Genomic DNA, 49392 nt, shown 5'->3' on the forward strand with positions numbered 1-49392 from the left:
AGTTCTTGCGCCATGCCTCGAAATCGAGATCGGCCGCGGCCTGCCGCAGCTCGTCGGGCATGTGCGGCAGCTTCTCGTAAGCCGGATAGGTGAAGCGCGAGCGGATGTCCTCGATCACCTCGTCGTCGATCTGGAGCGAAGAGTTGCGGATGTGCTGCCACTCCGCCTCGACCTCGCGCGAGAATTTCTCGATGCCGAGCTCATGCACCAGGATCTTGATGCGCGCCTTGTAGATGTTGTCGCGGCGGCCGTACTGGTTGTAGACGCGCAAGATCGCCTCGATGTAGCTGAGGATGTCGCGGCCGTGCACGAAGTGCTTGATGGTCTTGGCGATGAACGGCGTGCGGCCGAGCCCACCGCCGACCAGCACCTCGAAGCCGGTCTCGCCCTTCTCGTTCTTGATCAGGCGGAGGCCGATGTCGTGGATCTTGATCGCGGCGCGGTCGTGATCCGAAGCGGTGATCGCGATCTTGAACTTGCGCGGCAGGAACGAGAATTCCGGATGCAGCGTGGTGTGCTGGCGGATCAACTCCGACCAGATGCGGGGATCCTCGATCTCGCCCGGCGCGACGCCGGCCCACTGGTCCGAGGTGACGTTGCGCATGTTGTTGCCGGAGGTCTGCATCGCATGGATGCCGACCTTGGCGAGATCCTCCAGCGCGTCCGGCAGCTCGGCGAGCTTGATCCAGTTGAACTGGATGTTCTGCCGCGTGGTGAAATGTCCGTAGCCGCGATCGTACTTTCGCGCGACGTGGGCGAGTGCCCGCAACTGGTTCGTCGCCAGCGTGCCGTAGGGGATGGCGACGCGGAACATGTAGGCGTGCAGCTGCAGATAGACGCCGTTCTGCAGGCGCAGGATCTTGAACTCGTCCTCGGTGAGCTCGCCGGAAAGGCGTCGCTTCACCTGGTCGCGGAACTCCGAGACGCGCTCGTTGACGAGCGTGCGGTCGATTTCGTCGTAAGCGTACATAAGAGAATGCCTTACACCTGGGCCGACTGTCCGATGGTGACACCGGTACGGCGGATCTGTTCGCGCAGATTGCCGGGCTCGATCTTGCCGTCCGCGCCGACCTGCACCGGGGCGATATAGGGTCCGATCGCGCCGACGTCATCGGCGACGGACTCCGCAAGCAACGCCTTGGCTTCGTCGGAGTTGCGTACGATCGCGGCCTCCGACAGGTCCGCAGACCAGCTCTTGGTGGCGGTGCGATAGACGACGACGCCGTCCCAGGTCCGGTTGGCAGTCACGATCGAGGGGCCGGCGATCTTGATCTTCTTCTGTTCGAGCGGGGAGGTCATTCGGCTGCATCCAATAGGTCAGAGATGATTTGGGTGGGTGTCTGGCGGCGAAGCGAACCGGCATGCCGGATCACCTCGCCGATGATGAGAATGGCGGGACCGCCGTCGGCCCGCCGTGCGAGCTCGGGCAGATTGCCCAGCGTGCCGATCGCGCCTTGCGCGTCGGGGCGCGTGACGCGGGCGAACACGCCGACCGGCGTCTCCGGCGAGCGGCCGGCGGCGAGCAGGCCCGCACGCACGGCAGGTGCAGCGGACACGCCCATGTAGACGACGATGGTCATCCGCGTGTCGGTCAGCGTCGACCAGTCCACGGCTTCCGCGTCGCGCGCCTTGTGCGCGGTGAGGAAGGTGATGCGGGTCGCTTCGTGGCGGTAGGTCAGCGGCACTTCGAAATCGGCGGCGCCGCCGAGTCCCGCGGTGATGCCGGGAATGATCGAATAGGCGACGCCTGCGGCGCGCAGCGCCTCGACCTCTTCGCCGCCGCGGCCGAACACGAAGGGATCGCCGCCTTTCAACCGCACGACGCGCTGGCCGGCCTGAGCGGCTTCGATCATGCACTGGTTGATGGCGTCCTGGCCGATGCCGGGCTTGCCGATGCGGCGGCCGACGGCAACGCGCGTGGTGTCGCGGCGGATGCGGTCGAGAATCTCGGGCGAGACCAGCTCGTCGTGGAAGACGATGTCGGCATCCTGCAACGCGCGCAGCGCCTTGATGGTGAGGAGATCGGGATCGCCCGGACCGGCGCCGACCACCGCGACCGAGCCTTCCGGCTTGTCCGCGCGCGCGAATGCCGAGGGATCGGCAATCGCCTCCAGCGCAGCGCCCGCCTCGCTCTTGCGGCCGGCGAGCACGGATGCGCCGATCGGACCGTCGATCACGCGCTCCCAGAAACGGCGGCGCAGCGGAAACTCGGCGATGCGCTCGTTGATGGATTTGCGGAAGCCGCCGATGAACTCGGCGAGTTCGCCGATGCGCGCAGGCAGCAGCGCCTCGATCTTCTCGCGCACGCGCCGCGCCACCACCGGCGAGGAGCCGCCGGTGCCGACCGCGACCACGACATCGCCGCGATCGACGATCGCCGGGAAGATGAAGCTGGAATGTTCGAGATCGTCCATGACGTTGACGGGAAGGCCGAGCGACTTGGCGCGCGCCGACATGGCAACGCCGAGATCACCCGCGCCCGCGCAGACGATGGCGATGACGCCTGCGAGATCGGCGGTCAGCGGATCGCTTGTCGCGATTTCGATACGAGCGGCGGCGTCCGCGCCGGGATTGAAATCCTGATTGCCGTCGATCGCATGCACACGGATGCGCGCTCCGGCCGCGGCGAGCACGCGCAATTTTGCGCGCAAGAGCTCGCCCGCGCCGATGAGAACCACCGGACCGGCCTTGAGATCAAGAAACACCGGCAAGAACCGCATGCGATACTCGCTTCCCCCACATCCGGGGTTGACTGGAATTATTTTCTATATATGTGTCGTTTCTAGCGCGCAAAGAGAAATTTTTTCTTCTCTTCCTCGTCGCGACTATAGAATTTTCGCCTCCAAACGCAAAGTGGCAGAGATGCATCTTCTCAGGGACGATTCCGCAGCTATCGGAATGAGCAGCAAAGCCCCCCTCGCACGCGCGGGCTCGCAAGAATTTTCTGTCGATGTTGCACCGAGCATGGACCATCTCGACCAGCTCGAGGCTCAGAGCATCTACATTTTCCGCGAGGCCTTCGCTCGCCTGAAGAAGATCGCCCTGCTGTGGTCGCTCGGCAAGGATTCCAACGTCATGATCTGGCTGGCGCGCAAGGCGTTCTTCGGCCGCATGCCGTTTCCCGCTCTCCATGTCGACACCGGCAAGAAGTTTCCGGAGATGTACCGCTTCCGCGACCACTACGGAAAGGAGTGGGATCTCGATCTGCGCGTCGAGCCCTGCCCGCCCATCGATGCCGTCGATCCGACGCTGCCGCCGGCCGCCCGCTCCGCCGCGCGCAAGACCGAAGGTCTCAAGATGGCGCTCGCCAAGTATGGCTTCGACGGCCTGATCGCCGGCATCCGCCGCGACGAGGAGGCGACGCGCGCCAAGGAGCGCGTGTTCTCGCCGCGCGGTCTCGAGGGCAATTGGGACGTGCGCGACCAGCCGCCGGAGTTCTGGGATCATTTCAACGCCTCGCCGCCGCAGGGCGCGCATTTGCGCATCCATCCGATCCTGCATTGGACCGAGGCCGACATCTGGGCCTACACCAAGCGCGAGAACATCCCGATCATCCCGCTCTATCTGTCGAAAGACGGCAAGCGCTACCGTTCGCTGGGAGATCAGGACATCACCAATCCCGTGAATTCGACGGCGTCGACCATCGACGAAATCCTGATCGAGCTCGAACAGACCAAGGTGCCGGAGCGCGCCGGTCGCGCGCTCGACCACGAGACCGAGGACGCCTTCGAGCGCCTTCGCGTCGCCGGCTATCTCTGATTCAACGACGCGAGCGCGACATGAACATGATCGTCACCCCAACCTCGCCCGCCACGCCGAACGGCACCACCCGTCCGCAGGTCCGCATCGTCATCGTCGGCCATGTCGACCACGGCAAGTCGACGCTGGTCGGCCGCCTCCTGCATGAGACCGGCAGCCTGCCCGACGGCAAGCTGGAAATGCTGAAGGCCGTCAGCGCGCGGCGCGGCATGCCGTTCGAATGGTCGTTCCTGCTCGACGCGCTGCAGACCGAGCGCGACCAGGGCATCACCATCGACACCACGCAGATCCGCTTCCGTACCAATTCGCGCGACATCGTCCTGATCGACGCGCCGGGCCACGCGGAATTCCTGCGCAACATGATCACCGGCGCTTCGCAGGCCGACGGCGCAGTGCTGATCATCGACGCGCTCGAGGGCGTGCGTGACCAGACCAGGCGGCACGGCTATCTGCTGCATCTGCTTGGCGTGAAGCAGGTTGCCGTCGTCGTCAACAAGATGGATCGCGTCGATTTCTCGGACCTGCGCTTCAAGGCGATCAGCGACGAGATTTCCGCCCATCTCAACGGCCTCGGCGTGACGCCCACGGCGGTCATTCCGATTTCGGCGCGCGATGGCGATGGCGTCGCCGAGCACACCGATCGGATCGGCTGGTACAAGGGACCGACCGTTGTCGAGGCACTCGACGCCCTCGAACCGGCGCGGCCGCTGGAATCTCTGGCGCTGCGCCTGCCGGTGCAGGCGATCTACAAGTTCGACGACCGCCGCATCGTGGCGGGCCGCATCGAATCCGGGAGCCTCACTGCCGGCGACGAGATCGTGATCATGCCGGCCGGCAAGATCGCCAAGATCAAGACGGTCGAGAGCTGGCCTGTGACGCCGGTCGCGGGACGACAAGGAGCCGGACGCTCGGTCGGCATCACGCTCGACCGCGAATTGTTCATCGAGCGCGGTGACATCGTCGCCCATGCCGGCACCGCGCCGCGCGAGACGCGCCGGCTGCGCGCGCGCATCTTCTGGCTGCACGACAAGCCGCTCGCCAAGGGCGACCAGTTGCTGGTGCGCTGCGGGCCGAAGGAAAGCCGCGCGACCGTTGTCGCCATCGAGAAGGCGGTCGATCCCGGCGAGCTCTCGAGCAGCGAGAACAAGGCGATCGGCCGCAACCATGTCGGCGAGATCGACATCTCGCTTTCGAATCCGATTGCCACCGATCCCTACACCGACAACCCCCGTACTGGACGTCTCGTGATCGAAGTGTCCGGGCGTATCGCCGGCGGCGGCCTCGTGCTGTCGGTCGATGCCGGCCAGCGTGCCGTGCCTGTCGACATCGTGCCGGTGGAATCCGCGCTGCGTCCCGACGAACGTTCCGCACGCTATCAGCACAACGGCGCCGTGGTCTGGCTCACCGGCCTGCCCGCTTCGGGCAAGTCGACGCTGGCCAAGGCGCTGGAGCGGCGTCTCTTCACCAATGGCGGCTCGCCGATCCTGCTCGACGGCGACACGCTGCGCGCGGGCCTCAACAGCGATCTCGGCTTCGCCGCCGCCGATCGCAGCGAGAACATCCGCCGCCTCGCCGAAGTCGCCACGCATCTGGCGCGCAACGGCCACATCGCGATCGTCGCCGCGGTCTCGCCCTCCCGCGAAGACCGCGCCGCCGCGCGCCGCATCGCCGACACCGCCTTCCGCGAGATCCACGTCGCAACCCCTGCCGAAGTGTGCGAGGAGCGTGATCCCAAGGGCCACTACAAGAAGGCCCGTGCCGGCACCTTGGCCTCGTTCACCGGCATCGGCAACGACTACGAGGCGCCGCAGGCGGCCGAGCTCGTGATCGACACCTCGACGCGGACGGTCGCCGAGGCCGCCGACGAGATCGAGCGCATGCTGAAGACATCAGGCGTCTTGTTCGACGAAGTCGTGGACCTCGCCGCGAATATTTGAGGCCGCCCGCCCTCCGCTGTCGTCGCCCGGCTTGACCGGGCGACCCAGTATTCCAGAGACGGCGTTGGGATATTGAGAAGCCGCGGCGTACTGGATTCCCCGCTTTCGCGGGGAATGACGGCTGTGTGCCGGACACCCCCTTTCCTTGACATTTTGACAACTTATGTGGGTCTTCTCACCGCCCCGATTTTGGGGCTAATAGGGCCCCGAAAGCCGCCCTCGATGGGCGCATTTTGCTGCTGTCGGGTCAAAAGCAGCCAAAAACAGCCATTTCCAACAAGAAAGCCCATCATGAAACGCGTCGACGCCCACGGATTGAAGATCGCCCCCGTCCTGTTTGACTTCATCGCCAAGGAAGCGGCCCCGAAGACGGGGATCACGCCGGACGCGTTCTGGGCCGGGGTTGCCGCCATCATCAAGGACCTCGGGCCGAAGAACCGCGCGCTGCTGGCGGTGCGCGACACGCTGCAGGCCAAGATCGACGACTGGCACCGTGCCAACAAGGGTAAGGCGTTCGACCTCAACGCCTATACCGCCTTCCTGAAGGAGATCGGCTATCTCGTGCCGGAGCCGGCGACGCAGAAGGTCGAGACCGCGAATGTGGACGAGGAAATCGGCAAGATCTGCGGCCCGCAGCTCGTCGTGCCCCTCACCAACGCGCGCTATGCGCTGAACGCGGCGAACGCGCGCTGGGGCTCGCTCTATGACGCCTTCTACGGCACCGACGCAATCCCGCAGGATCCGTCCGAGAGTGGCAAGGGCTACAACAAGGCGCGCGGCGACAAGGTGATCGCCAAGGCCAAGGCGTTCCTCGATGCCGCCGTGCCGCTGGCGACCGGCAGCCACACCGACGTCACCGCCTATAGCGTCGTCGCAGGCCAGCTCGCGGTGAAACTGAAGAGCGGCAATGCCACCGCGCTGAAGAACGCCGCGCAATTCGCGGGCTTCCAGGGCGATGCGGCTTCCCCGAGCGCAGTGCTGCTCGTCAACAACGGCCTGCATGTCGAGGTCAGGATCGACCGCAGCAGCGCGATCGGCAAGGACGATCCGGCCGGCGTCGCCGACATGATCATGGAGTCCGCGGTCTCCACCATCCTCGACATGGAGGACTCGGTCGCCGCGGTCGATGCCGAAGACAAGGTGCTGGTCTACCGCAACACGCTCGGCCTGATGAACGGCACGCTGTCGGCCGACTTCGAGAAGGGCGGCAAGACGCTGACGCGCTCGCTCAACGCCGACCGCTCCTACAAGACCCCCGACGGCAAGGGCGAGCTCAAGCTGCACGGCCGCAGCCTGCTCTTGATGCGCAATTGCGGTCACCACATGTTCACCGACGCGGTGCTCGACGAGAAGGGCGAAGAAGTCCCAGAAGGCCTGCTCGACGCCGCGGTCTCCGGGCTTCTTGCCATTCATGACTTGAAAGGCAACTCCAAGGTCAAGAACAGCCGCACCGGATCGGCCTATATCGTCAAGCCGAAGATGCATGGTCCGGACGAGGTGTCGCTGACCTGCGAGCTGTTCGACCGCGTCGAGAAGATGCTCTCGCTGCCCGAGAACACACTCAAGGTCGGCATCATGGACGAGGAGCGGCGCACCACCGTCAACCTCAAGGCCTGCATCCAGCGCGCCTCCAAGCGCATCATGTTCATCAACACCGGCTTCCTCGACCGCACCGGCGACGAGATCCACACCTCGATGGAAGCGGGCCCGATGATCCGCAAGAACGAGATGAAGGCGCAGGCCTGGATCAAGGCCTATGAGGACTGGAACGTCGACATGGGCCTGACCTGTGGCCTGCCCGGCCACGCCCAGATCGGCAAGGGCATGTGGGCCGCGCCCGACAAGATGGCGGACATGCTTGCCCAGAAGCTCGGCCATCCGCAGGCCGGCGCCACCACCGCCTGGGTTCCCTCGCCGACCGCGGCGACGCTGCACGCGCTGCACTATCACCAGGTCAACGTGACCGCGCGCCAGCAGGAGCTGACCAAGGGCGGACCGCGCGCAAAGCTCTCGGACATCCTCACCATTCCGGTGTCGAAGTCGAACTGGGCGCCCGACGACGTCAAGCAGGAGATCGACAACAACTGCCAGGGCATTCTGGGCTACGTCGTGCGCTGGATCGACCAGGGCGTCGGCTGCTCCAAGGTGCCCGACATCCACGATGTCGGCCTGATGGAAGACCGCGCGACCTTGCGCATCTCCAGCCAGCATCTCGCCAACTGGCTGCATCAGGGCGTGATCACGGAAGCGCAGGTGATGGAATCGCTGAAGCGCATGGCCGTCGTCGTCGACAAGCAGAATGCCGGCGATGCCATCTACAAGCCGATGGCGCCGGCCTTCGACGGCGTCGCCTTCAAGGCCGCCTGCGATCTCATCTTCAAGGGCCGCGAGCAGCCGAACGGCTACACCGAGTACATCCTCACCGCCCGCCGCCGCGAGGCCAAGGCGCTCGGCTGAGGGAAGTCACGGCAATGTCAAAAGCCCCGGCGCGAGCCGGGGCTTTTTTGTCGACGAAACGTCGCGGCGCGCCGCGGAACGGCTGAGCGCGCCTCGCGTTGTCCGGCCATCAACCCGTGGGAGATGGTCATGGACTGGAATCGGATCGAAGGAAACTGGAAGCAGTTCAAGGGATCGGCGAAGGAGAAGTGGGCCAAGCTCACCGACGACGACCTCACACTGATCGAGGGACGCCGCGAGCAGCTCGAGGGCCGGCTCCAGGAACGCTACGGCAAGGCCAAGGACCAGGTTCGTCAGGACGTCGACGACTGGCTCAAGGGGCTGCACTGAGCGGCACGAACGAAGCCCCGGCGAAAGCCGGGGCTTTTTGTTGCAGATAGCCCGGACGGCTCGCTCATCCGGGCTACGTGACCGTCGCTAGAACACCGCGAGATATTTCAACAACGACACGATGCCGATGATGATGACGATCACGCGCGCGATCTGCTTGGCGCGGCCGTCCATCGGCAACATGTTGATGAGATAGAGGACGAGAATAACGACGAGAAAAGTGACGAGCACGCCCACCAGCATCGGGATACCCCCTTCAGGCAAAATTGCGATCCCTGCTCTAACTCCTGTCACCCGCCCTGGTTCCGCACAGGCAACCCGTTGCAACTTCTAGTAATTCCGTATTTCTACAGGGCCGCCGGGCGCCTAAAACTTTACCCTTTTGCTCTCAGATGCAGAAACCATGCGGGTGTTGCACCCCGAATGGCATGCGATTGCCGACCTGCTGCGCCCAATGTCTCGATGTTGCCGGGCGTCTTCTGATTTTGGACATGGGACTTGGGGGGATTTCGATGCTCAATCGTCTGACCGTATCCGCGTTGCTGAAGGCGGTAATCGCAATCACGTCGGCCTGCGTGGTGATCGCGCTCTCGCTCACCGCCCACGAGTCCTGGGATCGGTTGAGGACCGCCACCCGCATCTCCCAGATTACGGATGCGTCCGCGGACCTGTTCAAGGCGATGCACAATCTGCGCACCGACCGTTCGACCACCAACCGGCTCCTCAACTCGACCGAGCCAATGGACGCGGAGATCGAGAAGTATCTGCGGGCGATCCGCGACGCCGAGATGCCGGCGATGGCGCACGCGCTGGAGCTGCTGCCGGCGATGGACTTTCCGCAATCCGTCGCGCTGGTGCCGGAGTTCGCGCGCCTCTACAAATCGGCGAGCGAGCAGCAGAAGCAGTTCTGGGAGGACGTCGTCAAACCGAAGGACCAGCGTCGCGCCGGCCTGCCGAAGGCCTATATGGAGACGACGCAGGGCCTGCTCGACACGCTCGACAAGCTTTCGAACGCCCTCGCCGCCACCGTCAACCACCAGGACGCCACGATCGACCAGCTGCTGTCGATCAAGCAGAACGCCTGGCTGCTCCGCAACACCGCGGGAGAAGCTTCGCTGATCGTCTCGACCGGTCTTGCTGCCGGCAAGATCACACCCGAAGCCCGCAACAACTACACCCAGCATGTCGGCGGCACGTCGGCGATGTGGAAGGCGCTGGAGTTGTCGACTTCGGGAATGCAGTTGCCGCCCGCGCTCGCCTCCGCCCTGGCCTCTGCCAAGACCGCCTATTTCGAGCCGCAATATCTGACCCTGCGGGACCGCCTCGCTGACACGCTGGTCAAGGGCGAGAAGGCCGAGATGACGGCCAATCAGTGGAGCCCGCTCACCGTCGGCCGCCTGTCCAGCGCGGTCGCGGTGGCGGAAGCCGCTCTCGACGCCGCCAAGGTCCATACGCTGGAGCAGCGCGGCGCCGCATTGCGCGCGCTGATCGTGCAGCTCGTGCTGCTTGCGCTCGCCATCGGACTTGCCGCAGGCGCGATCATGCTGGTCAGCCGCCGCGTGATCCGTCCTCTCAACACGATCCGCGACGCCATGCTGAAAGTTGCGGGCGGCGATCTTGCCGTCGACAGTGGCTATCTCGATCGGCAGGATGAGATCGGCGCGCTTGCCGGCGCGCTGGAAACCTTCAAGCAGCAGGCCACCGACAAGCTGAGGATCGAACAGCAGGAGCGCGAGCGCAATGCCGGCGCGATCGCACGCCAGCGCGCCGTCGAAGCCTATGTCGGCGAGTTCGAGGGCGCCGTGCGCAAGACGCTCGGCGAATTGAGCGATGCCTCCGGCGAGATGCGCAAGACATCCGGTGACCTCTCCGCCGTGTCGCGCCAGACCAACGACCGCGTGCAGGTCGCCGGCAAGGCTTCCAACGACGCCTCGATGAGCGTCGACAGCGTGGCCGCGGCCGCCGAAGAGCTCTCGGCCTCGATCAACGACATCAGCCAGCAGGCAGCCCATGCCGCGGGCATCGCCGGCCGCGCCGTCGCGCAGGCGCGCGAGACCGACGGCACCGTGCAGGGGCTGGCAAAGTCGGCGGGCCGCATCGGCGAGGTCGTCGGGCTCATCAACACCATCGCGGCACAGACCAACCTGCTCGCGCTCAACGCCACCATCGAAGCCGCGCGCGCCGGCGAGGCCGGCCGCGGCTTTGCCGTGGTGGCCTCCGAGGTGAAATCGCTGGCCAGCCAGACGGCGAAGGCGACCGAGGAAATCTCCGAGCAGATCGCCGACATCCAGAAGGTCGCCGGCGATGCCATCAACGCGATCCAGACCATCGGCGGCATCATCGGCGAAGTGAACGAAGTTGCGACCGCGATTGCCGCCGCCGTGCAGGAGCAGGGCGCGGCGACCCAGGAGATCACCCGCAGCACCCAATATGCGGCTCAGGGCACCAAGAACGTGTCGGACAACATTACCGGCGTCAAAGCCGATGCGGATGCTGCCGCCGCGGCCGCCGACAATGTGAAGCAGGCATCCGAAATGCTGGAGACCCAGAGCCGCCAGCTCGGCCACGAGGTCAGCGACTTCCTGGGCAAGATCCGCGCGGCGTAAGGCCGGGGGCGGCCTTCGGCTCGCGCCACAAGCTCCCATGTCATCCCCGCGAACGCGGGGATCCTAACCCCGGGGAGTGGTTTGGCACGAGGCGGCAACCACGAGTCTTCGCCAAATCCAATCCTGTGGCTATCGCGACGAGCGCAAGCGCTCGCGCTGGGATCCCGGATCTGCGTTTCGCTCGTCCGGGATGACGGTGTTTGTGGGGCGGCTAGCGCCGGCAAATCAGCCGGCACCCGCGCGCCTATTCCTTCGCCACCACCGGCACCTGGCGGAATTTGGCGCGCACCGAGTCCGGCAGCGGCGAGAAATTCATCGCGACGCCGCGGCGGTCGTTGGCATTGCGGTTGGCGACCACGAGGCCGTCGGCACTGGCGACGATGTCACCCCTGCGCAGGGTGGGATCGTCCTCGACCTTGACCTGAGCGAGCCCGACCGGATCCTTGCCGTTGCAGGTGCAGCCCGCGACGATCTCATTGCGATAGCGATACGCGTTCGGCATTTCGGAATAGGATTTTCCCTTATCCGAGGTGGCGTCGTCGATGTCGCCGCCATAGACCAGCGAGGTTTCGGAAGCCGGGCAGAAGCTCTTGCAGGATTGCGCCTTGCTCTCGGCATCATTGCCTTGCGCCGGGAAGTAGCGGCCATCGCAGCCACGCACGCAATAGGCGGTGCCGCCGCCATAGGAGGCCCGCTGGCGCGGCGCGTCGTATCGCGGCATGTCGTCATTGGGGAACGGCACCCGGATCTCCGGCGGCGACCGCATCCGGAAGCCGCCAAACAGAGCCGAGAAGAAATCCTCCGCATGTGCCGCTGGCGCCAATGCCAGCCCGGCGGAGACGACAATCAGGATCGCCGCACCGCCGGCCACTTTGCCAATCAGGCGTCTGCTCATGTGACCTCACTCAATCCGACTTAGTTGACGGCCGATGGCGCCGAAATATTCAGCGCCTGCCGCCCCGAGGGCAGCGTCGTCACGGCCGGACGCTTGCGCACGGGGTCGCCGCCTCTGGCCATCAGCGGAGCGTTCTTCGGCAGCACCACGACCTTGGCACCGACATTGACGCGACCGAACAGGTCGATGACGTCCTCGTTGGTCATGCGGATGCAACCCGAGGAGACGAACTTGCCGATCGTGGAGGGATCGTTGGTGCCGTGGATGCGGTACTCGCTGGAGCCGAGATACATCGCACGCGCACCGAGCGGATTGCCGGGACCGCCGGCGACGAAGCGCGGCAGATAAGGCTGGCGCGCAATCATCTCGGCCGGCGGATGCCAGTCCGGCCACTCCGCCTTGCGGCTGACGCTCTGCACGCCGGACCAGGTGAAGCCTTCACGGCCGACGCCGACGCCATAGCGGATGGCGCGGCCGTTGCCGAGCACGTAATAGAGATAGGTGTTGTTGGTGTCGATCACGATGGTGCCGGCCGGCTCGCTGCGGTCGAAGCCGACAATTTGCTTGCGCAGGCGATCGGGCAGCTGGGCATCCTCATCGGCCGCCTGCGGTGCCTCGTTGACCGCACCCTGCGAATACGCCTGGTCCGGCGGGTAGGCCTGTGGCTGTATCGGCGCATAGCCGAACGTCTGCGCGCTCGCGCCGCCGAACGGCACCGCGAGAAGAGCGGTTGCAAGAGCGAATGCGGTGACGACGCGCGGCGAAAAGCTGCGACGGACTGCAGAGAACTTTGTCATGTGCTGCCCCGTGAAGTGTGTGCATCAGGGTGATGCGCTGCCCAATGAACTCCGCGAGGGCGCCCCAAGTTCCGGTGCAGCGAGCGGCAGCCATGTCACAGTCAAGCGAGCCCGGCTTCACGATGCCGCGATGGAACCGCCGCGCTTCTGGCGCATTATCGGTCGTCAAATGGGCGCGCGGACGAGGCTTCCGTGCGGGAGAGAGATTGTGCGCGTCCTTCCGAGTGAACGTCCGAGTCCCGGCAACAGCGAAGGCGATCCGCTTCCCGACAGCCGCAGTGAGCTGCCGCCGGTCATCCGCCGCACGGAGTTCGTCGCCTTTGCGCTTGCAGGCTTGCTGCTGATTGCCTTCGTCACCGTGCTCTACGTTGGCAGGGCTTTCTTCCTGCCCGTGGTGATGGCCTTCGTCACCGGCACCATGCTGTCGCCGGCGGCGGGCTTTCTGGAGCGGTACAAGGTCCCGCGCGGACTGGGCGCCGCTCTGATCGTGGCCGCGGGGACCACCGTGGTCGCTTTCGTGGTAGCGCTGATCGCCTCCCCGGTGATGGAGTGGAGCACGCGCTTGCCGGAGCTCGGCGCGCAACTCAAGGACAAGATGCACGTGTTCGACCGGCCGCTTGCGCTGTGGCGCGAGACGCAAGCCATGATCGGCGGCTCGGAAGGGTTGCCGAGCTTCCAGATGCCGAAGGTCGAGTGGGTGCAGCCGACCCTGGAATTCCTGTCACCGACCTTTACCGAATTCCTGCTGTTCTTCGTCACCCTGATCCTGTTCATCGCCAGCTGGCGCGACCTGCGGCGCGCCATGATCATGATCTTCAGCGATCATGACGCGCGGCTTCGCACACTCCGGATTCTCAACGAGATCGAGGTGCATCTCGGCAATTATCTCCTGACCGTGACGCTCATCAACGTCGGCGTCGGTGTCGGCACCGGTCTCATCTGCGCGCTCACCGGGATGCCCAATCCGGCCGGGCTCGGCGCGCTCGCAGCAGCGCTCAACTTCATCCCGATCATCGGGCCGGTCGCGATGTTCGCGGTGCTGGTCGTGGTAGGGTTGGTTGCCTTTCCGACCATCGGCGGCGGCCTGATGGCGGCACTTGCCTTCGGCGGTCTTACCTTTCTGGAAGGGCACTTCATCACCCCGGCGATCATCGGCAGGCGGCTCGCGCTGAATGCACTCGCAGTCCTGCTTGCGCTGGCGTTCTGGACCTGGCTCTGGGGCCCGATGGGCGCGTTCCTGTCGTCTCCGCTGCTGATCGTCGCGCTGATCCTCAAGGAGCATCTGTTGCCGTCGGATTCGCCGCAATTGCCGCAGGCCTGACCGGTTTCCGCAAACGGAACTTCCCCGGTGACGAAACGTTTTCCGGCTATCTCAGCCGTCAACAGTTTGGAGCTCCCGATGTCCGCGACCAGTACCGAAGCCGGGATGAGTGACTGGACCGACAAAGCCACCAGAGAACGCCTCGAAAAGGATGTAGCAGCCGTGAAAAGCGATATCGCCGCCCTCACCGACCAGATCACCGACGCGCTCAACAGTTTTGCCAATTCCACGAGCAGGCAGGCCCGTCGCGGCTACCGCCAGGCGCGCGAGAACATGGATACCGCGATCGACGACGTGTCGGAGCGGGGCGGCGCCATGATGGATGCGGCCCAAGAGGCTTACGGATCGATCGAGGAGACGCTCGAAGACGCGATCACGCAACGGCCGCTCGCGACCGTCGGCCTCGCGCTCGGGATCGGCTTCCTGATCGGCGCCGCCTGGCGCCGGTGAGATCGCGGAGGTAGCTCGAAGTGGCGGCGCCGGCGCGCCGCCGCTCTCGACCCGTGACGGTTTGGCTTGTGGGGATTTGAGGAGCGAGGCCATGTTTCAGCGCATCATCGACGGGATCAATGCATCCGCCGGCACGACTGTGCGGCTGACCTCGCTCGCTGCAGGCGCGGCCCTCGCGCTGTTCGTCACGACCTGTTTCCTTTGTGCCGCCGCCTTCATCTCGGTCCTGGAGAAATATGGCCCGGTGCAAGCCTGTCTTGCCGGCGCAGGCATCTTCTTCCTGCTGACGCTGACTGCGGCGGGCTCCTATTGGGGCTACAAGCGCGAGGTTCAGAAGCGCGCCCAGATCGCGGCCGAGCGTGCCGCGAAGTCGGCGGCCTCGAGCATGCTCGCGGACCCCATGCTGCTCGCCACCGGGCTCCAGATCGTTCGTGCCATCGGCGTCAAGCGGCTGCTACCGATCCTGGCGATCGGCGGCGTTGCCCTCGGCATCATGGCGAGCCGCGCCGGCGCATCCGACGAGGTCTCGGCCGAACCGGCCGAATAAGGACGGGACGACGTTAAGAAAATTTCGTCGCAAGAGGAGCGCGGGCGCACGGCGGCAATCATTTGTCCGTTCTGCGCAATTTTCTTTGAGCACCCGGCCTTCGCTCACGCAAACGCTACTCGGATGGGCAGGCGGTTGCCGCTAAAAGCGTCGCCCCTGATTCCAAAAGTCATTTTTCCCGATGAAACCGTCCGTCCAGGCGAATCTTGCCGCATTCCGTCACGACGCCAGGCTGTATTTGACGCTCGGCATCGCCAATTGGTCGGTTTTCGTCGACCACATCCCGAACAACGTCGTCAACCTGCTGACGCTGCGCAATTTCGGCTTCAGCGGCGCCGCCGACCTGTTCGTGTTCGTGGTGGGTTACGGCGTCGCGATCATCCACGGCCGGATCGCACTGGAGCGCGGCTATCTCGTCGCCGCGACGCGCATCTTCCGCCGCGTCTGGCGGCTTTATGCCGCCTATGTCGTGCTGTTCGTGATCTATATCGACACCATCGCCTACGTGGCGTCGCAATCGATGGCGCCGGAGATCATCCACGAATACAACATTTCGGGGATTCTCGAGCATCCGCTGCGCATCCTCGTCCGCGGACTCGTGCTCCAGGAGGAGCCGCTGAATCTCGATCTCCTGCAATTGATGATCCCGCTGATGGCTTTCTTTCCATTCGCGCTGTGGGGCCTGTTGCGGCGGCCGAACGTGACCCTGGCGGCGTCGGTCGCGCTCTATCTGGCCGCGCGCTGGTTCGACTGGAATTTCCGGGTCTACCCGGACCAGGAATGGACCTTCAATCCGCTGTGCTGGCAGATGCTGATGGTGCTCGGGGGCTGGTTCGCCGTGACAGGCGCATCGGGGCGCGTGCTGCGCGAGATGGGTTGGCTGCGGATCCTCGCCGCGAGCTATCTCATCTTCGCGATGGCGGTCACCTTGCTGCGCCATTCGCCGGCATTGTCCGCTTACCTGCCGGACTTCCTGCTCGACAGCATCGCGCCGACCGACAAGGAAAACCTCGCGCCCTACCGCGTGGTTCACTTCCTCGCACTCGCCCTGCTGGCGACCCATCTCATTCCGGCCGATCACCCCGGCCTGCGGTTGAAGCCGCTCCAGGCGGTCATCAGGTGTGGTGAGGAATGGCTCGCGGTGTTCTGCGTCGGCGTGTTCCTGTCTTTCGCCGGCCATCTCATCCTGATCACCAGCGCCAATCTGGTGGTGATGCAGATCGTGGTGAGCCTCACCGGCTTCGCCGCGATGACCGCGGTGGCCTACTACGTCGCCTGGTCGAAGTGGCAGGATCTGCCCGCGGCCTTGCGACAGCAGGCCTAACGCACGACCGATTTCCCTAGGCCGGCCGCTGCGGCTGCGCTATCCCGGAGCAGGAGCGGGTTGCGCGAGGAGACCGGGCGTGGTGACGGCCAATGGCGGGGGTGACGGGGCCGACAATGCCCCCCGGCGCGGCCGGCCCCGATCGATCGAGACCAGCAACGCCATTCTCGAAAGCGCCTACGCGCTGATGGCGTCCACCGGCCTTGCCGCCACCACCATCGACGCGGTCGCTCGCCACAGCGGCGTCTCCAAGATGACGATCTACAAATGGTGGCCGTCGCGCGAGGCGCTCTTGATCGACGCCTTTCTTCAGCATGCGGCGCAGATGCTGCCGCTGCCGCCGGAAAGCTCCGGCAGCCCCGCGGCACGCGCCCGCCGCCACGCCACGGCCTATGCCGAGGCATTGCAGGGCGAGTTCGGCAAGGTCCAGCTCGCCGTCATCTCCGAATGCATCTCCAAGACGGGCTCCGCCGAACTGTTCTATGCCCGCTATCTGCAGTTCCGTCGCGACGCGCTTGTGAGAATGATTGCGGCAGGCCAGAACGACGGCAGCATCCTGGCCGAAGGGCCGGCTGAGGATCTCTACGACGCGATCTATGGCGGCCTGTTCTATCGCTACGTCTTCGGCATCGCGCCGATCACGCCTGGCTACGCCCGCAACCTGGTCGACCTGGTGTTGCGGCCGAAGGGATAGCTATCGCGCAGGCCGCACCGGAGCCGAGATCTTATCCGTGCGATCGCGTTCGGTCATGTCGACCACAGTCTCCATCGGTGCCGTGAGCTCATAGACGTAGGAGACGTCGGTGAAATAGCGCTTGGCGGTGCCCCCTAACGCCTCAGGCGCGACACGGTCGAGCAGAATCAGGCCGAAATCGGAATCGGGGCGGCGCGTCGCCTCGCTGGTGTTGAACTCCTCCCAGCGAAACTGAAAGACCTCGTCGGGCTCCCGGCCCGTCACCGTCCAGCTGGCGGTGATGTGCGGATGCTTTCCGACCAGCGACAGTCCCTCATCGGAATGCGAGGCGAGCTCGAAAAACAGCAGCGAGAGGCTCTGCGCGGCGCGTGCACTGACCGCGATATCGGGCCCGGTGACGGCGATGCGGTCGGCATGCGGGATGGCCCGCGCCTCGAACAGGCCTTTCAACTTGACGCCCTGCCACTGGCTCTCGCTGAGCAGCGAGACCACGTTGGACATCGCGTGGATGCGCCCGATCAGGAGCTCGCGGGCGACGTCGATGTCCGAGCCGTGGCGCAAGGTGCGCGTCACGATCGACTGGATCACCGCAAGGATGTTCTTGACCCGGTGGTTGAGCTCGTCGATCACGGCGGTCAAGCGGCGCTCGAAGCCGATTCGGACCTGGATTTCCCGGCTGAGCCGCAGATTGTTGTACGCGACATAGCCGAACAGGCCGCACACCATCGCCGTGATCGCAAGGCCGATCGCCGCAACGATGATCGCGGTCTGTTCCGCACGGCGCACCGAGTTGGTCTTGGCGTAGTAGCCGAGCTGCCAATCTCGCGCACCGAAGCTCACCGTGCGCGTCGCCGATGGCGCCGGCCCGTCCGCCGCCACGCTGCGCGTCGAGACCACGCCCTGGTCGTTGGCGATCAGCTCGCCGCCTTCCTTGCGTGGATCCCTGAGCGCGACCGAGAACAGCGACATGTCGTCATTGGTCAACATCAGCGAAGCGAGCTCGTAGGAAAACGTGACGAACCCGGCCGGCTCGGTTGCCCCCTCGGGAATGACGGGCGCAGCCACGATGACGCCGATGGGCCCGTTCCCGCGCAACAGCGGAATCGGGTCCGAGGCAACCGATCTCTTCTCGACTCGGGCGCGCGTCAGCATGGCGCTGCGAACCGGGTCCTGGTCGTAACTTCGTCCCGGCAGAGCCTTGGTCTCGTCGCTGCGCGGCTCGAGATCCAACAGCACGTCGATCGGCTCGGTGATCTCCACCGGATTGATCGGCTTGTCGTCAAAGCTGCGGATCTTCGGGTTCGGGAAGCCGGCGCCCCCGATGGCAGCCTGCGCCGCGGTCAGCTCGTTCGGCTTCAGCCGGGCGATCCAGCCGGCCACCACGAAATCCGTCTTGAACGCGTAGATGGCCGAGCGCAGCGGCTCCAGCATGTTCGGCTTGATCACGGATGGCGCGCGGAACAGGCCTGAGGCGACACGGGCGAGCAGTTCGCGTTCGGTGAGCCGATCCTGGACCAGGCTGGCGTGAACGTCGATCGCACGCGCGAGCGCGATCCGGTCCAGTGCCAGCTCCTGGTCGTGGACGCGATAGGCCGCAAGCCCGGAGAGCAAGGCCCCGAGCAGAGCGATGAAACCGATGATGAAACCCAGCCGGACCACGCGACTACTCAGGCGAAGGCAGGAGGTCGGCAATAAACAGGGAGCATATGAACGCCGCTCGAACGGCCATGTGCCGAAACAAGGTGGACCCCAGTGGCAGAGATAATGGAGGAGGAGGCATCAGTACGCAACTTGGGTCGCCTGAAAAGCTTAATCCGACCGGCCGATGGTCTGGCCGGGATGATTTGCCCGGGCACCGGAGGTAATCAATCGCCGTGTCCGAAATTTGTTCCGTCGTCGCGGCCCGGACCCCAAGGTTAACGGCGAAAAACGCATGCGCCAGTTCGTCGCGTCGTCAACCCGCCCGTTTCAAGCCGCCCTTGGCCTCGATGAAGCCGACGATGCGCTCGAGCCCCTCGCTCTTCTTCAGGTTGGTCATGACGAAAGGACGCTCGCCGCGCATGCGCCGGGCGTCCGTGTCCATCTTCTCCAGGGAGGCGCCGACATGGGGCGCGAGGTCAATCTTGTTGATGACCAGAAGATCGGACCGGGTGATGCCGGGACCGCCCTTGGACGGGATCTTGTCGCCGGCGGCCACGTCGATCACATAGATGGTGAGGTCGGCCAGCTCCGGGGAAAAAGTGGCAGCGAGATTGTCGCCGCCGGACTCGATCAGCACGAGATCGAGCCCAGGAAATTTGGCGCGCATGTCCGCGACCGCGGCGAGGTTCATCGAGGCATCCTCGCGGATGGCGGTGTGCGGACAGCCGCCGGTCTCGACGCCGGCAATGCGGTCCGGCGTCAGCGAGCCCGACCGCACCAGGAATTCCGCATCCCATTTGGTGTAGATGTCGTTGGTGATCGCGGCGATATCATAGCGTTCGCGCATGGTCTTGCAGAGCAGGTCCATCAGCGCGGTCTTGCCCGATCCGACCGGGCCGCCGACGCCGACACGCAAGGGGCCGTGGGATTTCGACATGTAATTCGCTCTCTCTCGATGGGTGAAAGGCTGCTTCGCTCTCACGAGCGGAACAGCCGCGTATATTGCGTCTCGTGCCGTAGACTGGCGAGATCGGCGCGGAAGGTCGCACTGCCGAGATCGTCCAATGTCGCATGCAGCGCACGGTCGGCGGTGGCGGCCACAGCGGCCTCCAGCCTCACAAGCACGCGCTGGCTGTCGGTCTGACCCAGCGGAATGAGGCGGCTGGCTGCGGAAATCCAGTTGGAGACCAGCGCATGCAGGAAGGCGTGCAGCGTCGGCGCCAGCGGCACGCCGTGCATGGCCGCGACCACACCGACCGCGACCGGATAGACCAGTGGCGCGCGGCATGCCGAAACCATGGCGTCCAGTCCGTCGGCGTCCCACGCGGCGCGGGCGATGTCGATGAAGGCGCGGCCCTGCGAGGTCGTCTCCAGCTGCCGCTCACGCGACGGCACGAACGCGGCGGCGAGCTCGGCGACATCGCTCAATGCTGTCTCCTCGGCCACCTCCGCGGCGCGATAGGCGTGGACCAGGAACGTCGCATCGCAGAAGCCGGAGCCGTCACTGAGCATGGCGTCGAGCCAGTCGGCCAGCGTTGCCGTATCGACGATGTCGCCCGCCTCGACCGCCCATTCGATGCCGCTGGAATAGGAGAAGCCGCCGACCGGGAATGCCGGCGACAGCCAGGTCATCAGCCGGTACAGCGCCGCCGCCTCGCCCTTGTCGAGGTCACCGGCGCCGACCGGCTCATTTGTGGTCATGAGCATGCTTGTGGCCGTGGTGATGGTCGGGATGGTCGCAATGCTCGTCGTGGTGATGATCGTGCCCATGGCCGTGCGAGGCATGGTCATGGTGGTGATGATCGTGGCCGTGGTGATCATGATCATGGTGATCGTGACCATGATCATGATGATGCCCGTGATCGTGCTGGACATGGTCGTCGTGACCTTGTCCATGGCCGGCATCGGCATAGGCACCGCCTTCGGGATCGAACGGCGCCTCGATCTCGATCACGCGCGCGCCGAGGCCCTTCACCATGGCCTCGATGACGTGGTCGCGGCGAATGCGCAGGGCCTTGGCCATGATCTGCGTCGGCAGATGGCGGTTGCCGAGATGCCAGCCGACGCGGACGAGGTGGTGCGGATCACGGCCGCGGATTTCCAGCAGCGGCTCGGGCGCCGCGACCACCTCGACCAGCCGGCCGTCCTCCAGCACCAGCGCATCGCCGCCGCGCAGCGCGACGGCATTCTCCAGGTCGAGCAGGAATTCGAGACCCCGCGTGCCCGTCATCGCCATGCGGCGGCGGTGCCGATCGTCGAAATCGAGCACGACCGTATCCACCGGCGCTTCCGTGAAACGGTGTTGTCCCCTGACCTGCGTCGCCCGGATCATGCTTCTACCTCGTTACCGTGTCTCGACCTTCTCGGGCGTGATGTATTCGATCTTCGGCGGCGCCGTGAAACACTTCACCGCGACCCGGCCGAAGGTCTTCATGTGCTCGGCGGCGCGATGTGGCCCCAGCGCCTCCATGTTCTCCCACTGCTCGACGAACACCATCTTGGCGGGATCGGTGACGCTCTCATGCAGGTCATAGGCGATATTGCCGGGCTCCTTCCGCGTCTCCTTGATGCAGGCGGTGGCGGCTGCAATGAATTCGGCGCGCGTCTCGGGCTTGATGGTCAGGGTGGCAACGACGTAGATCACGAGAAATCCTCCCGGCTTTTCTTCTGAGGGGGTCAATACCGGGCGGGACATTAGACCAGCCGGCATCGAACGCAAAACCGCAAAAAGCCGTTCCCGGATACCCGCCGGGGACATGCGTTGAGGCGCTATTTCAGTACATGAAATATCGCTGCGCCATGGGCAGCACCTCGGCGGGGGCGCAGGTCAGCAGCTCACCATCGGCGCGCACCTCGTAGGTCTCCGGATCGACCTCGATATTGGGCGTGGCGTCGTTGTGGATCATGCTCTTCTTGGAGATCTTGCTACGGGTGTTCTGGACCGCATAGAGCTTCTTCTCGATGCCGAGCTTTCGCGCCAGGCCGCCGGTGATCGCCGCCTTGGAGGTGAACACCACGGACGATGCCGTGCGCGCCTTGCCGAAGGCACCGAACATCGGCTGGTAGTGCACCGGCTGCGGCGTCGGGATCGAGGCATTGGGATCGCCCATGGGCGCCGCGACGATGGTGCCGCCCTTGACGATGCAGTCCGGCTTGACGCCGAAGAAGGCCGGCGACCACAGCACGAGATCGGCGAGCTTGCCCTTCTCGACCGAGCCGATCAGCTTCGACACGCCGTGCGCGATCGCGGGGTTGATCGTGTATTTGGCGATGTAGCGCTTCACGCGGAAATTGTCGTTGTCCTTGCCCTTGTCCTGCGGCAGCGAGCCGCGCTGCTTCTTCATCTTGTCCGCGGTCTGCCAGGTCCGGATGATGACCTCGCCGAGGCGACCCATCGCCTGAGAATCTGACGACATCATCGAGAGCGCGCCGAGATCGTGCAGGATGTCTTCGGCCGCGATGGTCTCCTTGCGGATGCGGCTCTCGGCGAACGCCAAATCTTCCGCGATCGAGGGATCGAGGTGATGGCACACCATCAGCATGTCCAGATGCTCGTCGATGGTGTTGCGCGTGAAGGGCCGCGTCGGATTGGTCGAGGACGGCAGCACGTTCTTCAGGCCGGCGACCTTGATGATGTCAGGCGCGTGACCGCCGCCGGCGCCTTCGGTGTGGAAGGCGTGGATGGTGCGGCCCTTGAACGCTTTGATCGTATCCTCGACGAAGCCGGATTCGTTCAGCGTGTCGGTGTGGATCATCACCTGGATGTCGTGAGCGTCGGCGACCGACAGACAGTTGTCAATCGCCGCCGGCGTCGTGCCCCAGTCCTCGTGCAGCTTCAGCGCGCAGGCGCCGGCCTTGATCATCTCGACCAGGGCTGCGGGCCGCGAGGCGTTACCCTTGCCGGAAATACCGAGATTGACCGGGAAGGCGTCGAACGACTGGATCATCCGCCCCATGTGCCACGGCCCCGGCGTGCAGGTGGTGGCGAAGGTGCCGTGCGAGGGACCGGTGCCGCCGCCGAGCATCGAGGTGACACCTGACATCAGCGCGTGCTCGATCTGCTGCGGGCAGATGAAATGGATGTGGCTGTCGAAGCCGCCCGCGGTGAGGATCTTGCCTTCGCCAGCGATCACGTCGGTGCCGGGGCCGATGATGATGGTGACACCTGGCTGGATGTCGGGATTGCCGGCCTTGCCGATCGCGGAGATCATGCCGTCCTTGATGGCGACGTCGGCCTTGACGATGCCCCAATGGTCGACGATCAGCGCATTGGTGATGACCGTGTCGGCCGCGCCCTGCTTGTTGGTGACCTGCGACTGCCCCATGCCGTCGCGGATCACCTTGCCGCCGCCGAACTTCACCTCCTCACCATAGGTGGTGAAATCCTTCTCGACCTCAATGATGAGGTCCGTGTCGGCCAGCCGCACCCTGTCGCCGGTGGTCGGGCCGAACATGTCGGCATAGACGGAACGCTTTATTTTGACGGACATCACAAGCCCCGTTTGCGATTGAATTTCTGGGCGAACGCGCGCTGGAAGCTCACAACTTCCCCATCACGTCGCCACGAAAACCGTAGATCGTCCTCTTCCCCGCCATGGCGACAAGCTGCACGTCGCGGGTCTGGCCGGGTTCGAAGCGGACGGCGGTGCCGGCGGCGATGTCGAGGCGCATGCCGCGGGATTTCTTGCGGTCGAATTTCAGCGCGGGGTTGGTCTCGAAGAAATGATAGTGCGAGCCGACCTGGATCGGGCGGTCGCCGGTGTTGGCCACCGTCAGCGTCACGGTCTTGCGGCCGGCATTGAGCTCGATCTCGCCGTCCTGGATGAAGAGTTCGCCGGGGATCATGTTTGACTTCCTATGTCATTCCGGGGCTCGCGGAGCGAGAACCCGGAATCTCGATCAACAACCTCTGGATTCCGGGTTCGCCCTTTGGGCGCCCCGGAATGACGAATTCAAACTACCTGATCGGCTCGTGCACGGTGACGAGCTTGGTGCCGTCCGGAAAGGTCGCCTCGACCTGGATGTCGTGGATCATCTCGGGGATACCAGGCATCACCTGATCGCGGGTCAGGACCTGCGCGCCGGATTGCATCAGCTCGGCAACGGTTCGGCCGTCGCGCGCGCCTTCAAGGATGAAATCGGAGATGATCGCGATCGCCTCGGGATGGTTGAGCTTGACGCCGCGGTCCAGCCTGCGGCGGGCCACGATCGCCGCCATCGAGATCAGAAGCTTGTCCTTTTCGCGGGGAGACAGGTTCATGAAGCATCTCTTCCGTTCAACAAGTCAATTCAGCCAGTCAGTTCAACCAGAGTCGCGGCAGCGCGGCACCGGTACGCGCCAGCACGGCCATCATGTCGGCGCGCAAGCGCGCCGCATCTTGGGCACAGAACCGCGCCATTGCAAATCCATTCCAGGCGGAGATTCCCACCTCGCCGGAGAACGAGTCCGCGGCTTCGCGGATGCGCTCGACGAGGGCCTCGTCGCCGGGAACGATCAGCGCCGTGCCGATCGCCGCGCCGCCCTTCGCCACCGCCGATCGCCCAAGTCTTGCGCCGATATTGCCGTCGAGCCTGACGGTCTCGGCGAACACCAGCCTGCCACCCCGCCGCAGTCGCCAGCGGTCGACGAATTCCCCCTGCTCCATCCGCTCGCCCATGGCGGTGCGGCCGAACACCACGATCTCGCACAGCAGAAGCGAGGCGGTCTCGTCGAGCTCGATGTCGAAGCGGCGATGGACCCGGGCGCGATCGAACAGGATCGTCTCCTGCGGCAGCCAGCCGAGATGCGCGCCCGCGGCGATTTTCAAGGAAATATTGAGCTGCGCTGCCGCTCCCGGCGCGCGATAGACCTTTTCGGCCGCCGCCGTCGTCAAGGTCAGGCGCGAGCGCTCGCCCCCTGCGATGTCGATCTCGAAACTGTCCCCTCCCGCGACGCCGCCGGCCGTGTTGACGAACACGCCGGACAACCCCTCGCCTTCCGGCGAGGGAAAGCGCACGCGCAACGAGCCGGATTCATGCAAGACGCCGCGCCGCGTCACGCCGTCACGCGCATGGACGTCGAAGCGCACCGCGCCGCGGGCACGGTTCGCCTCGAAAACCCCTGACGTGACCGAAACGTCGCTGCGCATCCGCCTCCCCCAGCCGGTCGCGGCAGAATGCTTACAGCGCCATCTGGCGGCTGATCTCGCTCGCGTCCAAATTGGCGCGATCGCAGGTGAACTTCACCGCGCCGCGATCCATCACGGCAAAACTGTCGCCGAGTTCGCAGGCAAAGTCGAGATATTGTTCGACCAGCACGATGGCGATGTTGCCGAGGTTGCGCAAATAGGAGATGGCGCGGCCGATGTCCTTGATGATCGAGGGCTGGATGCCCTCGGTCGGCTCGTCGAGCAAGAGAAGCTTCGGCCGCATCACCAGCGCGCGGCCGATCGCGAGCTGCTGCTGCTGGCCGCCGGAGAGATCGCCGCCGCGCCGGCCGAGCATGGATTGCAGCACCGGAAACAGCGAGAACACGTCGTCCGGAATGTTCTTGTCCTGGCGCTTGAGCGGACCGAAGCCGGTCTTGAGGTTCTCCTCGACCGTCAGCAGCGGAAAGATCTCGCGGCCCTGCGGCACGAAGCCGATGCCTTTGCGCGCCCGCTCATAAGGCTTCAGGCCGGTGATATCGCTGCCATCGAACACGATCGCGCCCGACGAAATTGGATATTGCCCGACCATGGCGCGCAGGAGCGAGGTCTTGCCGACGCCGTTGCGTCCAAGCACGCAGGTGACCTTGCCCGGCTCGGCCGCAATCGAGACGCCGCGCAGCGCCTGCGCCGCGCCGTAGAACAGGTTGATGTCCTTGACCTCAAGCATGGCTCAGCGTCCCAGATAGACTTCGATGACCCGCTCGTTTGACGAGACCTGGTCGATGGTCCCTTCCGCGAGCACGGTGCCTTCATGCAGGCAGGTGACCTTGACGCCGAGCTCGCGCACGAACGTCATGTCGTGCTCGACGACCATGACGGTGTGGGTCTTGTTGATCTCTTTCAGCAGCTCGGCGGTGAGATGCGTCTCGACGTCGGTCATCCCCGCGACGGGCTCGTCGACCAGCAGCAGCTTCGGATCCTGCGCCAACAGCATGCCGATCTCGAGCCACTGCTTCTGGCCGTGGCTGAGGCTGCCGGCGAGGCGGTTGCGGGCCTCCGTGAGTCGGATCGTCTCCAGCACCTTGTCGATGCGCTCGGACTCCGCCTTGCTGCCGCGCCAGAACAGCGTGCCACGGACCGAGTGATCGACGTTGAGCGCCAGCAGCAGATTGTCCTGCACGGTCTGGCTCTCGAACACGGTCGGCTTCTGGAATTTGCGGCCGATGCCGAGCTCGGCAATGCGGGTCTCGTCCAGCCGCGTCAAATCGGTGACGCCGTCGAACAGCACGGTGCCCTCGTCCGGCTTGGTCTTGCCGGTGATGATGTCCATCATCGTGGTCTTGCCGGCACCGTTCGGACCGATGATGGCGCGCATCTCGCCGGGCTCGAGCGTCAGTGACAGATTGTTGATGGCGTGGAAGCCGTCGAACGAGACGTGCACGCCGTCGAGATAGAGCATCGCGGAGGTGGCGCGGTTGTCCATGACGTTCATGTGTGCCTACTCCGCCATCTTCGGTTGGGTGACACCGTCTTCGGCGGCGGCGCTCGCCGAGGCCGCATTGCGCTTTTCCTTCGAGGAGTCCCACCAGGCATTGAAGGTGCCGACGATGCCCTTCGGCAGCAACAGCGTCACCAGGATGAACAGCGCACCCAGCATGAACAACCAGTACGGCGCCAGCACGCCCGAGGTGAAGAAGGTCTTGGCGTAGTTGACCACGACGGCGCCGAGCGCAGCGCCGACCAGCGTGCCGCGACCGCCGACCGCGACCCAGATCACCGCTTCGATCGAATTGCCCGGCGCGAATTCGCTTGGATTGATGATGCCGACCTGCGGCACGTAGAGCGCGCCGGCAACGCCGGCCATGCAGGCCGACACCGTGAACACGAACAGCTTGTAGGATTCGACGCGGTAGCCGAGGAAGCGCGTACGCGATTCCGCATCGCGTACCGCGATCAGCACCTTGCCGAGCTTGGACGAGACGATCGCGCGGCAGATCAGGAAACCGAGGATCAGCGCCAGGCAACTCAGCGCAAACAGGGCAGCGCGGGTCCCCTCGGCCTGCACGTTGAAGCCGAGGATATCCTTGAAGTCGGTCAGGCCGTTGTTGCCGCCGAAGCCGAAATCGTTGCGGAAGAAGGCGAGCAGCAGCGCATAGGTCATCGCCTGCGTGATGATCGAGAGGTACACGCCGGTGACGCGGGAGCGGAAGGCGAGCCAGCCGAAACAGAAGGCGAGCAGGCCCGGCACGACCAGCACCATCAGCGCGGCGAACCAGAACATGTCGAAGCCGTACCAGTACCAGGGCAGCTTCGAGTAATTCAGAAACACCATGAAGTCGGGCAGGATCGGGTTGCCATAGACGCCGCGGGTGCCGATCTGCCGCATCAGATACATGCCCATGGCGTAGCCGCCGAGCGCGAAGAAGGCGCCGTGGCCGAGCGAGAGGATGCCGCAATAGCCCCAGATCAGGTCGATTGCGAGCGCCAGGATGGCGTAGCAGACATATTTGCCCCAGAGCGCGACCAGATAGGTCGGCACCTGCAGGAACGAGCCCGCGGGCAGCAGCAGGTTGGAGAGCGGGATGAGGATGCCGAAGGCCGCGACGACGGCAAGGAAGATCGTCGCGCTGCGGTCCAGCGATCGTGTCAGCATGTGAGGGGTCATGCTTCCACCGCACGGCCCTTGAGCGCGAACAATCCGCGCGGGCGTTTTTGAATGAACAGGATGATGAGAACGAGGATCGCGATCTTGCCGAGCACGGCGCCCGCAACCGGCTCCAGGAACTTGTTGGCGATGCCGAGGGTGAAGGCGCCGACCAGCGTGCCCCAGAGGTTACCGACCCCGCCGAACACCACGACCATGAAGCTGTCGATGATGTAGCTCTGGCCGAGATTGGGGCTGACATTGTCGATCTGCGACAGCGCCACGCCGGCGATGCCGGCGATGCCCGAGCCGAGGCCAAAGGTCAGCGCGTCGACGCGCGAGGTGGCGATGCCCATCGAGGCCGCCATGCGGCGGTTCTGCGTCACCGCGCGCATCTCGAGACCGAGCGCGGTGTAGCGCAGCATCGCGAGCAGGATCGCGAACACGGCGAGCGTGAAGACAAGGATCCAGAGCCGGTTATAAGTGATGGTGATCTGGCCGAGCTCGAACGCGCCGCTCATCCAGGAGGGATTGCCGACCTCGCGATTGGTCGGGCCGAACATGGTGCGCACCGCCTGCTGCAGCACCAGCGACAGGCCCCAGGTCGCCAGCAGCGTCTCCAGCGGACGGCCGTAGAGGAAGCGGATGATGCTGCGCTCGATCAGGACGCCGATGGCGCCGGCGACGAGGAAGGCGAGCGGCACGGCGATCAGCAGCGAATAGTCGAACAGGCCGGGATAGCGGGTGCGGATCACCTCCTGCACCACGAAGGTGGTGTAGGCCCCCAACATCACCATCTCGCCATGCGCCATGTTGATGACGCCCATCACGCCGAAGGTGATGGCGAGCCCGATCGCGGCGAGCAGCAGCACCGAGCCGAGCGAGAGGCCGTACCAGGCATTCTGCACGCCGGACCAGACCGCGAGCGAGGACTGGATCGAGCTGATGGCACTGGCCGCCGCCTTGGTCACCGAGGCCGGCTGATCGCCCATGCCCGTGAGCAGCGCCAGCGCTTCCTGGTCGCCGCGCGCCTTGAGGGTGGCGACTGCCTCGAGCTTCTCGACTTCGGTGGCATCAGACTTGAACAGCAGGATGGCCGCACGCGCATCGCCCAGCGCGGCCTTGACGGATTTGTTGGTTTCCTTGGCGAGCGCGCCATCGACCGCCTCGAGCGCGGTCTCCTCGTGCGACTTGAAGACGGATTGCGCGGCCTGGAGGCGCGTCCCGATATCCGGAGACTGCAGCGTCAGGCTGCCGATCGCGGCATCGACGCTGCGGCGCAGACGGTTGTTGAGGCGGACCGCGCTCGCACTATCGGGGACGCTGGCAACCGGCTCGCCGGTCGCGGCATCGATCGACTTGCCGTCGGTACCGGTAACGTAAACCTTCTTGCTGTCAGGATCGGCCATGAGGCGGCCGTCCTGAAGCGCGCTGATGATGGGAAAAGCCAGCTTGTTGCCGCTGCTCGCGACCACGCCGATCGCCTCTTCCGTGTCGGAGAAATCGTCATTGGCGAACTTGGCGACCCCGTCCTCGAACGGACCGGCAAAGGCCGGCAGCGCGAACGCGATCAGCAGTAACGAGAGCGCAAATGCGCAGAGACGCGCGGACAAATGGGCTGGCACTGTGAAAGACCCCGGCAGAAATGGGTGGAGAAGGCGGCGGGATCGCCGCCTTCTCCGATCTCGCAATGGAGCGTCAGATCCGGATCAGGAGCCCGAACCGAGGCACTTGTTGGTCTTGGTGTTGAAGTTGCCGCACTTCTTGCCGACCCAGTCGCCGATCAGGTCCTTGGAACCGTCGAGCTCCTTCGACCAGGCGTCGCCCGGAACGAGGCTCGGAGTCTTCCAGACCACATCGAACTGGCCGTTGCCCTTGATCTCGCCGATGAACACCGGCTTGGTGATGTGGTGGTTCGGCAGCATCTTCGACACGCCGCCAGTCAAGTTCGGCGCCTCGATGCCGGGAAGCGCGTCGATCACCTTGTCCGCATCGGTCGACTTCACCTTCTCGACGGCCTTCACCCACATGTTGAAGCCGATCACGTGCGCTTCCATGGGGTCGTTGGTCACGCGCTTCGGGTTCTTGGTGTAGGCCTGCCAGTCCTTGATGAACTTCTCGTTCGCCGGGTTCTTGATCGACTCGAAGTAGTTCCAGGCGGCGAGATGGCCGACCAGCGGCTTGGTGTCGATGCCGGCGAGCTCTTCTTCGCCGACCGAGAACGCCACCACCGGGATGTCCTTCGCCTTGATGCCCTGGTTGCCGAGCTCCTTGTAGAAGGGAACGTTGGCGTCGCCGTTGATGGTCGAGACCACCGCGGTCTTCTTGCCGGCCGAGCCGAACTTCTTGATGTCGGCCACGATCGTCTGCCAGTCGGAGTGACCGAACGGCGTGTAGTTGATCATGATGTCTTCCTGGGCGACACCCTTCGACTTCAGATAGGCTTCCAGGATCTTGTTGGTGGTGCGCGGATAGACGTAGTCGGTGCCGGCGAGCACCCAGCGCTTCACCTTCTCTTCCTTCATCAGATAGTCGACGGCGGGGATCGCCTGCTGGTTCGGCGCAGCACCCGTGTAGAACACGTTGCGCTCGCTCTCCTCACCCTCGTACTGCACGGGATAGAACAGGATGCTGTTCAGCTCCTTGAACACCGGCAGCACCGATTTGCGCGACACAGAGGTCCAGCAGCCGAACACGACCGAGACCTTGTCCTTGGTGATCAGCTCACGCGCCTTTTCGGCGAACAGCGGCCAGTTCGAGGCGGGATCGACGACGACGGCTTCGAGCTTCTTGCCGTTCACGCCGCCTTTCTTGTTCTGCTCGTCGATCAGGAAGAGGATGGTGTCCTTCAGCGTGGTTTCGCTGATGGCCATGGTGCCGGAGAGGGAGTGCAGCACGCCGACCTTGATGGTGTCATCGGCGGCCTTCGCGCCGGTCAATGAAGCCAGACCGAGCATCAATCCGGCGGTCGCGGCGAGCACGCCGCGGCGGCTAAATGACGCCGCTATATCGTGAGTAGATTTGCTAAGCATGAGTTTCTCATCTCCCTGACGCAGACGTTAAAACGCTGCGAAACGGCCCCACGGCCGCCTGCGATTAACGGATTCGCAAGAACTGTGCCATGGACTGAGCACCCATCAACTCTTTGATTTTGTTGGAAGAATCACCCGAAAACAAAGTTTCGAAATAGACGTGCAGCCTAAATCCAAGGCAATTCAAATGTATGCCAAAGCGGCAGGCGATCTATTTTTTGAGCAAATTGCCTATTCTGGCTAAATTTCCGGCATAACTATTTCTGCACTGCAATCGCCGTTTAGGGCCGTGCTGCCTTGAAAGCGCCCCCTCAATGTTCCATATGAACAGCCGAGACCTCTTGCGAATCAAGGGGTCGTTGCGAGCCGCGTGTTCTTAAGCCCTCTACGGGCGTCTGGCTTGCCCCATATCTCCCAAGCCATCCGACACCCCAAACACGCAGGTGTCTCCTCGACACCCTTTTGCGCGCGCCGCGCTAGATGCGCCGGGCGTTCGCTTTCGACATGGAAAGAACCCCTCTTTTGACTTCGTTTCAGGACTTCGGCCTCGCCGAACCCATCGCGCGCGCTCTTCAGGAAGAGAATTACGTCACCCCCACCCCGATCCAGGCCCAGACCATTCCGCTGGCATTGACCGGCCGCGACGTCGTCGGCATCGCCCAGACCGGAACCGGCAAGACCGCGTCCTTCGCGCTGCCGATCCTGCACCGCCTGCTCGAGAACCGCATCAAGCCGCAGCCCAAGACGGCCCGCGTCCTGGTGCTGTCGCCGACCCGCGAGCTGTCGGGGCAGATCCTCGACAGCTTCAACGCCTATGGCCGCCACATCCGCCTGTCCTCGACCTTGGCCATCGGCGGCGTGCCGATGGGCCGCCAGGTCCGCGCCCTGATGCAGGGCGTCGATGTGCTGGTCGCCACCCCGGGCCGCCTGCTCGACCTCGTGCAGAGCAACGGGCTGAAGCTTGGCAGCGTCGAATTCCTCGTGCTCGACGAGGCCGACCGCATGCTCGACATGGGCTTCATCAACGACATCCGCAAAATCGTCGCCAAGCTGCCGATCAAGCGGCAGACGCTGTTCTTCTCGGCCACCATGCCGAAGGATATCGCCGAGCTCGCCGACGCCATGCTACGTGACCCCGCCCGCGTCGCGGTGACCCCGGTCTCCTCGACCGTGGAGCGCATCCAGCAGCGCATCATCCAGGTCGATTTCTCCGCGAAGCCGGCTTTCCTCGCCAAGCTGTTGAAACAGGAGCAGGTCAACCGCGCCCTGGTCTTCACCCGCACCAAGCACGGCGCCGACAAGGTGGTGAAAACCCTTGAGAAGGCCGGCATCCCTGCCTCCGCCATCCACGGCAACAAGTCGCAGAACCATCGCGAGCGCACCCTCGCCCAGTTCCGCTCGGGCGAGATCCGCACCCTGGTCGCCACCGACATCGCCGCCCGCGGCATCGACGTCGACGGCATCAGCCATGTCATCAATTTCGACCTGCCCAACGTGCCGGAAACCTACGTCCACCGCATCGGCCGCACCGCGCGCGCCGGCGCCGAGGGCACCGCGATCTCGCTGGTCGCAGGCGGCGAAGAACTCAGCTACCTCCGCGACATCGAGCGGCTGATCAAGGTGACGCTGCCGCGCGAAGACCTCCGCACCGATGCCGGCCGCCGCGACGCCGGTCCGCCCCCGCAGCAGCAACGACAGGGACGACCGGGCGGCCGCCCGGGCCAGCGCCCGCAGGGCGCCCGGCACGGCGACGGGCGGCGCGACGACAGGCAGGACGGACGTCACCATAGCGCCGGCAGGCAGGGCGACAGCCGGCATGTTGACGGCAGGCCCGTCGAAGGACGCCAATTCGAGGGCAGATCTGTTGATGGCAGGCCCGGTGAAGGCCACAAGGCCTCCAAGGGGTCTCGCCGCCGCCGCGGTAACGGTGGTAAGGTGAACTCCTCACCAGCCGATCGGTCGGAACAGCGTCCCGCGCATAGCGCCGGCAAGCCTGATGGAATACAAGGCGTTGCCTTTTTGCGTCGCGAGAGTCGCCCCAACGGCCGACCGAACCGCAATCCTCATTCGAACTAGCAGTCCACGACTGGAGACACCCACATGGCTAAGGAAGAGCTGATCCAGTTCGAAGGACTGGTCACCGAAATCCTCCCCGACGCCCGCTACCGCGTGCAGCTCGATGCCGGACACGAGATCGTTGCCTATACCGCCGGCAAGATGAAGAAGAACCGCATCAAGACGCTGGCGGGCGACCGCGTGACGGTGGAGATGTCGCCCTACGACCTCGAGAAGGGCCGCCTGATTTTCCGCCACAAGGACGAACGTCCGAGCACCGCGGGCGGCCCCCCTCGTCCCGGACAGCGTGGCGGCCAGTTCCGCCGCCGCTGATCGATTGCCGGCGCGGAAGAAGCGGAATTCCAACCTGTATGATGATCCGCCGTGGACGCCACGGTGGATCAAAAAATCGTGTGCGCCCGGATTGTTTTGAGGCCCCAATTCCGATAAAATGAAATTATCGATTTTCGGCCGGACGACATTAGCATCCACCGGTACAGCCGGTTCAGACACGCTGACGACCCTTCCAAAATTCGATCCAACCGGCCCGCGCGAGCGGGCTCTGACATTGTGTTATCTGAGAAGGGACTACCCCCGTGAGCATGGGAACCGTGAAGTGGTTTAACGCGACCAAAGGCTTCGGCTTCATTCAGCCCGACGATGGCGGCCAGGACGTGTTCGTCCACATCAGCGCCGTGGAACGTGCTGGCCTCGGCACGCTGCGTGAAGGTCAGAAGATCTCCTACGAGGTCGTGGCCGACCGCCGCTCCGGCAAGTCGGCAGCGGACAACCTCCGCGCCGCAGGCTGAACCCGTCGGGCCCCTGGCCCGATCGGCTCGCGAGAAAGCAGGAAGGCCGTGCGCAACGCACGGCCTTTTTCATTTCAGGTCCTGCGCAAGGATGTCAGCACGAGGACGGCACGCCGTTGTAGGGAACGCAGGTGACCTGACGCGGCCGCGTGTAGGACAGATCGCTCAGCGGGATGCTCGACTTCAACACGTAGCCCACGGTCGGCTTGTAAGTGTAGCTCGCCTCGCTGAGGATCAGGTAGGTCGACGGAACGAGCAGGGTCGAGGGTATCTGGCTGGTCACCTTGTCGCCGGCCTTGCGAGCCGAAGTTGCCAGCGTCGCTTGCGTTGCGCCGTTCGCGATGGTGCCGGCCTTGCTCCACTGCACCGTGGCAATGCTGTTGGCATCGATATAGATCTGGGAGATCGAGCTCTTCACGAGAGAAGCGTCGTAAGGCATGATGATCGAGATGCTTGCCGTGAACGAGTTCTGCATGTCGGAATCGGCAAGCGTCGTCGACTGCGATGTCAGATCGGACAGCGTTCGCGCAATCAGCGTGACCTTGCGATCGATCGCAATGGCCGACGAGAATTCGACCGTGCCGAAGAACATCACCAGCATCAGCGGGACGATGACCGCGAATTCGGTCGCCGCGAGCGCGCGCTTGTCGGCGAGGAAGTCGCGCACGGCGTCGCGGGCATTCCTCGAGAAATTCGCAATCGCCTGCATTGGTCCGCCCAGATCCATCTGCATCAGAAGGGTTCGTTCTTGAAGGCCGCGGTCGCCACCAGCAGCCGCTTGCTGCTGCAACCGATGTTGTAGCCGAGGCCGGTGACGAAGAGCGGCCATTGATAGAACATCCGCACTACGACGACCTGGCTGGCGCTGCCGGGATTGTATTGCACGCCGCTCGGGTTGAAGCTGCAGGAATCGCCGTAATCGGGAAGGCTCAGCGTCGTGAAGGAGGTGGTGCTCACCACGTCGACGTAAAGCTTGCTGCAATCGAACAGCGCCGGGATCTGGGTGCAGACATAGGCCTTGAACGTCGTCTGATCGCACGCCGAGACCACGTTGGGCTTCGTCTGGCAGGCCGCCACCGAGCCTCCTTGCGCCTGCGCCTGGCCGGTCAGAATGGCGCGCGCGGAAGTCTGCGTGACGGTTTCGAGCACCTGGCCGGCGAAGAACACCATTGCCGTCTCGATGATGGCGAACAGCAGCCCGAAGAAGATCGGAGCGACCAGCGCGAACTCGACCGCCGCGGAGCCGCGGCGGCTGCCACGAAACCGGCATAGCGCTTTGCGGAGCGTGAACCTGGTAGGTGGAGGCATCGCGTCAAATTCCTGAAGCAGCGGCGATTATCTGCGATCATTAGCTAAAACTGATTGTTTAAGTGTTGCAGGCGATTCACGCTCCTCCAACCGCACCGTTAAGGATGCGTTAACCGCACACGCCGGCGGGAGAAGACGACGCGCAGAGAGACGTCGCCCTGACGCGGAAACGCTAGGGCGTGTTCAGGCGCAGTCGGTCCGGTCAGTTGGTCTTGGCGCCCGCACCGGCGTTGCCGCTGGCATTGTTGCTCAGCGAACCGGCCTGGCTCATCGTGTTGTTGAAGTAGGCGTCGCTGTCGCCGAGCGTCACCCGACGCTGGCAAAGCGGCATGCAGCTGTAGGACTCGCGCTCGACCCCGCGATAGACCGTGACGAGCCGGTCGCTTGGACCTTCGACCTGGATCTGGCGGTCGACCAGGATCTCGCCGGCCCGGTCCAGCGCGATGAAATTGGTGGCCCCGTAGCCCTTGCCGGTCACGACGATCATGCCGCCGGGCTGGAGCGTGACGTCGGCGATCAGGGGATTGCCGACCACGATGGTCGCCACCTTGCCGGGCAGTCGCACCAGCTTGGCCTGGTCGACGCTGACGGCAATGGTATCGGCTGTGGGTTCGGCCAGACCGGCCGCCGGCGATGCCAACACGGCGGCGGCAACCAGAAGACAGACGCGCGCCTGACGGCGCAGCAACTCTTTACGCATACTCTTACCCCCGGGACGTCACAAACCGGCAGAAGCGAACAGATGACAGCGGAGCCGGTGCCCGACCCGGCTAACCTGCCTTTAATTCATGAACGTTCCGCAAATTCGCCGGCGATTGTTTGAACGGACTGGATATTTGCGCCCCCGAATTTCCGCCCTATTGGCGGAACGGATAGGCCAGCTGGCCGCCGAACTCCCTCGGCATGGTCGCTTCGTCCTTGCCGTAATCCTGCGGCAGTTGCCCTTCCGGCATGCGGAAGGTGCCGAACAGCACGTCCCAGATCGGGAACGTTCCGGCAAAATTGGTATCGCCGCCCTCCTGGAGCGAGGTGTGGTGCCACCGGTGGAACACCGGCGTCGCCAGCAGGTATTTGAATGGTCCGAAGGTCCAGTTCAGGTTGGCGTGCACGAAGGCCGAATGGAAGGTGGTGAAAGGGCCGACCCAGATCATGACGTTCGGGGAGATACCGGCCATCAGCAGCACGACGTCGACGCTGATCGTGCCGAGCACGAGATTGACGGGATGGAAGCGGGCCGCCGAAATCCAGCCGATCTCCACCGACGAATGATGGACGGCGTGATACTTCCAGAAGCCACCGCCGTGAAACAGCCGGTGCACCCAATAGAGCATGAAATCAGACAGCACCAGGAACAGCGCGCCCTGCACCCACAGCGGCAGCTCCGACAGCGGACCGTGGCCGTTGTCGTAGAAGGCGATGAGCCCGTCGGCGTCATGGATGTTGAAGACGACGCCGGCGCCGACGATCAGAAGTCCGATCCGCATCGTTCGGGCGAAGACCGGAACGAAGAACCAATAGCAGATGTCTGTGATGATCTCGCGCTTGCGCCACCACGGCGCGCCGGGATTGCAGGCCCAGAAATGCTCGAGCACCGTGAAGACTGCCGCGAGCACGAAGGTGACGGGGATCACCTTGATGATGGTCTCGCCAATCATCAGGGCGACTAGCATGGGCAGGCTCGACATCGTCGCCTCTCTCCGCGGATTCCGTGCCCTTAGGCGTACTCCGCGAAATTTAAGGGAGGATGAAGCGACCGCCGCGCCGGCGGTGCATCCGGAACCGGAACGATTTGCAGGCGCCGTCTTAAGGCGAAATTCACTCTGCGCCAAAGCATCGCGCCAGAGCCGGGTTTGCTCGATCGAATTAACCGCGCCGAAAGAGCTCGGCTATCATGGTCATCGGGTCAAAGACGGCGCCGAACGAGGCGATCCCACCCCAGATGGAGTTTTGTTCATGAAGAACTTGATTGCGCGTTTCGCGAAGGATGAATCCGGCGCCACCGCCATCGAATACGGTCTGATCGCCGCCGGCATCGCGCTGGCCATCATCACCGTCGTCAACAATCTCGGCACCACGCTGAACACCAAGTTCACCTCGATCAGCTCTTCGCTGAAGTAAGCAGGTCACCGGACGACGGCAAAAGCCCCGGACCTCCGGGGCCTTTGCTTTTCTGAAGACGGCGAGTTCCAGTGGCGTTGCGCAAGTACAGTACCGATGCCGCGGTCGCGGCGAACGAGGCAGGGGCGCAGGCCGCATCGCCGGTCTACTGGGTCTGCCTTGCCTTGCTGCTTGCAACGGTCGCGCTCGCTGCACGCATTGCCAGCCTCTGGTGAACACGCGTTCCGCCGGCTTCGGTCCCGCACGTCCCTTCGGGCCGTTGTCGGTTTGTTTAGCACTGCGGGCTAGCATCCGGCGACGCCAGTTCCCGCGGCAAAACCAGGCCTCAAGACGCAGCCCATGATCCTCGACCTTGCGCGCCTTCTGCTCTTCCCGGCCCTGATGGCGTTCGCCGCCGCGAGCGATCTCTTCACCATGACGATCTCGAATCGGGTGTCGCTGGCGCTGGTCACAGGCTTCTTCGCGCTTGCCCTTGCCGGTGGCATGGCACCTTACGAGGTGCTTGCCCACGTCGGTGCCGGGGCGCTTCTGCTGGTCGTGGCCTTCGCCTGCTTCGCGATGGGCTGGGTCGGCGGCGGCGATGCCAAGGTTGCCGCCTCCGTCGCGCTCTGGTTCGGCTTCACGCAACTGATGAACTTCCTGCTCTACGCTTCGCTGTTCGGCGGCGCGCTGACGCTGCTCCTGCTCCAGTTCCGGCAATGGCCGCTGCCCTACGGGCTGGCGGGTCAGGCCTGGCTCGCACGGCTGCACGCCAAGGAGAGCGGCATCCCCTATGGCATCGCGCTCGCGCTGAGCGCGCTGATGGTCTACCCGGAGACCGAATGGGTGAAGGCGATCGACCTCGCTCATCTCGCACTGCGCTGAACGCACGGGTAACCCTGCGTTAAGGCGATTTAGATACGCCTCATTAACCATGCTTTGACGAATAGCTGGTCAACTGCCGATTACGGCGGCGGCAGCGTCGCGGCGTCTTGTGGAAAGTGAAGCGTATGAATAGGGCACGCATTGTCGTCCTGACGGTCGCCATCTGCGCCGGCGGCGTCGCCGCGTACCTGGCGAGCGGCTCGGACAATTCTGCGCCGCCCCCAGTGGCTCCGGTCGCGCAGCTTCCCACCGTCGACGTTCTCGTGGCCAAGAACGACATCGGCCTCGGCCAGACCGTGAAGCCGGAAGACGTGCAATGGCAGACCTGGCCGGCTGCGACCGCCAGCGCCACCTTCATCCGCCGCAACGAGCGTCCCGAGGGCGCGACCCAGGTCACCGGTTCGATCGCGCGATCTCCCTTCATTCAGGGTGAGCCGATCCGCGACCAGAAGCTGGTCAAGCCCGAAGGCTCAGGCTTCATGGCGGCGATCCTGCCTACCGGCATGCGGGCGATCTCGACCGAGATCTCGCCGGAGACCGGTGCGGGCGGCTTCATCCTGCCCAACGATCGCGTCGACGTCCTGCTCACGCGCCGGCTGAAGAATCCGGACCAGGCCAACGGCGCTCCCGACATCGTCACCTCCGAGATCATCCTGTCCAATATCCGAGTCCTGGCCATCGACCAGGCGCCGAAGGAGAAGGACGGCCAGAACGCGGTGGTCGGCAAGACCGTCACCCTCGAGCTCAATCCCGCGCAGACCGCGACGCTTTCCGCGGCCCGCCAGAGCGGCACGCTGTCGCTGGCACTGCGCAGCATCGTGGACATCAAGATGAGCGAAATCACGCTCGACGATTCCGCACAGAAGCGGGACGGCATTTCGATCATTCGCTACGGCATTCCAAGTCAGACGGCGAAAGCACGATGAAGACAGTCGATATGAAAAACAGGGTGAATTTGGCGACGTTGCGAACCTCCATGGTTCGCGCCCTGTCGTTTTCTGCCGCTCTCGCGCTGGCGCTCAACCCGGTGCTGACCCCCGTGGTCGCCGCCGATTACCGTCCCGTGGCGCCGGCCGCGGCGGACGGCCAGATGAACGCGCGCTTCCTCTCGCTCGGCGTCGGCAAGTCCATCGTGATCGACCTGCCGCGCGACATCAAGGACGTGCTCGTCGCCGATCCCAAGATCGCCAATGCCGTGGTCCGCTCGGCCCAGCGCGCCTACATCATCGGCGCCACGGTCGGCCAGACCAACATCGTGTTCTTCGATTCCGCCGGTCAGCAGATTGCCGCCTATGACATCGCGGTCAAGCGCGACCTCAACGGCGTGCGGGCCGCGCTGAAGCAGGTCCTGCCCAATTCGGACATCCAGATCGACGGACTGGGAGAAGGCGTCGTCCTGACCGGCACGGCGGCGAATCCGCTCGAGGCACAGCAGGCCAACGATCTCGCGGCGCGCCTGGCCGGCGGCTCCGACAAGGTGCTGAATTCGATCGTCGTGCGTGGCCGCGATCAGGTCATGCTCAAGGTGACGGTGGCGGAAGTCCAGCGCAGCATCGTCAAGCAGCTCGGCATCGACCTCACCGCCAACCTCAATTACGGCACGTCGGTGGTGAGCTTCACCAATTCCAATCCGTTCACGGCGCTCGGCAAGAACCTCGTCGACGGCAACAACCTGACGACGAAGTTCGGCGGCGCGCCGACGGTGCAGGCCACCCTGCGCGCGATGGAAACCGCGGGGGTGATCCGCACTCTGGCCGAACCGAACCTGACCGCGATCTCCGGCGAATCGGCGACGTTCATTGCCGGCGGTGAATTCCCGGTCCCGGCAGGCTATGCGTGCGACCCCACCACGCATGTCTGTACCACCCAGATCAGCTTCAAGAAGTTCGGCATCTCGCTCAACTTCACCCCCGTGGTGCTGAGCGAGGGCAAGATCAGCCTGCGCGTGATGACCGAAGTCTCCGAGCTGTCGAACGAGAACGCAATCACGCTGTCGCAGGCCGTGACCTCGACGTCGGTGAACTCGCTGACGGTGCCCTCGATCAGAACCCGCCGCGCGGAGACCTCGCTGGAAATTCCCTCCGGCGGCGCGATGGCGATGGCCGGACTGATCCAGCAGCAGACCAAGCAGGCCGTCAGCGGACTGCCGGGACTGATGCAGCTTCCGATCCTCGGCACGCTGTTCCGCAGCCGCGACTTCGTCAACAACGCGACCGAGCTGGTCGTGATCGTGACGCCGTATGTCGTTCGCGCGGTGGCGCCGAAGGACCTGTCGCGGCCGGATGACGGCTTCGCCCCGCCACCGGATCCGCAGGCCCAGCTGATCGGCAACATCAACCGCCTCTACGGCGTGCCCGGCCGGACCGAACCGGCCAAGAACTACCGCGGCACCTACGGCTTCATCACCGATTGAGGCGGAACGGGGACTTCACGATGATCACAAGACCACCCCAGCTTCGCAAAGGCGCCGTCCGCCTCGGTGGCGCGCTCGTCGGCCTGACGCTCGCGCTCGGCGGCTGCCAGCACAACGAAGTCGTCACCGCCTCCATTCCCGACGACTACAAGCAGCGCCATCCGATCGCGATCGAGGAGCAGAACCGTTCGATCGTCGTCTTCGTCGGCCATGCGCGCGGCGGATTGACCGCCGCCCAGCGCGCGGACGTGATGGGCGTCGCGTCGGCATGGTTGCACGAAGGCACGGGCGCCATCCGCATCGACGTACCGTCCGGCACGCCCAATGCGCGTCCGGTCGCAGATACGATGCGGGAAATCCAGGCGATGCTGGCGGGCGCAGGCGTTCCGCCGCGCGGCGTCAACGTTCGCCCCTACCAGCCCGACGACAAGCGCTTCCTGCCGCCGATCCGGCTCACTTATTCCAAGATCGCCGCGGTCGCGGGTCCCTGCGGCCTGTGGCCGGAGGACATCGGTCCTTCGATGAAGAACAAGAGCTGGTTCGAGAACAAGGACTATTACAATTACGGCTGCGCGTATCAGCGCAATCTCGCCGCCATGGTCGACAATCCGTCGGACCTCGAGCAGCCGCGGCCCGAGACGCCTTCCTACACGATACGGCGCACGGCGGCCTTCGAGAAGTATCGCAAGGGAACGTCGACGGCAGTCACCTATCCTGAGGCCGACAAGGCCAAACTCAGCGACACCGGCAAATGATCAGCTACGCCCGCCAGACACACGAAGAGCAGCCGGATGCAACTCCTCCGCCGGTCGAGGAGCATATTGCGCCCGCGCCGCGCGTCTCGGTCCAGGCTTTCTGCGAGACCGTGGAAACCGCGGCCGCGGTCCAGTCGGCCGGCGAGGATCGCCGCCTCGGCAAGGCCCATCTGAAGATCCAGATGGGCGGCATGGCGGCCGCGATCGAAGCCTACCGCTCGGCTCCGACGCCGAACGTCATCGTGCTCGAGAGCGACGGCCGCAACGATCTCTTGAGCGGGCTCGACCAACTCGCCACCGTCTGCGATGCCGGCACCCGCGTGGTCGTGATCGGCCGCATCAACGACGTCATGCTCTACCGCGAGCTGGTGCGCCGCGGCGTCAGCGACTACGTGCTCGCGCCGGTCGGCGCGATCGACGTCGTGCGCTCGATCTGCAACCTGTTCTCGGCACCGGAAGCCAAGGCGGTCGGCCGCATCATCGCCGTGGTCGGCGCCAAGGGCGGCGTCGGGGCCTCCACCATCGCCCACAATGTCGCCTGGGCGATCGCCCGTGACCTTGCGATGGATGCCGTCGTCGCCGATCTCGACCTCGCCTTCGGCACCGCCGGTCTCGACTACAACCAGGATCCGCCGCAGGGCATCGCCGACGCCGTGTTCTCGCCCGATCGCGTCGACACCGCCTTCATCGACCGCCTGCTGTCGAAATGCACCGACCATCTCAGCCTGCTGGCGGCGCCGGCAACCCTCGACCGCGTCTATGATTTCGGTACCGACGCCTTCGATTCCGTGTTCGATACGCTGCGCTCCACCATGCCCTGCATCGTGCTCGACATTCCGCATCAATGGTCGGGCTGGACCAAGCGCGCCCTGATCGGAGCGGACGACATCCTGATCGTGGCCGCCCCAGACCTCGCCAATCTGCGCAATGCCAAGAACCTGTTCGATCTGTTGAAGGCCGCGCGCCCCAACGACCGGCCGCCGCTCTACTGCCTGAACCAGGTCGGCGTGCCGAAGCGGCCCGAAATCGCCGCCACGGAGTTCGCCAAGGCGATCGAGAGCCAGCCGATCGTCTCGATCCCGTTCGAGCCCCAGATCTTCGGCTCGGCCGCCAACAACGGCCAGATGATCGCGGAGATTTCCGCCAACCACAAGTCGATAGAGATGTTCCTTCAGATCGCCCAGCGCCTGACCGGCCGCAGCGAGACCAAGAAGCAAAAGTCGTCCCTGCTTTCACCCCTGATTGACAAGTTGCGGGGAAAATAGCCCGCGTGGAGTTGTTAAGTGTTCGGTAAGCGTAGCGGAACAGACACCGACCTTCGGGCGCCCAAGCCCGGCGCCGTGTCGCCCGAGCCTGCCCAGGCTCCGGCGCCGACGGTGTCGCGCGCCCCGGCGCCGGCCGTCGCCTCACCGCCGCTTGCCCCTGCCAAGGCTCCGCCGCCTCCGCCGATGGAGAGCCGGCGTTCGGACAATTACTACGAGGTCAAGGCCACCATCTTCGGCGCGCTGATCGAGGCGATCGACCTCGCCCAGCTCGCCAAGCTGGACTCGGAATCCGCGCGCGAGGAAATCCGCGACATCGTCAACGAGATCATCGCGATCAAGAACATCGTGATGTCGATCGCCGAGCAGGAAGAGCTGCTCGACGACATCTGCAACGACGTTCTGGGTTACGGTCCGCTCGAGCCGCTGCTGTCGCGCGACGATATCGCCGACATCATGGTCAACGGCGCCAACACCGTCTATATCGAAGTCGCGGGCAAGATCCAACGCACCGGCATCCGCTTCCGCGACAACCAGCAGCTGCTCAACATCTGTCAACGCATCGTCAGCCAGGTCGGCCGGCGCGTCGACGAATCCTCTCCGATCTGCGACGCGCGCCTCGCCGACGGCTCCCGCGTCAACGCCATCGTGCCGCCGCTGTCGATCGACGGCCCGACGCTCACCATCCGCAAGTTCAAAAAAGACAAGCTGACGCTTGATCAGCTCGTCAAGTTCGGCGCGATCTCGCCGGAAGGCGCCGAGATCCTCCAGATCATCGGCCGCGTCCGCTGCAACGTGCTGATCTCCGGCGGTACCGGCTCGGGCAAGACCACGCTGCTCAACTGTCTGACCAATTACATCGAGCACGACGAGCGCATCATCACCTGCGAGGACGCCGCCGAGCTCCAGCTCCAGCAGCCCCACGTGGTGCGGCTGGAAACCCGCCCGCCCAATATCGAGGGCGAGGGTCAGGTCACCATGCGCGAACTGGTGCGCAACTGCCTGCGTATGCGCCCCGAACGCATCATCGTCGGCGAAGTCCGCGGACCCGAGGCGTTCGACCTGCTCCAGGCCATGAACACCGGCCATGACGGCTCGATGGGCACCCTGCATGCCAACAACCCGCGCGAAGCCCTGTCGCGCTGCGAATCCATGATCACGATGGGAGGCTTTTCGCTTCCCTCGCGGACCATCCGCGAGATGATCTGCGCCTCGATCGACGTCATCGTCCAGGCGGCGCGCCTGCGCGACGGCTCCCGCCGCATCACCCACATCACCGAGGTGATGGGCATGGAAGGCGACACCATCATCACCCAGGACATCTTCCTCTACGACATGGTCGGAGAGGACGCCAACGGCAAGATCATCGGCCGTCACCGCTCGACCGGCATTGGCCGGCCGAAATTCTGGGAACGCGCCCGCTATTACGGCGACGAAAAACGCCTTGCCGCTGCGCTGGACGCGGCGGAAGTCACGCCGAAGACGTGAGCAGGTCGCCATGAACATGCAAGTTCTCGCCCTCGCATTCCTCGCCACGGCAGCGGTCGGCGGCATCGCCTGGGTCTTCCTCTATCCGCTGCTGTCGGGGGAACGAAAGGCCGAAAGCCGCCGCGCCTCGATCTCGCGCGCCGAGGCGCCCACGACCCGTCAAGCCGAGAAGACCCAGCGCTCGCGCCGCGAGCAGGTCGAGACCACGCTGAAGGATCTGGAGGCGCGACGCCTGCAGGAGAAGAGCGTGCCGCTCACCGTCCGCCTGTCGCAGGCGGGGCTCGACTGGACGCCGCAGAAATTCTGGATCGTGTCGGCTGTCGTCGCCGCCGCATTCTTCGCGGTCGCCCTGTTCGCCGGCGGCGGCCTGATTGGCGCTGTCGGCCTCGCCTTTGCCGGCGGTTTCGGCCTTCCGCGCTGGGCGCTGAGCTTCCTGAAGAAGCGGCGCGAGACCAAGTTCCTGGCGGCACTGCCGGACGCGGTCGACGTGATCGTCCGCGGCATCAAGGCGGGCCTGCCGCTGTTCGAATCGATCAAGGTCGTCGCAGCCGATTCGCCCGAACCGCTGCGCAGCGAATTCCTGGCGATCATCGAGACGCAGGCGATCGGCATGCCGCTCGGCGAGGCCTGCTCGCGGCTCTACGAACGCATGCCGCTGCCGGAGGCCAATTTCTTCGGCATCGTGGTCTCGATCCAGCAGAAGTCGGGCGGCAACCTCTCCGAAGCGCTCGGCAACCTCTCCAAGGTGCTGCGCGACCGCAAGAAGATGAGAGAGAAGATCCAGGCGATGTCGATGGAAGCCAAGGCCTCGGCCGGCATCATCGGCTCGTTGCCGCCGATCGTGATGTTCCTCGTCTACCTCACGACACCGCAATATATCTCGCTGCTTTGGACTCACCCCACCGGCCAGCTGATGCTGGTCGGCTGCGTCGTCTGGATGTCGATCGGCATCATGGTGATGAAGAAGATGATCAATTTCGATTTCTGACGGTGCCGTATGGTCGAATTTCTCGTTGCGAAGCTACATGACGTCCGCTTCATGACCATGCTGCTGGCGGCCATTGCCGCCAGCGCCACCGTCTATACGCTGGTGATGCCGCTGTTCGCCGGCGAGGGACTCTCCAAGCGCATGAAGGCGGTGGCGAGCGAGCGCGAGCGCATCCGGCAGCGCGAGCGTGAGCGCCTGCACAAGAACGAAAAGGTCACGCTGCGCCAGACGCCGAAACAGATCGTCTCCAAGGTCGTCGAGGACTTCAACCTCACCAAATGGCTCGCGCAGGAAGCCGCGCGCGACAAGCTCATCATGGCGGGCTACCGCGGTCAGGCGCCCTACATCACCTTCCTGTTTGCCCGCATGGTCGCTCCGATCGTGCTGTTCATCGGCTCGATCGTGTATGTGTTCCTGATCGCGCATATGGAGCAGTCGATGCCGATCAAGATCGGCATCTGCATCGGCGCGGCCTATCTCGGCCTCCAGGCGCCGATGCTGTTCCTGCGGAACGCGATCTCCAAGCGCCAGCTCTCGATCAAGCGCGCCTTTCCGGACGCGCTCGACCTGCTGCTGATCTGCATCGAGTCAGGCATGTCGGTCGAGATGGCGTTCCGGAAGGTCGCCACCGAAATCGTCGGCCAGTCGATCGCGTTGTCGGAGGAGTTCACGCTCACCACGGCCGAATTGTCCTATCTGCAGGATCGCAAGGTCGCCTACGAGAATCTGGCCCGGCGCACCGGGCTCGAGGGCGTCAAGTCGGTGTGTCTGGCACTTCAGCAGGCGGAACGCTACGGCACCCCGCTCGGTCATTCCTTGCGCGTCATGGCGCAGGAGAACCGCGACATGCGCATGACGGAGGCCGAAAAGAAGGCTGCCGCCTTGCCGCCGAAGCTGACGGTGCCGATGATCCTGTTCTTTCTGCCCGTGCTGTTCGTGGTCATTCTCGGGCCGACCGGCATCAAGATCAGCGAGATGCAGTGACGGGAACGCAGGCGCGCCGCGCGGGAACCGCGCGGCTGCAAGACGGCAAAATCGGATTTGATCAGTCGCCCTGGCTGAGCGCGGCAACCGGCGTGCGCTTCGGTGCGCCGCGCTGATTGTCGTTGCGGTTCAGCATTTCCTTGAGGTAGGCGACATTGGCCGCAGCCTGATCCGGCGGCAGATCCGCCTTGACGATGGTCTCGGCTTCCGCGAAGCGGCCCTGGAGACCGACGACCAGGCCGAGATTCTGCCGCACCCGGCCGCTCGCACGCGGTGAGGCATAGGCCTGCCGCAGCGCTTCTTCGGCCTTCGGCAGGTCTCTCGAGAGCATGTAGGACAGGCCAAGATTGGAGAGCACGCCAGGATCACCCGGCGCGATCTTGAGGGCGGTCGTGTAATAGGAGCGCGCCTCCTCGTGACGGCCCATCTGGTCCAGCGCGGTGCCCTGCACCGAGAGCAGGCGCCAGTCCGGATTGTCAGGCGAATGCGCCTTCGACAGGACGTCGTAGGCCTGCTGGAAATTGCCGTTGTCGGCGAGGGCGCGGCCGTACTGGGCGAGCAGCGCCTTGTTGCCCGGATTGGCGATCGTCGCCTGTTCGAGCACGGCGACGGCTTGGGCGCGCTGGCCGTTGGCGCGCAGCGCCTGACCGTAGGCGAGTGCGGTGTCGGCATCCTTGGGATTGGCGCGGTAGCGCTCGCCATAGACCTCGACGGCGCGCACCGGATCGGTGGGCGCGCGGTCGGCCGGAGGCGCCTCCGCGCGGGGTCCGCCGATCGAGCCCGTCACATCGGAGAGTTTCGACATGGCCGTGCAGCCGCCGAGGCCCATGGCCACCGCCGCGACCATCGACGTGGACGCAAGAAGCCGGGCAAGACTGAACCGTTGACGCATGACGCTTTGACTCTCGAGCCGATTGATCGAGCCGAACGCGCCAGCAATAGACTGTTAACCCTAACGGCCGGTTAACGCCCCCGAGCCGCACGTCTCGCGGCGAGGCTTGCGATGCCCGCCGCCGAAGCCGCGATCGAGGCGGGCGCCCTCACCTGCTCATTCGGATGCCTCGGCAGCTCCGACCTCAATACTCGATGGCGAGCCGCTTGCGGATTTCGTCGATACGCCTGTCGAGCGCATCGAACCGCGCGTGGACGGATCGGTCGTGGAGATAGAACACGTAGCCACCGGCAAGGAACGCGAAGATCCAGTGGTGATGCTCGACATAGCCGAAGATCACCTCGATGGCCTGGCCGATGAATGTGACCACGCTCCACACAAATTCCATTGCATGTCCTCCCGGCGCGCTTTGTCGTCGGCCGCCCGAACTCTCATCCCCGGCGACCGTTGCCGGAACCTAGCATGAGCGCCTTGCTGCGAGTAGCGGCTCGCTGAACGGTGACAGCAAAGCCGATTGCGGCCGCAGCGAAACTCTGCGAAGTCTCGTCCGTTCGCATGCCCCGTTTGATCCGACGATCCGGACCCGCCAATGCCTTCTGTCTTCGAAACCTCATCCACCGCCATCCCGATCCTCTTCGTCACCAAATCGAGCTGGGATCAGGTCGCCGAGCAGCTGCCGCCGCAGCAGCGGCAGTTCGCCACGGCATGTGCCTTTACCGCCAAGCCGGGCGCCTATCTGGCGCTGCCTGCGCCCGACGGCGCAGTGGCGCAGGTGCTGTTCGGCCTCGAAGACGAGGGTGCGAGGTCGCGTGATCTGTTCCGGCCCGGCGCCCTGCCCGGGCTTCTGCCACCGGGCACCTATCGCTTTGCCAATGCACCTCACGATGTACGGCTGGCGGCGCTCGCCTTTGCACTGGGGTGCTACCGCTTCGCGCGCTACCGCAAGGCTGACAGGCCCGACGTCCGGCTGGTGCCGCCCGACGGCGTCGATGCCGCCGGGATCGAGCGGATCGCCGACGCCGCGATGTTCGCGCGCGACCTCATCAACACGCCGTCCAACGACATGGGCCCGGACGAGCTCGCCGCTGCCGCGCAAGCGCTGGCCGCCGAATTCGGGGCGAGCTTTGCCTGCACCATCGGCGCTGAGCTGGAGAAACATTTCCCGCTGATCCACGCCGTCGGCATGGCCTCCAGCCGCGCGCCGCGGCTGATCGACATCGGCTGGGGCGATCCTGCTCATCCCAAGGTGACGCTGGTCGGCAAGGGCGTCTGCTTCGACACCGGCGGGCTCGACCTGAAGCCGTCGAGCGGCATGCTGATCATGAAGAAGGACATGGGCGGCGCCGCCAATGTGCTGGCGCTGGCGCGCATGGTGATGGACGCGAAGCTGAAGGTGCGGCTGCGCGTGCTGATCCCGGCCGTCGAGAACGCCGTCGCCGGCAATGCCTTCCGCCCGCTCGATATCTTCACCTCGCGCAAGGGCATCACGGTGGAGATCGGCAATACCGATGCGGAGGGCCGCCTGGTGCTCGCCGACGCGCTGGCGCTGGCCGACGAGGAGAAGCCCGAGCTGCTGATCGATCTGGGCACGCTGACCGGCGCCGCGCGCGTCGCGCTGGGACCGGATCTGCCGCCCTTTTACACCAATGACGAGGCCCTTGCCGCCGATGTCGCGCGCTGCGCGGCGAAGGAGAACGATCCATTGTGGCGCATGCCGCTGTGGCCGCCCTACGATGCGTGGCTGGATTCCAAGACGGCCACCATCACCAACGCGCCGTCAGGCGGCTTTGCCGGCTCGATCACCTGCGCACTGTTCCTGCAACGCTTCGTCGAGCATGCCGGCAGCTGGCTTCATGTCGACATCTACGGCTGGACGCCGTCGGCCAAGCCGGCGCGACCCGAAGGCGGCGAGTGCCAGGCCGCGCGCGCCATCTACACCTTGCTGAGCGAGCGCTATGCATGATCCGCGAATAACTCCGGCCCGAGGCGACCTCGCCGCGAAATATCTCGAAGGCAAGGTCGAGGCGGATCGCTACGTCACCGGCGAGGAATTCGAGGTGGCCGAGCCGGTCGCGCCGGTGCGCGAGCAGCCCTCGTCGAACGCGATGCTGATGACGGAGGCCCTGCGCGGCGAACGCGTCACGGTCTACGACCGCAATGGCGAAGGCTGGGCGTGGGGCCAGCTCAATGGCGACGGCTATGTCGGCTGGCTGCCGGAAGCGGCGCTCGTGAAACCCCTGGCCACGCCAACCCATGTGGTCAGCGCGCTGCGGACATTCGCCTTCCCCGGCCCCTCGATCAAGCTGCCGCCGGCCGAGACGCTGGTGATGGGATCCAGGCTCGCCGTCGCTCGCGAGGATGGCAGCTTCGCCGTGACGCACGAGGGACGATATCTGCCGAAGACGCATCTCGTCCCGCTCGATCATCGCGAGCCTGATTTTGTCGCGGTCGCCGAGCGCTTCGTCGGCACGCCCTATCTCTGGGGCGGCAAGAGCAGTCTTGGCATCGATTGCTCCGGTCTCGTCCAGGTCTCGCTGACATCGGCTGGGATCGGCTGCCCGCGCGACAGCGACATGCAGCTGGCCGGGCTCGGCCGCGCCCTGGAGCCGCATGAACGGGGCAGCTTGCAGCGCGGCGATCTGATTTTCTGGAAGGGACATGTCGCCATCGTCCGCGATGCCAGCACCATGGTTCACGCCAATGCGCATCACATGGCGACGGTAATCGAACCGATCGAGCCGGCCATCGTCCGGATCAGGAAGGCCGGCAGCGAGGTCGTCGCGATCAAGCGGCTCTAGAGCATTTTATGTTCTGATTGAATCAGAACCGAAGCTCTAGATTCTTGTTTTGACGCGTTTTCTTCACGCGAACCGGTGTCCACTTCGCTCGAAAAC

51 protein-coding genes (1 of these 51 running past the window's edge) are annotated in these 49392 nt (G+C 64.7%); 25 read left to right on the forward strand and 26 right to left on the reverse strand.

Annotation, left to right across the window (positions count from 1 at the left end; translation table 11 throughout):
* The 3 genes in view from UNPF46_RS06260 to cysG are tightly spaced (at most 11 nt apart) and all read right to left on the reverse strand, a layout consistent with a single transcriptional unit that may run on beyond the window.
* Positions 1-970, reverse strand: partial view of a nitrite/sulfite reductase gene (locus tag UNPF46_RS06260; RefSeq protein WP_142249450.1) — the 5' portion only. 686 nt of this gene lie to the left of the window's left edge; only the first 970 of its 1656 coding nucleotides appear in the window; it begins with the start codon at positions 968-970; its stop codon lies beyond the left edge, outside the window.
* 11 nt (positions 971-981) lie between these two features.
* Positions 982-1299 carry a DUF2849 domain-containing protein gene (locus UNPF46_RS06265; RefSeq protein WP_142249451.1) on the reverse strand — a complete coding sequence of 106 codons (318 nt, stop codon included), beginning with the start codon at positions 1297-1299 and terminating at the stop codon, positions 982-984.
* Positions 1296-2720 carry a siroheme synthase CysG gene (gene cysG, locus UNPF46_RS06270; protein WP_142249452.1) on the reverse strand — a complete coding sequence of 475 codons (1425 nt, stop codon included), beginning with the start codon at positions 2718-2720 and terminating at the stop codon, positions 1296-1298. Before cysG ends, UNPF46_RS06265 begins: the two co-directional genes overlap by 4 nt.
* 244 nt (positions 2721-2964) lie before the next feature.
* Between cysG and cysD the strand changes: the two genes are divergently transcribed.
* The 4 genes from cysD (at position 2965) to UNPF46_RS06290 (ending at position 8483) form a co-directional block, all read left to right on the forward strand.
* Complete coding sequence (cysD, locus tag UNPF46_RS06275; RefSeq protein ID WP_100181053.1) at positions 2965-3759, forward strand: sulfate adenylyltransferase subunit CysD; 795 nt, start codon at positions 2965-2967, stop codon at positions 3757-3759.
* A 20-nt stretch (positions 3760-3779) separates the two neighbouring features.
* Positions 3780-5696, forward strand: coding sequence for an adenylyl-sulfate kinase (gene cysC, locus UNPF46_RS06280; protein ID WP_142249453.1), 1917 nt, complete (start codon positions 3780-3782; stop codon positions 5694-5696).
* 291 nt (positions 5697-5987) lie between these two features.
* Entirely contained in the window at positions 5988-8153 is a 2166-nt protein-coding gene (locus UNPF46_RS06285; protein WP_142249454.1) for a malate synthase G, read from the forward strand.
* Positions 8154-8282: 129 nt separating this feature from the next.
* Positions 8283-8483, forward strand: coding sequence for a CsbD family protein (locus tag UNPF46_RS06290; protein ID WP_028178419.1), 201 nt, complete (start codon positions 8283-8285; stop codon positions 8481-8483).
* 87 nt (positions 8484-8570) lie between these two features.
* Here the strand turns inward: UNPF46_RS06290 and UNPF46_RS06295 are convergent, their stop codons facing one another.
* A complete protein-coding gene (locus UNPF46_RS06295) occupies positions 8571-8726 on the reverse strand; it encodes a Thivi_2564 family membrane protein (RefSeq protein WP_008546817.1) in 156 nt (51 codons plus the stop codon).
* A 269-nt stretch (positions 8727-8995) separates the two neighbouring features.
* On the opposite strand from UNPF46_RS06295, the gene UNPF46_RS06300 reads away from it, so the two are divergent.
* Entirely contained in the window at positions 8996-11089 is a 2094-nt protein-coding gene (locus UNPF46_RS06300) for a methyl-accepting chemotaxis protein (RefSeq protein ID WP_142249455.1), read from the forward strand.
* Positions 11090-11333: 244 nt separating this feature from the next.
* Here the strand turns inward: UNPF46_RS06300 and UNPF46_RS06305 are convergent, their stop codons facing one another.
* Positions 11334-11984, reverse strand: a complete 651-nt coding sequence (locus UNPF46_RS06305; protein WP_142249456.1) for a DUF2865 domain-containing protein — start codon at positions 11982-11984, stop codon at positions 11334-11336.
* A gap of 20 nt (positions 11985-12004) precedes the next feature.
* The gene (locus UNPF46_RS06310) at positions 12005-12781 is read right to left on the reverse strand and encodes a L,D-transpeptidase (protein WP_100176117.1); all 777 of its coding nucleotides are present in this window, start codon (positions 12779-12781) and stop codon (positions 12005-12007) included.
* 208 nt (positions 12782-12989) lie between these two features.
* Between UNPF46_RS06310 and UNPF46_RS06315 the strand changes: the two genes are divergently transcribed.
* The 5 genes from UNPF46_RS06315 (at position 12990) to UNPF46_RS06335 (ending at position 17117) form a co-directional block, all read left to right on the forward strand.
* On the forward strand, positions 12990-14102 hold the full coding sequence (locus UNPF46_RS06315) for an AI-2E family transporter (RefSeq protein WP_174718835.1): 1113 nt from the start codon (positions 12990-12992) through the stop codon (positions 14100-14102).
* 78 nt (positions 14103-14180) lie between these two features.
* Complete coding sequence (locus UNPF46_RS06320; RefSeq protein WP_100181052.1) at positions 14181-14552, forward strand: ElaB/YgaM/YqjD family protein; 372 nt, start codon at positions 14181-14183, stop codon at positions 14550-14552.
* 91 nt (positions 14553-14643) lie between these two features.
* On the forward strand, positions 14644-15099 hold the full coding sequence (locus tag UNPF46_RS06325; RefSeq protein ID WP_100176115.1) for a hypothetical protein: 456 nt from the start codon (positions 14644-14646) through the stop codon (positions 15097-15099).
* A 181-nt stretch (positions 15100-15280) separates the two neighbouring features.
* Positions 15281-16423 (forward strand): OpgC domain-containing protein, encoded by a 1143-nt coding sequence (locus UNPF46_RS06330; protein WP_100176114.1) that lies wholly within the window; start codon positions 15281-15283, stop codon positions 16421-16423.
* A gap of 79 nt (positions 16424-16502) precedes the next feature.
* Positions 16503-17117 (forward strand): TetR/AcrR family transcriptional regulator, encoded by a 615-nt coding sequence (locus UNPF46_RS06335; RefSeq protein WP_174718834.1) that lies wholly within the window; start codon positions 16503-16505, stop codon positions 17115-17117.
* Here the strand turns inward: UNPF46_RS06335 and UNPF46_RS06340 are convergent, their stop codons facing one another.
* The 14 genes from UNPF46_RS06340 to urtA all read right to left on the reverse strand — a co-directional run bounded on the left by UNPF46_RS06340 (position 17118) and on the right by urtA (position 30562).
* Positions 17118-18776, reverse strand: a complete 1659-nt coding sequence (locus UNPF46_RS06340) for a CHASE domain-containing protein (RefSeq protein ID WP_100176112.1) — start codon at positions 18774-18776, stop codon at positions 17118-17120.
* A 295-nt stretch (positions 18777-19071) separates the two neighbouring features.
* On the reverse strand, positions 19072-19695 hold the full coding sequence (gene ureG / locus UNPF46_RS06345; RefSeq protein WP_100176111.1) for an urease accessory protein UreG: 624 nt from the start codon (positions 19693-19695) through the stop codon (positions 19072-19074).
* Positions 19696-19736: 41 nt separating this feature from the next.
* Positions 19737-20465, reverse strand: a complete 729-nt coding sequence (locus tag UNPF46_RS06350) for an urease accessory protein UreF (protein ID WP_100176110.1) — start codon at positions 20463-20465, stop codon at positions 19737-19739.
* Complete coding sequence (locus UNPF46_RS06355) at positions 20446-21090, reverse strand: urease accessory protein UreE (protein ID WP_100176109.1); 645 nt, start codon at positions 21088-21090, stop codon at positions 20446-20448. Before UNPF46_RS06355 ends, UNPF46_RS06350 begins: the two co-directional genes overlap by 20 nt.
* Positions 21091-21102: 12 nt before the next feature.
* Positions 21103-21402 (reverse strand): putative quinol monooxygenase, encoded by a 300-nt coding sequence (locus UNPF46_RS06360; RefSeq protein WP_035998129.1) that lies wholly within the window; start codon positions 21400-21402, stop codon positions 21103-21105.
* Positions 21403-21532: 130 nt separating this feature from the next.
* Complete coding sequence (gene ureC / locus UNPF46_RS06365; RefSeq protein ID WP_100176108.1) at positions 21533-23248, reverse strand: urease subunit alpha; 1716 nt, start codon at positions 23246-23248, stop codon at positions 21533-21535.
* Between the two features lie 49 nt (positions 23249-23297).
* Positions 23298-23603: an urease subunit beta gene (locus UNPF46_RS06370; RefSeq protein ID WP_100176107.1), complete on the reverse strand. Its 306-nt coding sequence runs from the start codon at positions 23601-23603 to the stop codon at positions 23298-23300.
* A gap of 112 nt (positions 23604-23715) precedes the next feature.
* Positions 23716-24018 (reverse strand): urease subunit gamma, encoded by a 303-nt coding sequence (locus UNPF46_RS06375; protein WP_007605424.1) that lies wholly within the window; start codon positions 24016-24018, stop codon positions 23716-23718.
* A 37-nt stretch (positions 24019-24055) separates the two neighbouring features.
* Positions 24056-24886, reverse strand: a complete 831-nt coding sequence (locus tag UNPF46_RS06380) for an urease accessory protein UreD (protein ID WP_142249457.1) — start codon at positions 24884-24886, stop codon at positions 24056-24058.
* A gap of 31 nt (positions 24887-24917) precedes the next feature.
* A complete protein-coding gene (gene urtE, locus UNPF46_RS06385) occupies positions 24918-25613 on the reverse strand; it encodes an urea ABC transporter ATP-binding subunit UrtE (protein ID WP_094892819.1) in 696 nt (231 codons plus the stop codon).
* 3 nt (positions 25614-25616) lie between these two features.
* The gene (gene urtD, locus UNPF46_RS06390) at positions 25617-26378 is read right to left on the reverse strand and encodes an urea ABC transporter ATP-binding protein UrtD (protein ID WP_097659970.1); all 762 of its coding nucleotides are present in this window, start codon (positions 26376-26378) and stop codon (positions 25617-25619) included.
* Between the two features lie 6 nt (positions 26379-26384).
* Entirely contained in the window at positions 26385-27551 is a 1167-nt protein-coding gene (gene urtC, locus UNPF46_RS06395; protein WP_142249458.1) for an urea ABC transporter permease subunit UrtC, read from the reverse strand.
* A complete protein-coding gene (urtB, locus tag UNPF46_RS06400) occupies positions 27548-29155 on the reverse strand; it encodes an urea ABC transporter permease subunit UrtB (RefSeq protein WP_142249459.1) in 1608 nt (535 codons plus the stop codon). Before urtB ends, urtC begins: the two co-directional genes overlap by 4 nt.
* Positions 29156-29239: 84 nt before the next feature.
* Positions 29240-30562: an urea ABC transporter substrate-binding protein gene (gene urtA, locus UNPF46_RS06405; protein ID WP_142249460.1), complete on the reverse strand. Its 1323-nt coding sequence runs from the start codon at positions 30560-30562 to the stop codon at positions 29240-29242.
* A 480-nt stretch (positions 30563-31042) separates the two neighbouring features.
* Between urtA and UNPF46_RS06410 the strand changes: the two genes are divergently transcribed.
* The 3 genes from UNPF46_RS06410 to UNPF46_RS06420 all read left to right on the forward strand — a co-directional run bounded on the left by UNPF46_RS06410 (position 31043) and on the right by UNPF46_RS06420 (position 33426).
* Positions 31043-32638 (forward strand): DEAD/DEAH box helicase, encoded by a 1596-nt coding sequence (locus tag UNPF46_RS06410; RefSeq protein WP_142249461.1) that lies wholly within the window; start codon positions 31043-31045, stop codon positions 32636-32638.
* Between the two features lie 24 nt (positions 32639-32662).
* Entirely contained in the window at positions 32663-32950 is a 288-nt protein-coding gene (gene infA, locus UNPF46_RS06415; RefSeq protein WP_024340539.1) for a translation initiation factor IF-1, read from the forward strand.
* A 263-nt stretch (positions 32951-33213) separates the two neighbouring features.
* The gene (locus UNPF46_RS06420) at positions 33214-33426 is read left to right on the forward strand and encodes a cold-shock protein (protein ID WP_097659975.1); all 213 of its coding nucleotides are present in this window, start codon (positions 33214-33216) and stop codon (positions 33424-33426) included.
* 94 nt (positions 33427-33520) lie between these two features.
* Here the strand turns inward: UNPF46_RS06420 and UNPF46_RS06425 are convergent, their stop codons facing one another.
* The 4 genes from UNPF46_RS06425 to UNPF46_RS06440 all read right to left on the reverse strand — a co-directional run bounded on the left by UNPF46_RS06425 (position 33521) and on the right by UNPF46_RS06440 (position 36419).
* Positions 33521-34153, reverse strand: a complete 633-nt coding sequence (locus tag UNPF46_RS06425) for a TadE/TadG family type IV pilus assembly protein (RefSeq protein WP_142249469.1) — start codon at positions 34151-34153, stop codon at positions 33521-33523.
* Between the two features lie 5 nt (positions 34154-34158).
* The gene (locus UNPF46_RS06430) at positions 34159-34734 is read right to left on the reverse strand and encodes a TadE/TadG family type IV pilus assembly protein (RefSeq protein WP_100176101.1); all 576 of its coding nucleotides are present in this window, start codon (positions 34732-34734) and stop codon (positions 34159-34161) included.
* Positions 34735-34936: 202 nt separating this feature from the next.
* Positions 34937-35434, reverse strand: a complete 498-nt coding sequence (locus UNPF46_RS06435) for a pilus assembly protein N-terminal domain-containing protein (RefSeq protein ID WP_100176100.1) — start codon at positions 35432-35434, stop codon at positions 34937-34939.
* Between the two features lie 157 nt (positions 35435-35591).
* A complete protein-coding gene (locus UNPF46_RS06440; RefSeq protein ID WP_100176099.1) occupies positions 35592-36419 on the reverse strand; it encodes a sterol desaturase family protein in 828 nt (275 codons plus the stop codon).
* Positions 36420-36687: 268 nt separating this feature from the next.
* Here UNPF46_RS06440 and UNPF46_RS06445 point away from each other — a divergent pair, with 268 nt between their 5' ends.
* The 10 genes from UNPF46_RS06445 (at position 36688) to UNPF46_RS06485 (ending at position 45606) form a co-directional block, all read left to right on the forward strand.
* Positions 36688-36852 carry a Flp family type IVb pilin gene (locus UNPF46_RS06445; RefSeq protein ID WP_097660093.1) on the forward strand — a complete coding sequence of 55 codons (165 nt, stop codon included), beginning with the start codon at positions 36688-36690 and terminating at the stop codon, positions 36850-36852.
* A 77-nt stretch (positions 36853-36929) separates the two neighbouring features.
* Positions 36930-37067 carry a hypothetical protein gene (locus UNPF46_RS37320; protein WP_174718668.1) on the forward strand — a complete coding sequence of 46 codons (138 nt, stop codon included), beginning with the start codon at positions 36930-36932 and terminating at the stop codon, positions 37065-37067.
* A 124-nt stretch (positions 37068-37191) separates the two neighbouring features.
* Entirely contained in the window at positions 37192-37716 is a 525-nt protein-coding gene (locus UNPF46_RS06450; RefSeq protein WP_142249462.1) for an A24 family peptidase, read from the forward strand.
* 125 nt (positions 37717-37841) lie between these two features.
* A complete protein-coding gene (cpaB, locus tag UNPF46_RS06455) occupies positions 37842-38642 on the forward strand; it encodes a Flp pilus assembly protein CpaB (protein ID WP_174718833.1) in 801 nt (266 codons plus the stop codon).
* A gap of 11 nt (positions 38643-38653) precedes the next feature.
* Positions 38654-40129 carry a type II and III secretion system protein family protein gene (locus UNPF46_RS06460; protein WP_174719291.1) on the forward strand — a complete coding sequence of 492 codons (1476 nt, stop codon included), beginning with the start codon at positions 38654-38656 and terminating at the stop codon, positions 40127-40129.
* Positions 40130-40149: 20 nt separating this feature from the next.
* Positions 40150-40884: a CpaD family pilus assembly protein gene (locus UNPF46_RS06465; RefSeq protein WP_100176096.1), complete on the forward strand. Its 735-nt coding sequence runs from the start codon at positions 40150-40152 to the stop codon at positions 40882-40884.
* A complete protein-coding gene (locus tag UNPF46_RS06470; protein ID WP_100176095.1) occupies positions 40881-42149 on the forward strand; it encodes a CpaE/TadZ family protein in 1269 nt (422 codons plus the stop codon). The genes UNPF46_RS06465 and UNPF46_RS06470 overlap by 4 nt, the downstream gene beginning before the upstream one ends.
* A gap of 18 nt (positions 42150-42167) precedes the next feature.
* On the forward strand, positions 42168-43634 hold the full coding sequence (locus UNPF46_RS06475; protein ID WP_100176094.1) for a TadA family conjugal transfer-associated ATPase: 1467 nt from the start codon (positions 42168-42170) through the stop codon (positions 43632-43634).
* 10 nt (positions 43635-43644) lie between these two features.
* Entirely contained in the window at positions 43645-44622 is a 978-nt protein-coding gene (locus tag UNPF46_RS06480; RefSeq protein WP_100176093.1) for a type II secretion system F family protein, read from the forward strand.
* A gap of 9 nt (positions 44623-44631) precedes the next feature.
* On the forward strand, positions 44632-45606 hold the full coding sequence (locus UNPF46_RS06485) for a type II secretion system F family protein (RefSeq protein WP_100176092.1): 975 nt from the start codon (positions 44632-44634) through the stop codon (positions 45604-45606).
* Positions 45607-45667: 61 nt separating this feature from the next.
* Here UNPF46_RS06485 and UNPF46_RS06490 read toward each other — a convergent pair whose 3' ends face one another.
* Entirely contained in the window at positions 45668-46498 is an 831-nt protein-coding gene (locus UNPF46_RS06490; RefSeq protein WP_142249463.1) for a tetratricopeptide repeat protein, read from the reverse strand.
* A gap of 184 nt (positions 46499-46682) precedes the next feature.
* On the reverse strand, positions 46683-46886 hold the full coding sequence (locus tag UNPF46_RS06495; RefSeq protein ID WP_100176090.1) for a hypothetical protein: 204 nt from the start codon (positions 46884-46886) through the stop codon (positions 46683-46685).
* A gap of 201 nt (positions 46887-47087) precedes the next feature.
* On the opposite strand from UNPF46_RS06495, the gene UNPF46_RS06500 reads away from it, so the two are divergent.
* Both UNPF46_RS06500 and UNPF46_RS06505 read left to right on the forward strand, forming a co-directional pair.
* Entirely contained in the window at positions 47088-48461 is a 1374-nt protein-coding gene (locus UNPF46_RS06500; RefSeq protein WP_142249464.1) for a leucyl aminopeptidase family protein, read from the forward strand.
* Entirely contained in the window at positions 48454-49296 is an 843-nt protein-coding gene (locus tag UNPF46_RS06505) for a C40 family peptidase (protein ID WP_100176088.1), read from the forward strand. Before UNPF46_RS06500 ends, UNPF46_RS06505 begins: the two co-directional genes overlap by 8 nt.
* The last annotated feature ends 96 nt before the right edge of the window (positions 49297-49392 follow it).

This window comes from Bradyrhizobium sp. UNPF46 (genome assembly GCF_006658625.1).
Classification (GTDB): domain Bacteria; phylum Pseudomonadota; class Alphaproteobacteria; order Rhizobiales; family Xanthobacteraceae; genus Bradyrhizobium; species Bradyrhizobium nitroreducens.

Coding starts and splice junctions, on each gene's coding strand:
- ureC (WP_100176108.1), bottom strand. CDS start 23,248: ATGTCCGTCAAAATAAAGCGTTCCGTCTATGCCGACATGTTCGGCCCG.
- UNPF46_RS06465 (WP_100176096.1), top strand. CDS start 40,150: ATGATCACAAGACCACCCCAGCTTCGCAAAGGCGCCGTCCGCCTCGGT.
- urtD (WP_097659970.1), bottom strand. CDS start 26,378: ATGAACGTCATGGACAACCGCGCCACCTCCGCGATGCTCTATCTCGAC.
- urtC (WP_142249458.1), bottom strand. CDS start 27,551: ATGACCCCTCACATGCTGACACGATCGCTGGACCGCAGCGCGACGATC.
- UNPF46_RS06290 (WP_028178419.1), top strand. CDS start 8,283: ATGGACTGGAATCGGATCGAAGGAAACTGGAAGCAGTTCAAGGGATCG.
- UNPF46_RS06500 (WP_142249464.1), top strand. CDS start 47,088: ATGCCTTCTGTCTTCGAAACCTCATCCACCGCCATCCCGATCCTCTTC.
- UNPF46_RS06370 (WP_100176107.1), bottom strand. CDS start 23,603: ATGATCCCCGGCGAACTCTTCATCCAGGACGGCGAGATCGAGCTCAAT.
- UNPF46_RS06495 (WP_100176090.1), bottom strand. CDS start 46,886: ATGGAATTTGTGTGGAGCGTGGTCACATTCATCGGCCAGGCCATCGAG.
- UNPF46_RS06265 (WP_142249451.1), bottom strand. CDS start 1,299: ATGACCTCCCCGCTCGAACAGAAGAAGATCAAGATCGCCGGCCCCTCG.
- UNPF46_RS06480 (WP_100176093.1), top strand. CDS start 43,645: ATGAACATGCAAGTTCTCGCCCTCGCATTCCTCGCCACGGCAGCGGTC.
- UNPF46_RS06330 (WP_100176114.1), top strand. CDS start 15,281: ATGAAACCGTCCGTCCAGGCGAATCTTGCCGCATTCCGTCACGACGCC.
- urtA (WP_142249460.1), bottom strand. CDS start 30,562: ATGCTTAGCAAATCTACTCACGATATAGCGGCGTCATTTAGCCGCCGC.
- UNPF46_RS06490 (WP_142249463.1), bottom strand. CDS start 46,498: ATGCGTCAACGGTTCAGTCTTGCCCGGCTTCTTGCGTCCACGTCGATG.
- UNPF46_RS06410 (WP_142249461.1), top strand. CDS start 31,043: ATGCGCCGGGCGTTCGCTTTCGACATGGAAAGAACCCCTCTTTTGACT.
- UNPF46_RS06460 (WP_174719291.1), top strand. CDS start 38,654: ATGAAAAACAGGGTGAATTTGGCGACGTTGCGAACCTCCATGGTTCGC.
- UNPF46_RS06485 (WP_100176092.1), top strand. CDS start 44,632: ATGGTCGAATTTCTCGTTGCGAAGCTACATGACGTCCGCTTCATGACC.
- UNPF46_RS06355 (WP_100176109.1), bottom strand. CDS start 21,090: ATGATCCGGGCGACGCAGGTCAGGGGACAACACCGTTTCACGGAAGCG.
- UNPF46_RS06435 (WP_100176100.1), bottom strand. CDS start 35,434: ATGCGTAAAGAGTTGCTGCGCCGTCAGGCGCGCGTCTGTCTTCTGGTT.
- UNPF46_RS06380 (WP_142249457.1), bottom strand. CDS start 24,886: ATGCGCAGCGACGTTTCGGTCACGTCAGGGGTTTTCGAGGCGAACCGT.
- UNPF46_RS06450 (WP_142249462.1), top strand. CDS start 37,192: ATGATCCTCGACCTTGCGCGCCTTCTGCTCTTCCCGGCCCTGATGGCG.
- UNPF46_RS06285 (WP_142249454.1), top strand. CDS start 5,988: ATGAAACGCGTCGACGCCCACGGATTGAAGATCGCCCCCGTCCTGTTT.
- UNPF46_RS06425 (WP_142249469.1), bottom strand. CDS start 34,153: ATGGATCTGGGCGGACCAATGCAGGCGATTGCGAATTTCTCGAGGAAT.
- cysG (WP_142249452.1), bottom strand. CDS start 2,720: ATGCGGTTCTTGCCGGTGTTTCTTGATCTCAAGGCCGGTCCGGTGGTT.
- UNPF46_RS06430 (WP_100176101.1), bottom strand. CDS start 34,734: ATGCCTCCACCTACCAGGTTCACGCTCCGCAAAGCGCTATGCCGGTTT.
- cysC (WP_142249453.1), top strand. CDS start 3,780: ATGAACATGATCGTCACCCCAACCTCGCCCGCCACGCCGAACGGCACC.
- UNPF46_RS06310 (WP_100176117.1), bottom strand. CDS start 12,781: ATGACAAAGTTCTCTGCAGTCCGTCGCAGCTTTTCGCCGCGCGTCGTC.
- UNPF46_RS06305 (WP_142249456.1), bottom strand. CDS start 11,984: ATGAGCAGACGCCTGATTGGCAAAGTGGCCGGCGGTGCGGCGATCCTG.
- UNPF46_RS06295 (WP_008546817.1), bottom strand. CDS start 8,726: ATGCTGGTGGGCGTGCTCGTCACTTTTCTCGTCGTTATTCTCGTCCTC.
- UNPF46_RS06375 (WP_007605424.1), bottom strand. CDS start 24,018: ATGAACCTGTCTCCCCGCGAAAAGGACAAGCTTCTGATCTCGATGGCG.
- UNPF46_RS06505 (WP_100176088.1), top strand. CDS start 48,454: ATGCATGATCCGCGAATAACTCCGGCCCGAGGCGACCTCGCCGCGAAA.
- UNPF46_RS06320 (WP_100181052.1), top strand. CDS start 14,181: ATGTCCGCGACCAGTACCGAAGCCGGGATGAGTGACTGGACCGACAAA.
- urtE (WP_094892819.1), bottom strand. CDS start 25,613: ATGCTTGAGGTCAAGGACATCAACCTGTTCTACGGCGCGGCGCAGGCG.
- UNPF46_RS06350 (WP_100176110.1), bottom strand. CDS start 20,465: ATGCTCATGACCACAAATGAGCCGGTCGGCGCCGGTGACCTCGACAAG.
- UNPF46_RS06300 (WP_142249455.1), top strand. CDS start 8,996: ATGCTCAATCGTCTGACCGTATCCGCGTTGCTGAAGGCGGTAATCGCA.
- infA (WP_024340539.1), top strand. CDS start 32,663: ATGGCTAAGGAAGAGCTGATCCAGTTCGAAGGACTGGTCACCGAAATC.
- UNPF46_RS06470 (WP_100176095.1), top strand. CDS start 40,881: ATGATCAGCTACGCCCGCCAGACACACGAAGAGCAGCCGGATGCAACT.
- cysD (WP_100181053.1), top strand. CDS start 2,965: ATGGACCATCTCGACCAGCTCGAGGCTCAGAGCATCTACATTTTCCGC.
- UNPF46_RS06445 (WP_097660093.1), top strand. CDS start 36,688: ATGAAGAACTTGATTGCGCGTTTCGCGAAGGATGAATCCGGCGCCACC.
- ureG (WP_100176111.1), bottom strand. CDS start 19,695: ATGTCGAAATCCCACGGCCCCTTGCGTGTCGGCGTCGGCGGCCCGGTC.
- UNPF46_RS06325 (WP_100176115.1), top strand. CDS start 14,644: ATGTTTCAGCGCATCATCGACGGGATCAATGCATCCGCCGGCACGACT.
- UNPF46_RS06440 (WP_100176099.1), bottom strand. CDS start 36,419: ATGTCGAGCCTGCCCATGCTAGTCGCCCTGATGATTGGCGAGACCATC.
- cpaB (WP_174718833.1), top strand. CDS start 37,842: ATGAATAGGGCACGCATTGTCGTCCTGACGGTCGCCATCTGCGCCGGC.